The following is a 57671-nucleotide window of genomic DNA, read 5'->3' as shown; positions in this document are numbered from 1 at the left end:
ACCTTAATGGGGCATACTTAATGTGTAAACATATTTTGCCAATCATGATCAAGCAAAAAGGGGGAAATATCATTAATAATTCCTCTATGAATGGTTTAATCGGTGTAACTGGAGCAGATGCTTACACCGCAGCAAAAGGTGGAGTAGTTGCATTAACTAGAGTTATGGCTGTCGATAATGGTAAACACAATATTCGTGTTAATTGTATTTGTCCAGGTGCCATAGATACACCAATGATTGCGGAAGTATTAGAGGATGCAACGGTAGCTAAAAATTTTGCAGCTGGACCATTAGGAAGGGTTGGAAAACCAGAAGAAATTGCTACGGCAGCTTTATTTTTAGCATCCGATGATTCTAGTTATATCACAGGATTAATAATGCCAGTTGATGGTGGATGGAGTGCCGTATAACATATTGTAAACCTCTTAGATTCATATTTGATAGACCTATAAAAGTCGTAAGTCAGGTGCAATACTTGATTTCGACTTTTTCTTTTTGTCCCATTGTATTTTCAAAAATAAGAAGAATTGCAATAAAATTCTTATACAAAATAAAAAAGTATAAAAAATCTTAAAAAAAGCTTACTGAAACTACTAATCTTGGTTTGGCATGGATATTGCAATAGTACTAGTAAGAAATATTTAATCGATCTACCTTTATAAAATAATTTTCAACCCTAGCTCAATAATAATTTAAATAATTATATCTAGGTCTATATCTATTTATAGCCACAGTAATGAAAGCGCATACAAAACAGTTTGATGAAGGAGGTGCTTAAACATAAAAAAGGTGACCATTTACTTTAGTACGTTGAACTGTTATCAAACGAAAAGATCTAAACTTTAAAAAAAGGAGGGGATATTGTGGGAACTGTACTGGAAGTCCAAGATCTGCGAGTAGGTCGAGGGAGTAAGGATAAGTTTACAGCTATTTTAGAAAATGTAAGTTTTAAAGTAAAGCATGGAGAATCTTTAGCAGTTGTAGGAGAAAGCGGTTGTGGAAAAAGTATGACGGCATTATCGATCATGGGATTGCTTCCTCCAAATATAGAAGTTGGATCTGGTCACATTCAGTTTGACGAACAGGATTTAACGAGATTATCGACTCGGGAAATGAACAGCATCCGTGGTAAAGACATTTCTATGATTTTTCAGGAGCCAATGACATCACTAAACCCTTCTTTCACCATTGGCAATCAACTAGCAGAGGTGTACAAATATCATTCGAATTATACAGTACAAGAGATTAAAGAACACTCCATTGAAGTACTTAAAAAAGTACGAATTCCTGACCCTGAAGAAAAATTAGATGTATATCCGCATCAGTTGTCTGGAGGAATGCGACAACGTGTAATGATAGCGATGGCATTAGCTTGTAATCCCAAAATACTCATTGCTGATGAACCAACAACAGCTTTGGATGTTACAATTCAAGCTCAAATTTTAGATCTCTTAAACGAAATACAAGAAATAGAGAAAATGACAATCATCATGATTACACACGATCTTGGAGTTGTTGCTGAAACGTGCCATCGGGCAGTTGTTATGTATGCTGGACAGGTGATTGAAGAAGGAAGTGTAGAGGAGATATTCGATTCACCGCATCATCCGTATACGAGAGGTTTGATGTTATCTGCGCCGAGATTAGGGGATAGGAAAGAGAAGCTCCATGTTATTCCTGGTTCTGTACCAGATATTGATAATATGCCAAATGGCTGTCGTTTTGCTCCACGATGTGAATTTGTGACGAACATTTGCCGAGAAGAACCACCTGTACTTGAAGAGATTGGAAAGGAAAGGAGGGTTCGTTGTTGGAACAAACTATAGACAAAAAAGGAATGATGGCTTCAGATAAAGTCGATGAAAATCAATTATTAGTCGTAAAGGGCTTAAAAAAGTATTATCCCGTAAAAAATGGTTTTTTTGGTGGTGCGACAAAAACCATTAAAGCAGTGGACGGGGTAAACTTCGAAGTCAAAAAAGGTGAAACATTTAGCATTGTAGGAGAATCTGGTTGCGGAAAAAGTACCACTGGGATGTGCCTAAATCACTTAATTAGCCCTACTTCTGGTGAAATATACTTTAACGGTAAGACGTTTAAAAACAGTAAAAATAAAGAAATTAAAGAGCTACGGCGACAAATGCAAGTCATCTTCCAAGACCCATATAGTTCCTTAAATCCAAAACATACGATTAAAAGAATTATTAGTGAGCCATTAGTAATTAATCGTATGGGTTCCAAGTCAGAAATAGAAGACAGAGTGAGATCACTCATTAGCTTGGTCGGTTTAGGGGAGCACCATCTTAACAGATATCCCCACGAACTATCAGGTGGACAAAAGCAACGAATTGGTATCGCTCGGGCACTAGCACTGAACCCAGAATTAATAATTTGTGATGAACCCGTTTCTGCATTAGATGTATCCATTCAATCTCAAATATTAAATTTATTTGAAGAGCTACAAGAAAAATTAAACTTAACGTACATTTTTATTTCCCATGATTTAAGTGTCGTTGAACATATAAGTGATCGAGTAGCAGTCATGTATTTAGGAAAAATAGTTGAACAAGGAACAAGAGAAAAAATCTTTTCTAACCCGCAACATCCATATACTCAAGCCCTATTATCTTCTGTTCCAATAGCAGATCCAAAGTTAAAAAAGTCGAAAAATCGAATAATTCTTAAGGGAGATCCGCCGAGTCCAAAAAATCCGCCAAAGGGTTGTCATTTTCATACACGTTGTCCCTATAAAGTCGATGCATGTGAAGCTTCTTATCCTGTGATGAAAAAAGTTAGCGAAGGACATCAGGCTGCTTGTCACTTATTAACTTAAAAGTCTTCAGCTATAAACTATTAACTTTGTTTGACTTTCATATTAGGTCTTGCCAAAGAGTTAACAGTTCAAGCATCATGAAGAGATTTTCAAGCGTAATAGAAATCATAACTCTAATTCGGAAGCTAGTATTCTATGATTTTTAAGAAAATTAACAATATAAGGGGGCTTTAAAATGAAAAAAACAAAAGGGTTAAACAAGTTACTTGTATTATGCTTCAGTTTAATTTTTATACTTGCAGCATGTACAACTACTCAAACTGAGACTTCTCCAAGTAATGATTCGACGGATACCTCAACTACTGAAGAAAGTTCAGGGGAGAAAGTGTTAAGGGTGTCAATGACAGCTGCACCTGGTAATTTAGATCCACACTTTTCAAGTACACATGCGGAGCTTGAGATTATTCAACCGATTTTCAATGGTCTTTTAAGGTATAAACCAGGAACTGCTGACTTTGAAACGATAGAGGGAGATTTAGCCGAAAGTTGGGATGTTAGTGAGGACGGCTTAGTTTGGACATTCCATTTACGTGAAGGAGTTCAATGGCATAAAGGTTATGGTGAGTTGACTTCAGAGGATGTCAAATGGTCACTTGAAAGGGTTATGGACCCAGAAGTAGGATCTCCACGAGCTTCTTCTTTTAAATTTGTAGATAGTGTTGAAGCAACTGATACGTATACAGTCACAATTACTTTAAAAGAACCGAACCCAAGTTTTATTCTTAGTCTAGTTGCTGGTGGTGTAAGCGGTGGTGCCATTGTTAATAAAGATGCCATTGAAGCTGGAGGAGAAGATGCGGATAAATTGATTGGTACGGGTCCTTTTGTACTTGAATCTTACACACCAGGAGAAAGTGCGATTTTAGTGAAAAACTCAGACTACTTCCGTGGCGAGCCAAAAATTGATCGAGTTGAAAGATATATTATGAGAGACCTTGCAGCCCGTGAAGTGGCGATGGATAGAGGAGATATTGACTTCTCCTATGGTGAACCCGATGGAATGTGGTTTGATCAAAGAAGCAAAAACCAAGATCTAACTGTTGAAACTTCAGGCCTTCCGATGGTGTGGTCTATTCACCTAAATACAACGATTGAACCATTAAATGATATTCGTGTCCGTCAGGCTATTGCTCATGCAATGAACCCAAATGATTTAGTAGCATCCCTTGGGGAAGGAATTGCAAAACCAATGACATCCGTACTTACTAATAATGTTTTTGGTCATTCCGACATTGGAGCGTATGAATATAACCCAGAAAAGTCAAAACAATTATTAGCTGAGGCGGGTTACCCGAATGGGCTTAAGCTTCCAGAATCATTAGGACCTAATATTCCAGCTTATGTTCCTGTTAACAACTATATCGTAGAACAATTAAGACAAGTTGGTATTGAAATGCCATTCCAAACTGTTGATACACCAACGTGGATTACTGCCTTATATGGAGACCAAAGTGCGGTAACGTTAACGATTGGACTTCAAGCACTTCATGGATCGGTTCAGTTATTTAGTTCGTACCATTCTGAAGGAGCTGGAAACTTTACGCATTACAACAAATCGGACTCCTTAATAGAACAAGCAGAGCGAGAACTGGATGAGGGCAAATCATTAGAGTTAATGAAACAGATTCAAGAAGAAATACTTGCCGATTATGTAAATGTTCCATTACTTGAAACCGTTCAAGTCAATGCTTGGCGAAATAATGTTGATTTAGGCTATGAATTAAAAGCTACTCCACTTTATGTAGCGCCTATTTATGAAACAACAGATATTAAGTAATAGAGCGAGGATCAATGAAGGGGGGGCTCCCCCCTCTTTCCTATTATTTCTACTATTATAAGTAAGAAAGGAGAGCTGGGTATTGTTTAAATATATTATTCGCCGTATCCTTTTGGCCATTCCAACCATTTTTATCACGATATCGTTAATATTTTTTGGCCTTCGAATACTCCCAGGAGATCCTGCGGTGCAAATTTTAGGACCAGAAGCAAGTGAGCAAGCATTAAATGCTTTACGGGAACAAATGGGTTTGAACCTACCACTTTGGCAACAATATTTGATGTTCCTTAAAGATACTGTACAGGGCGATTTTGGAGTATCGGCGATGTCTGGAAAATCGGTAACAGGCCAGTTATTAACCAATTTCCCTAACACCTTAGAGTTAGCTATTTTTAGTATCATCATTGGTTGTGTTATTGGTATCCCGCTTGGAATTTTAGCTGCTAGAAAACAAAGTACAAAAATAGATTCGTCCATCAGACTTGTTTCGTTAATTGGTATTTCGGCTCCACCGTTCCTATTTGGGATTATTATGATTATCATTTTCTCTTTACGAATACCTATTTTCCCATCGATGGGATTAGGAGAAGGGTTTTGGGGAAGTATCTATCATTTACTGCTCCCATCTTTAACAATTGGTCTAATTTTAGCAGCGGTCATGATGAGGTTTACAAGAGCTAGTATGTTAGATGAAATCAACCGCGAGTATATCCGTACGGCACGAGCGAAAGGTCTTCCAGAGAAAATGGTTATTTACAAACATGTTCTCCGAAACTCTTTAATTCCAGTAGTTACAGTGATTGGACTATATATTACTTCACTCATTAGTGGAGCGGTTTTGATAGAGACGATCTTTAGTCGACCTGGCTTAGGTACATTGGCGATCGATGCGATTAGTTCACGTGACTTTCCTATTCTCCAAGGTTGTTTAATCTTGTTTACACTTGTCGTTCAATTCGTAAATATACTGGTGGATATCAGTTACTCATTCATAAATCCAAAAATTCGCCCAGAGTAGGAAGGAGGAATAGAGATGTCAGAACCAGTATTGAACGATATAAATCAAGAGAAAGTAGTTCCAGTTAAAAGAAAATCTTCTGAATGGGAAGCATTTAAGAAAAATACACTTGGAATGATTGCATTATGGATCTTGATCTTTATTTGTCTTGTAGCATTATTAGCTCCTTTTTTAATGCCTCATGACCCTCTAGCACAAAACGTAGTAAATCGGATGGTAGGACCTTCTGCGGATCATTGGCTAGGAACTGACCCAAATGGTAGAGATGTTTTTAGCCGGATTTTAATGGGGTCTCAAATCTCGTTAATTGTAGGTTTTTCAGCGGTAGCAATTAGTAGTACAGTAGGGTTTGCTATTGGGATGATTGCAGGATATAAAGGTGGAAAGCTTGATGATATTATCATGCGTATTATGGAAGCGATTATGTCAATTCCACTACTATTATTAGGTCTAATGGTGTTAGTAGCCGTAAGCTCAAATATGTTGACACTAGTATTAATTATTAGTATCGGCTTAATGCCAAGTTGTGCCCGTATTGCCCGCGGTTCTACATTAGAGTTGAAAGAAAAGGAATTTATAAAAGCAGCGATTTCAATGGGGGCAAATAGTACTCGTATCTTGCTAACTCATATTTTACCAAACATCATTGGGCCGTTACTCGTCGTTTCTACGTTAAATATGACAGCTGTTATTATGGTAGAAGCTGCTTTAAGCTTTTTAGGAATGGGTATTCAACCTCCTACACCGACGTGGGGGAACATGATCCAGGATGGTTTTAGATATATAACTACACAGCCTGGTGTAGCTATTTACCCAGGGATCGCCCTTATGATTGTTTCGGTTTGTTTTAATCTATTAGGTGATGCTTTACGCGATGCAGTAGACCCACATATTAAGCAAAAAAGAAAATAAATGAAAAATAGATAAGTAGTCTTATAAGTTTTTCGCACCTCATCTTTTGTAGTTGAGGTGCGTGAAACTATTCTTAATATAAATTAGCTACTCTATAAGACATGTCATGTTCATTGAGAATTTCTTACTTCATATTAGGAGTGCAAAGGAAAAATGAGGACAATTTCAGAAGTGGAGTCAGAAACCAAAGGGACCCATCTTCATTTAACTAAAACAGATAAGAAAAAATTAATTAGCGTCCTTTCGGTTTTATTATTATTTTCTGTATTGAACGGAACAATGTTCATTGTGTCAATACCTGATATCACTTTACACTTTAATCTATTACCTTCACATGGAAGTTGGATTGTTACTGGTTATATTATATTTTTTGCAATTGGTGCAGTGTTATATGGTAAATTAAGTGACATCTATCCAATAAAGACTATTTTATTAATTGGAGTAAGCTTATTTGCATTAGGTTCATTATTAGGTTTTTTCTCGATTAACTATGCTATGGTAATTATCGCCAGAATGTTACAGGCATGTGGTGCTTCAGCTATTCCAGCCGTCGTATTAATCATCCCTACACGTTATTTTCCAAACGAACGAGGACGTATGCTTAGTATATTTTCTACAATGATGGTTATTGGTTCAGGTATAGGACCTGTAATGGGTGGGGTTATTGCTGGCTTCTTAAATTGGCAATATATTTTTCTTTTTTCTTCTTTTTCTTTATTCACTTTACCCCTATTAAAATCTCTATTGCCAAATGAAGAAAAGAAAGATGGAAGGACAGATATACCTGGAGCTATTCTAATAGCCCTCGGTGTCGGTCTGTTTATAACATTTATTACAACATTTAATTGGTACTTCTTTTTCTTAAGTGCTGTAATATTAGGTTTTTTTATTTGGTGGATTTTTCATACGGAGTTTCCATTAATACTTCCTTCGATGTTTAAAAATAAATTATTTAGAGTAGCTATTATTGTAAGTTTTTTAGGGATGATAATTATGTTTAGTAATATGTTCATTACCCCGTTATTACTAAGGGAAGTGTATGGATTAACTACTATTTTAATAGGTCTAGTCATGTTCCCCGGGGCTTTGTTTAGTGCTTTAACAGCTAGGTTTGCTGGAATTTGGACCGACCGTTGGGGAAGCGAACGAGTTTGTTTTTTTGCTTTAATACTTATTTTCATTAGTGCTATTCTTTTATCTAGTTTTATTAGTATTTCTCCTTGGTTCATTAGTTTTGCATTTATTTTTGCTTATATTGCATTTCCTTTTTTTCAAACGGCCATTGCAAGTTTAATATCTTGCGTTCTCCCAGAAAATCAAATCGGTATTGGGATGGGAATTTTTAATCTTTTCAATTTTATGTCTTCAGCTATTGGAGCTGCTATAATTGGGAAAATATTAGACTATTCAACTATTGGAGTATCCATAAACCCGTTTGTTAAAGAGACAGGAGAAGTAGCGACTTATAGTAATATCTTTATCGGTATGGGGTTTCTTGTTGTACTAAACGGTTTATTTTTTTATCTAGCTACTAGAAAGAAGTATCCTAAACTTTCGAAACATTAAGCTTTTGAGTATGTATTAAATAAGAAATTTATTAGTAAATTTCTTATTTCTAGTAGGAATGAGATTTAAATTTTACAAAATTTCCTAAATTACTAGTAAAGATAAGTTGGCATGAAAAATGCATTTATAAAAATAACTAAATTTAAAGTAAAAGTGAGGAGCTGATAAGAAAAATCTGAAACTGAACTAAACACTTTGGTGCAAGGTTTATGATTATATCTTTCATTCAAATTGTATTAGTTTTTTTGAGAAATGGTGTAAGACAAGGAGGTAATCAATGAAATAGAGGAGGCAGCTTAAATGAGTCCAGTTGTTATTAAGAAATATGTATATGGGGAATTAAAAACAAATAGCTATGTTGTGACCGATCATGAAAAATCCTTTTATATTGTTATTGATCCTGGGGAAAACCCACAAAATTTAATAAACGAAGTCGGAAACAAAAAAGTCGACTATATTTTACTAACACATTGTCACTATGGGCATATCGCTGGGCTAAATTTGTTAAGAGATTATACAGGTGCTTCAGTAATTGTTCACCATACAGAAGCGGAATGGTTGTTAAGTCCAAGCCTAAATCTGTCTAGTCAAAAAGATAATCCAATTATATGTGACTGGCCTGATATTCTATTAAATGGTGATGAGTTAATTAAATGTAGTAATTTGACAATTAAAGCGATTCATACTCCAGGACACTCCCCAGGTAGTACTTGTTTTCTCATAAATAATACGTACTTATTCTCTGGAGATACGTTATTAGCAGGCAGAGCTGGTCCAACAAATACACCTTATGGAAATCGTATGTTATTAAAAAGATCGATTAAAGACAATTTATTAACATTGGATAATAACATCCGAGTTTTCCCTGGGCATGGTATAGATACAACAATGGAAATAGAAAAGAAAAATTACCTACACTGTAGCTTTCTTTAAATGGCTGTTTCACAAACTTTGTTGCTATTGGACCCCTTTCTTTAACAAAAAGTCCGCTCTAATGTGCGGGGTTAACGGTCCAATAGCTAAATACAAAAAATATAAAAATTAATAAGAAATCCATACGGCAATTTCTTTTTACACATAAATACAAATGAAAATAACTTTTTAAGAAGGTGGAAAATAGATGAATGTACTGGTAATTGGTGGTACTAAAGGCATTGGTAAAGCAACTGCTCTTCGGTTTAGTGAAAATCATAACAACATATTTATTAATTATGCTAGTGATGACCAATCAGCCTATGAAACCGTTCAGGAGGTTAAAGAAAAAGGGGCGAATGTTCATTTATTGAAAGCAGACGTTGGTGATCCAAATGCGATCAAAATAATGATTGATCAAATTAAGCGTGAAGTTGATAACATAGATTTAATCGTACATTGTGCAGTAGCTGTTATTCCAGGTAATGCTCTTGAAATAACTAATGAGGATTGGTATAAAGCTGTAGCGGTAAGTAACTTTTCTATAATAGAAATTATAAAAGAAGCTATGCCTCTTTTAAAAGAGGGCTCTACTTTTTTAGCTTTATCTAGCCAAGGCGCTACACATGCGATCAAAAATTATGCTGCTTTAGGAACAACCAAAGCATTTACGGAGGCATTGGTGCGTTACCTAATGCTAGAATTAGCACCAAAAGGTATTCGAATTAATGTTATTGCGCCAGGAACACTTTATACAGATGCTTTAGAACGAGTATTTCCAGGTAGAGCTAAAGAATTAGTAGAGATTGTAAATGAGAAAAATCCGAGTGGACGTGGTTTGACTTTTGAGGATGTAACAGATGTCATTGCGTTTTTAGCTAGTCCAGAAGCTCAAATGATTCAAGGAAGAGTTATTCCGATTGATGGAGGTATTGGGCTTATATAAATAGAATATAACATTAAAAATAGATTAATAGTCAGTTAGAGGCCAGATATGCGTCATTAATTTTTTGAATATTCCAATATATAACTCATTGTTTAAAAATACTGTTTATTTTGATACAAAATAATATTAATGATTGGAGTGGAAGTAATGATTGAAGTTAAAATGCCACGATTAGGTGTAACTATGCAAAACGGAACCATTTCAAGTTGGCTCGTTGAAGAGGGAGAAGAGGTAAATAAAGGAGACTTTTTATTTGAATTAGAAACTGAAAAATCAACTTTAGAAATAGAAGCACAGGCTTCAGGAATATTACGAAAGATCCTAGTTCCAGAAGATCAAGAAGTACCTATTAACACTGTTATTGCAGTAATGACTGAAACTATAGACGAAGAACTAGACCTTTCCATTTATGAAGAAACCAGTAATAACCAATCTGGAAATGAAAAAATCTCCTCTCAACAACAAGCTTCAGTAAATACATCTACATTAAATAATCAAACTAATAGAGGGAAAATTTCACCAAGAGCTCGTAAACTTGCTAAAGAATTAGGAGTAGCAATAGAAACCGTTATTGGAACAGGAAAAGGAGGGATCATCACAGAAGATGATATTCGTAATGCACAATCTCCTCATTCTGCGATTGCGATTAAAGAAAAAATTGCATTAAATCATGTAAAAAAAGCAATGGCAGATAATATGTTAAAGAGTTGGACGACGACACCGCAGTTTACTCAAATGGTATCTGTGAACATGGAAAATGTATTAAAGATTAAAAAAGAATTCGGTAATGTATCTTTGAATGACATTATTGTCAAAGTTGTTGGAAATACAGCTCAAGCACATCCTCTTGTAAATAGTAAATTAGATGGTAATGAAATTGTAGTGTATGAAGAAGTCAATGTTTCGGTAGCAGTAAATAGTCAACATGGCCTTGTCGTTCCTGTTGTCAAAAATACTGAACGTAAATCTGTTTTTGATATTTCAAAAGAAATCCAACAATTAGCTGGAAAAGCGGAAAATAACCAATTAACTTTAGAAGATTATGCAAATGGTACGATAACTGTATCAAATCTCGGCAGCCTTGGTATTGAAACAGGAACACCAATTATTAATGTTCCACAATCTACTATTATCTTTGTCGGGACAATCGTCAAGAAACCCATCGTTAATGAAGAGGAGGAAATTGTCGTAGCACCTATAATGACACTTTCGATTTGCTATGATCATAGATTTATCGACGGTGTAACTGGAGCTAAGTTTACGAATGAAATTAAAAAAGCATTAGAAAATATTGAAAGTAATGATTTAAATTAAGAGGACAACTCTTGTCCTCTTCTATCCTATGAATTAGGAGGGACTAGGTTGAACAACAATCATTCTTACAATCAACATCTTCAATCTTTGAACATTTCAGAAAAGGAAAAAGTAATCAAAAGAACTTGGCGAAACTACTTTAAAAAAGGTTTAAACCTTGGTGGAGTTAGACATATAATCATGGAATCGTGGAAACGTTCACAACGATATAAGGTAGATCCAAATTCGCTTCAGGCAACATCTGTTTGCGGGGAAAAGGAAATTATCGAAAGAAGAGAAAGGTATAAAGATGTATTAACTCTAATACGCCCTTTTATGGATGATCTCTTTGAAATAGTAAAAGGAACTGATAGTATTATAGCTTTTTCGGATAAAGATGGTATTGTCTTAGAGTTGTTTGGGGATAGTGAAATTGCAATGAATGCATCATCTGTAAACTTTAAGGTTGGAGTTAATATGTGTGAGAAATCCATCGGTACGAATTCGATAGGGTTATCGTTAGTACTTGATAAGCCTATGCAAGTTGTTGGTCCTGAACATTATTGTGTTGTATGGCACACCTCACATTGTTCTAGTGCACCGATAAAAGATCCTTATACAAATGAGATGATCGGAGTAATTACATTAGTAGGCTATTATCGCTCCACCCACCCGCATTCATTCGGACTTGTTAGAACAGCAGCTAACACCATTATGAGATTAATTGAACAGAATGGGATCAAAAAAGAAAAGTATATGATTAATAATTATTTTAGTGCTGCAATCAATTCTATATCAGACGGTGTCATCATTGTAAACCGTTTAGGTGAAATTATTCGAATTAATAAAATCGCAGCCCATCTTCTCAAAATCTCACTAGTAGAAAATAAAGTTTATAAAATAGATGATATTCAGGAATTAAAGCCACTATTAAAATGTATAGAAGATTCGATTACAGGTAATGATATCATTCTTCAAGATGAATTAAGTTTACTTTACCAACAAAAGTTTAAGTTATTATTTACTTCAAGAAAAATCATTGTCGAGAATAAATATATCGGTAATATTATTATTCTAAAAAAGAAAGTTAATAATAAGGAAATTAAGCAACATACCGCAAAGTACAATTTTTCTTCTCTTATTGGAAAAGATCAAGATTTTAAGAAAGCTATAAAACTAGCTTCGAAAGCTGCTAAAACCGATAAAAGTATTCTTATTATAGGGGAGAGCGGTACAGGAAAAGAACTTTTTGCACAAGCAATTCATAATGAAAGTAACCGACAATTCGAAAACTTTGTTGCCATAAATTGTGCGGCTATACCTAAAGAATTAATTTCAAGTGAATTATTCGGGTATGCTGAAGGTGCTTTTACAAATGCTATAAAAGGTGGGAAGGTTGGAAAGTTTGAAGCTGCTAACGGCGGTACGATTTTTCTTGATGAAATTGGAGACATGCCTCTAGATTTGCAAGCACACCTTTTAAGAGTTTTAGAGGAAAGAGAAATCACCCCTGTTGGCTCAAACGTATCTAAGCCGATTGATGTACGGATTATAGCTGCAACTAATAAAGATTTATTCGAATTAATTAAAGAAAATCAGTTTCGACTCGACCTTTTTTATCGGTTAAATGTTATATCCATTAATGTACCACCTTTGAGGAAACGGAAACAAGACATTGAGTTATTTATTAAGCATTTTTTACCTACTAAAAAGACAGATCCCAATGTTTTGAAATATTTTTATGAGTATGACTGGCCAGGAAACCTTCGCGAGATTAGAAATGTTATGGAACAAATTGAGATATTTTGTGATGATGAAATGATTACCGAAGATTCTTTACCCGACTATCTTAAGAATGATTTCGTAGAAAAAGAACAGAACACAAGTTTATATCAATCGTTAGCTAATGAAACAAAGAAAGATACGATGATTACTGCATTAGAGAATAGTAATAATGCATCAGAAACGGCAAAAAAACTTGGAGTTTCGACAAGTACGTTATATAGATGGGCTAGTGAATATGAAATAAATATGAAAGATTACTTTAAAAAGTTAAAAAATAGAGATAATTAAAGGAGACGGGGAATATGGAGAAAAACTATGATTTGATCATTCTTGGAGGAGGAACAGGAGGATATGTTTCTGCCATTCGAGCATCTCAATTAGGATTAAAAGTGGCTGTCATAGAAAGAGAGCGATTAGGAGGTACATGCCTTCATCGGGGCTGCATTCCGAGTAAAGCATTGTTAAGAAGTGCAGAGGTATACTCTCAAGCCAAAAACATGGAAACTTTTGGAGTGAGTGTTTCCGATATAAAAATTGATTTTTTAAAAGTTCAAGAACGGAAACAGATGATAGTCGACCAACTCTATCAAGGCGTTCAGTACTTAATGAATAAAGGACAAATTGCTGTTATCGAAGGAACAGGAAAGATTGTTAGTTCTAATAAGGATACAGCAGATAAAAAAGTGTTTTTGAATGTACAGCAAAAAAACGGTGAAATAGTGGAATTATCTTCAACAAACTTGATCATTGCTACTGGTTCAAGTCCAAAAGGTTTACCTGGTTTAGTAACCGATGAGCAATCTATTATTAATTCTGATCATGCACTGCAACTTGAGACACTTCCTTCGTCTATCGTAATTGTTGGTGGAGGAGTAATTGGAATGGAGTGGGCATCGATGCTTGCTGATTTCGGTGTACAGGTATCAGTAGTAGAAACGATGAACAGAATATTACCTCTAGAAGACCACGAAATCTCTAAAGAGGTTCAAAGATTATTTAAGAAAAAAGGAGTTAAGATTTTTACGAATGCTAAAGTTCAAGATGTGCAAAAGGCAGATAATGAGGTTAACTTGACCATTGAAGCAAATGGCAAACAGAAATCATTAATTACTGAAAAAGTACTCCTTTCTGTAGGACGTCAAGCCAATATCGAAAACATCGGTCTTGAAAATACATCGATTGAAATCCAAAATGGCGTCATTGATACTAATAACTTTTATCAAACTTCAGAACCTCATATTTATGCGATCGGAGACGTTATCGGCGGATTACAGTTAGCTCATGTAGCATCACATGAAGGAATTTTAGCTGTTGAACATCTCGTAGATCACGACCCTGAACCAATCGATTATAACTGTATCCCAAAATGTATTTACAGTCACCCACAAATAGCTAGTGTAGGACTTACTGAGGAAGAAGCTATTGAAAAAGGGTACTCGATAAAAAAAGGAAAATTTCCATTCAAAGCCATTGGCAAGGCACTTGTCTACGGTGAAACTGATGGATTTGCCAAAGTAGTTATTGATGAAGAAACAAATACTTTATTAGGTGTACACATGGTTGGACCAAATGTAACGGATTTGATTTCAGAAGCAGGCCTTGCAAAGTTTCTAAAAGCAACAAGTATGGACTTAGCTCATACCATTCATCCTCATCCATCATTAAGTGAAATATTTGGGGAAGTTGCATTACAATCAGATAATATTCCCATTCATATATAAGACGGTGCCACGCGCCTTTACCACAATACAGTAGTAAAGGTGCCTGACACCGTTTTTTCCGTTTTTTTCACTTTCACCATTTGTAAGGATATTGCAATATTCGTTCTTCTAAGTCCATTTCTTTTCTTGTGTTGAAGGTTAGGATTGTATATTTACCTACAGCACCTACGCCTGCTGGTAAATGATAGCTTGGCATACTCGGAAAATAGTAATCTTGATATTGAATAGAGGGTGGATGGTTATGTCCAGAAATATCATAGATAACTAGGTTCGGATCGCGGTAGCAACTATAATCAATTACGTTTTTTAATCTTTGCTTTTGTTCGTCAACAAAATGAAGTGTAGGTCCGTGATGAGTTGCCAATAACACTAAATCGGTATCCCTATTTTCATTCAATTCGTATTCAATCCAATCAAAGGCTTCTTCTCGAAAGTAACCTGGTCCATTCGTATCTCTACGACCATTTTCATCATAAGCGGTTTCAGCCAAAATTACTTTTAACCTTATATGTCCATTGGCCACAACAAAACTTTGATTGAACTTGCTTCCCGCAACTTCTTCTCTAGATTGCACCTCTGTAAATTTCTTATATAAAAACTCATCGTCTCTGTTTGCTCCCACTTCGTGATTACCACAAATTCGCTCTTTTCTAATGTTTGGTGCTATTGTATTCCAAATCCGATTAAAATAATCAAAGTCCGCATCGTATCGATCCACTATGTCGCCTAGATGTAAAACAAGATCAGGTTGGAAATCATTCACCTCATTAACAAGATCGATAAAATTCCTCATGTGACTATGTGCTTTATAAAAATATTTATCAGCTTTTACAGCATCTGGATGTGACGGGTTACTATCTACATCAACTTTAAAATGTGTGTCTGTCATTACCCATACGTGTAATTGTCTGGAGTTTTTTATTCTACTTAATGGTTTATGATAGTACCAATTCCAATAAGAAGAGTTCATATAATCTCCTTTATTCAATTATTTATCAGTTATGTAGTATAAAAGTATATTGGAAATTTCCTTTATTATGAATGGACTTTTTTCCTGAACTGTTGCCCGAAGCATAATATACATCAAGAAATGGCACACTAATTTTAAAAAAACGGTGGTGGAAAAATGAGGACAAAGAATATAATCTTGTTAACATTAATTAGCATAGTTCCATTCATTATATTTGGCTGTGGAACTAATGACGGTGCCAATGAGGAAATAGTGGTTGACGAAGTTGTTCATGAAGAAACAGTGGAACTTGAAGAGACGGTTGGCGATGATGAAACATTAGCAGATGAATTAGGACAAGCAACAGCACTCGAAAATATTTTAGAGTTCGAATTAGAGATCGATTTAGTAAATGATGAAGAAATTGAAATGGAATACAAACATCAAGGTGAATCACAGACAGCTGATGTAGAGACCAAAACTGCAGCTGGAAAACAAGAGAAGAGAGGTGAAGAAGCAATAGAAGAAATACAAAATCTTGTTTCGCAAATTACACTCAATCCAGATACTGACCCTAAGGAAGCAATGGATCAAATTTTAGCAACATTGAACATTCCAAGAGATAATATTAGAAAGCTGGAGCTTGAGGTTGACTTTATTTCAGGTGAAAAGCTTAAAGGAAGTATTTAACTTTATAACTTTACTATTAATAACAGACGCACCAGTTCTAAAGACTATAACTGCACCCCGATTGTTTGACATGTCTGACAATCGAGGTGTTTTTTTGAATTTTTATATATTTATTCTTTGTTAAAGGATATTGTTCATATAAGTTCATTTTGGCTCGCTGTTGAGAAAATGGTTTCAAGACTTGGGAGATGTTATATTAAAAATGTACAAGAAAATTTAGTTTAAAACAGGTTATATGAAACTTTTTAAAGAAATTTGTTAATGTATTGATGAACGAAGTTTTTTATAGAGGAGAAATGATAATGGTTAATATATTAATCATTGAAGATGAAAAAAAAATTGCACGAATCCTTCAATTGGAGCTGGAACATGAAGGTTATGAAACGGATGCTGCCTTTAACGGTATCAATGGTCTTGAGAAGTTCAAAACGGGAAGATGGGATTTAATTTTACTAGATGTTATGTTACCAGAGCTAAGTGGATTAGAGGTTTTAAGACGAATTCGGATCATAAATGCTAACATTCCAATTATATTATTGACCGCTAGAAATTCTGTACATGATAAAGTGAGCGGTCTCGATTTAGGTGCAAATGATTATATAACAAAGCCATTCGAAATTGAAGAACTTTTAGCAAGAATACGCGCATGTCTTCGAACTAGCCAATCCAAACTTATTCAAAACGATACCCTTAAGATCTTAGATATCACTGTTAATGAAAAAACGAGAGAAGTAAAACGAGATGACAATCTTATTGAGTTAACACCTAAAGAGTTCGACGTACTTGTTTTTTTTATTGAAAATAAAGGGATTGCCCTAAACCGTGATCAAATTCTAACTAAAGTTTGGGGATTTGAGTATTTTGGTGACACGAATATCGTCGATGTTTATGTAAGGCATTTACGGAAAAAGCTAAGCATCGCTGATTCTTTACAAACGATTCGTGGAGTCGGCTACCGCTTAAAGGAGTAATAACATGAACTTAAAACGTAAAATTCTTTTGTTTTCAAGTGTATGGCTTGTGATTATGTTATTACTAATTAACGGGTCCATTTTTTTACTATTTCAAAAAATCATTTATGATAACGAGACGAATCGAGTAACCGAACATACGCGTGCTGTAGTCGCTGCTACAAATCATGCAGTAGCAGAAGGTGCCGATATACGTGCGTTATTGCGTGCCTATCTTCCTCCTAAAGGGATGATTAGAATTATAACCGATGAAACAACGTCTGTTCTTACAATTTCAAAAGAAGGATATATGCAACAGCTGCCAACTGAGTATCAAAATCAACAATTCGTAGCGATACGGACTTTCGATCAAATCCCGTATGCCGTCGTTTCTTTTCCCATTATATGGACGGATGGTAGTGTTATGATGCTTGAAGTAACCGAAATTCTTGAAGATTCAAAGAACACGATGCAGACACTATTAGTCGTCCTTTTGGTTGCTACTGTGATAGTGCTATTACCTGCTCTATTATTTGGAAATATGTTAAGCAAACTCATTTTGACACCTATTAAAAAGCTAACAAGTACAATGAAACAAATTCAAACAACGGGTAATTATAAAAAACTTGAACTAGATACTTCTTCAAAAGATGAGCTTTACATAATGGGTGACACATTTAATCAAATGATTGATATATTAGAACAAAACTATCAAAAGCAACAACAATTTGTATCTGATGCTTCTCATGAATTAAAGACACCATTAACAGTAATAGAAAGCTATGCAAATATGCTTAAACGTTGGGGGAAGAAAAAGCCAGAGTTATTAGATGAGTCCGTTGATGCGATTTATACAGAAGCGGTTCGGATGAAAGAAATGACTGAACAAATGCTTCAACTAGCAACTGATAATATTCAGCAACTGCTCGATAAAAAAGAAATCGACTTGCTAGCAATGACAAAACAGGTAAGTCAGCATATACAAATTACGTTTGAACGTGAAGTGTTGTTTGTAGAAAAAGGAGCTTCGTTTATCATTTGGGCAGATGAAAATAAACTAAAGCAAGTTGTTTATATACTCTTAGATAATGCACGAAAATACAGTAAGGATCATATTACGATTCAACTTGAAGAAACGAGTCAATCTTGTTCAATTTCAATCATAGATAATGGAATTGGAATACCAACAGCTGACCTAGAGAAAATCTATAATCGTTTTTATCGGGTAGATAAAGCTAGAGCTCGAGAAACAGGCGGAGTTGGACTAGGACTTTCAATTGCAAAAAAGATTGTAGAAGCTCATAAAGGCCAGATTGAAATTTCAAGTATCGAAGGAAAAGGGACAACCGTTACGGTAACAATACCGAAGCAAGTTGAAAGGGTGGTGAATTCAATTGACTCATAATAAATTTTTTATCAGTCTTGTATTGGCCATCTTTGTTTTACTAGCGCTGGTTTCAATATTTCTTTTCATCAACAAAGCTCCTTCATTAGCTTCTGAAGAAGAGATTATTGAGATTGTACAGACTCAGTTCGAGGGTAGCAAAATTCATTCCGTCAATCAACAAGGGAATGTTTACACCATTTTGATCGATCATAATTTGGGTGATTATGAAATTATTATTAATGGAGAAACAAATGAAATACTCTCGCTTAGATTATTAGCGTTGCGAGAAGACGATATAGACGAGGTAGACGACGCCCCTGCTCGTAATGTAGTTGATGATGAAATGGCTGACGAACCTGTTGCAAGTATGTTAACAGAACAACAGGCCATCGAAATAGCACTTCGTGAAGTGGAAGGTAAGATAGATGATGTTGAACTTGAGGGCGAAGACGGGTTACTAGTCTATGAAGTAGAAATTGAAGTAGATGATGATCATGAGGCTACAATTATAATTAATGCCTACACAGGAGAAATTATATCAGTAACATGGGATTAATAATATGATTGAAAAAACCTGCCTCATTAAGTTTCATTAAAAATTTTTAATGTTTTACTCCTTTTGTATTAATGTTGGGCCATTATGATGAAGTTGTAAGAAATAATACGAAACAAATTGAAGGAGGAACAAGTAATGAAACTTTTTACAATGATCGTCGCGGGAGCTGTACTAATAGGTGGCGTAAGTGTTGGGGCTCAGGTGTTTACAAAAGAAGACACAGAATCAAATTTACAGATCGTACATCAAGCGGAGACTGTTGCGATTGCTGATGTGTCCCCTAATAATGCAGGCATTACACTGTCAGAAGCCAAAGACATTGCATTAGCGAAGGTTGAAAATGGCATAGTAACTGAAGCCGAAAGAGATCGTGAAGATGGCCGAATTATTTATGAAATTGAAGTGAAAAATGAACATGAGAAATATGAATTTGATATTGACCAACAGAGTGGAGAGATTATAAAAGAAAAGGTAAAACAAAGAAATCAAAAGAGGGAAAAAAGTCAATCTACCCGTACTACTGAAAATAACAACTCAATCATTTCAATTGATCAAGCAAAAGAAATTGCTTTAAATGAAGTGTCTGGTAAAATAGATGAAATTGAGTTAGAAAGAGAAAATGGCGTTCTCATTTATGAAGTTGAAATTGAAACCGAACAGTATGATGATGACGATGAAGCCACTGTTTATATTGACGCCATTACAGGAAAAGTATTATATGTAGAGTGGGATGACTAATTCAAAAAACGAGGGCGGTCTGCCTTCGTTTTTGTACTACCGTTTTTTGTTTTAAAAATTAAGCAAAGTCAAATGAATGGTAAAATAAGAAGATTACTGCTAATGTACATTATATAATAAACTAGATTGCCGTATAGAGGAGGAAGGCAATGATTGAAATCACATCACTTGATATGGTGGAAGAGTTTATAAAAGAAAATCAATTTAGTTTTATATACATATCGAGAACGAACTGTGGGGTATGTCATGCGCTACTGCCTCAAGTGAAAGAATTGCTTCAGGAATTTCCACTCATCGAGCTTTGTTATATTAATGCGGATCATATTGAGGAAGTCGCAGGACGTTTTTCTATTTTTACTGTACCTGCTCTGCTATTTTATATAGATGGAAAAGAATATATTCGGGAAGCTAGATTTGTTCATATGGACGCTCTAAAAGAAAAAGTGGCTAAGCTTTATGAAATACAAACATCAGAAGAATAAAATTAATTATTTTGCTGATAGATAAGCCAACAATAACTCATACTAACAGAAAAGGAGGGAAACTAAATGGCAGTTGAAATTGGTGAACAACTTTTATTTGGTGATGAAGGTAGTGAACTGCTTTATGAAGTGCTCTATACATGTGAATTAGATGGTAAGCAGTACTTAGTGGCAGCGTTAAGTACTGACATAGAAAATGAAAATGAAGACGCTAATATCATCTCTTTTACCTATACAGAAGATGAGGAAGGCACTCTATTCTTCGATGAAATTAGTGATGAAGAATGGAAGCAAGTAGAAGACAAATTTAACGCGTACATAGAGAAGGTAGGACAAGAAGGGTAAGCGCTAAATGTAAATGATATAAGCATTTATAAAAGGTACAAACCAACTTTGTGCCTTTTTTGCGTTTTTTCACTTTCGTCTAGTCAGTTAGTTTGCAAGATAGGGACGAACAAGAAACTCCAAATAAAACATCTCAAAAAATTTTTACATACCACTTATAGACATCACCTCTGTCCTAAGCGCTAATATAGGAATAAAATGACAGATTGGCACAAAACATTCATATAACGATCCTCTGTATCTTTTAATTAAAATGTATAATATTAGTAAAAGAAGTATTAAAGGGGAGATTTGAATGCCTTATATTTTACAAGTTGATTTTCAAATGGAAGGACCGTTTGGACAAGAAATGGTTGGAGCTTTTACTGGATTAGCAGAAAGCATTAACCAAGAGGAAGGACTTTTATGGAAAATTTGGACTGAAAATAGCGAAGCAAAGGAAGCTGGCGGTATTTATCTTTTCACGTCAAAAGAGACGGCTGAAAAGTATTTAGCAATGCATACTGCACGTTTAAAGGAATTCGGCATTGATCCCGTTCATGCTAAAGTATTTGAAGTCAATGAATCATTAACAAACATAAATAATGGCCCCATTTAATTATTTTTAATTTGTGTGGTATTTCTTAAATCCAATTAGTGAGAAATTTTTGAAGTCATTCTTTCGAAATTTAAAATCAACGTTAACTATAATTAATTAGTTTTAAAAAAAGTTTCTACCCAAAATAAAGGTGGAGTAAACATGGAGCTGATCGCGAATATCGGTTTATACGTCATTGGTTTTCTACTTTGGGGGTTGATTGTAGCTTCAATTATCTCTGTAATTATAGGCATTTGGAAAAAGTCTTGGAAAAGCTTTCTCTTTAGCGGCCTTACTCTTTTTGTTCCAGCAATCGTGCTTGCGACCCAACCAGGATGGTTAAGGCTAATGGTAGGGATACCTATTCTGTTAGTTATCTTAGCTTTTTTTACAAAAAGAAAACAACAAAGGATTCGATGATTTAAACCTATTTAGGACTGAATAATCTTTCGATAAAGCGAATAAACGTAAGTTTGATTGCAAAAGCATAACTTTAAAGTTATGCTTTTTTCCTTGGATTCCATCCTAATAGTAATGGTAAAATAGTGATCTCCCTGGAAGGAAATTGGAAAAACACATTCTGTTTGTGACAAATTGTTATACATGAAAAGTGAAATGTGGCACATAGCAACATATATATTTATACATTATTAAGTAAAATAATATTAGTTAATTACTTCACTTGTTTTCCCTACTAGCCGATGATATACAAGAAGTACTCTTTAACACAAATACAATTTATATATACATAGTCGAATGTTCCATTTTATTAGGATTGATTGGAGGAGAAAAGTGGATTACACTAATATTCATAAACTTATAAATTACACACGTGCCACATATAAAATCATGGATGAAGAGTGGAAGAAATCTGTCCTTGAATTAGGTATTACTCAAGCTGAACACCATCTATTAACGATTGTGTACTATGAAAAGAAAACTTCAATGTCTAAGCTAGCCCAACTTGGATTAATTGATATATCTACAGTTATGCAAGTAACGAATAGGTTAAAACAAAAAGAACTAATAATTATAGAAAAAGATGAAAGTGATCGAAGAGTGTCCTATGTAATATTAACAAAATTAGGTTATGAGAAAGTAAAAAAATCACAAGAAACAACGTTTAAGCTGCAAGCCTATATTGAAAAATTTGCAGAATTAAGTAAAGAAAATAGGGAGTTTATTGAAAAATTAGCTTCATTTCATAAAGAGTTAAATCAGCACTTTTATGGAAATGAATTTGTCCAATGGGTCGAAAAATCAAGTAAAAATGATGCAATGTAAGTAATGTATCATTTGAGAAACTTTGACTTTATTAAACTAGTTAAGTAGGGGAGCCTTATTATATAAGAGGCTCTTTTTTTACGTATAACTGTGGAATCAATACTATGTCATTAAACTTTGTTGCTATTCTTGGTTACTTGTCCAATAGCAAAAAAGAGAAAAGAGCCTTTTAATGACTTACTGTTATTTGTCGAAAACTATAGATCACATACCTATAAAGGGCTAGCACTATTTTCCTTCTTCTTATGATAAAATAGCCAATAACTAACAATTTTTTTATTTTCTTATAGAAAGTAAGGCGAACACGAATGAGAAAAAAGAAAGTATATATAGCGAACAGTTTGTATGGAATGGTGTCAACTGCCTCAAAGCCTGCGACAGAAGCTGGTGTCGAAATGCTTGAAAAAGGTGGGAATGCTGTAGATGCCGCAGTTGCAGCAGCTCTTTGTCTAGGTGTGACTGAACCACAAGCATCTGGGATCGGTGGGCAATCTATGGCGTTAATTTATCTAAAGGAATCAGATCGTGTGTTTGCTTTAGATGGTTCATCACGTGCTCCTTTTAATGTTCAGCCGATGAAAACACCCGCCACTCCCATCAAACTAGGGTTAAAATCAACAACTGTTCCTTCAACCCCAGCAACTCTTGGTTATATGCAAGAAACATATGGGCGACTATCCTTTTCAGAAGTTGCTATGCCTGCGATTAAAGCTGCTAAAGAAGGATTTAAGGTTTCTCCTTTAATACATCGTTTGCTCAAAAAAGAAGCGGAGCATTTACGCGAAGACCCTTTAATAGTGAAAAACTTCTTTGAAAACGGTGAGCCAAAAAAGACAGGGCAAATCATAAGGCAGCCTGAACTTGCTAAATGTCTAGAGACGATGGTCAAAAGAGGCTGGCAGGACTTTTACGTTGGCACGATTGGACAGAAGATCGTCAAAGATATGAAAAAAAGAGACGGTTTAATAACTGAGGCCGATCTTTGTCAAATTCCTCTTCCTGTTGAAAGAGACGTGTTATCGAGCAGTTATCGGGATTACGACATATACACCTTCCCACCTCCAGGGGCAGGTAGGGTCCTAATTCAAATTTTGAATACATTAGAAACCTTTTCACCTGACATACTGAATACAGAGGAGCCATTAGGCGCTGTCCTTTCTGCACTTGCTTTTCAATTTGCCCTAACGAATCGTCAAAACATGCCGATTCATCCAGATTACTATTTACAAACGGTTAATAACCTCATGTTAGATAAAGAGTATGCAGCTGAAGTGGCAAATCTAATTTCTAATATTGCCAAAACAAATTTACCAGATATGTATTCAGCACCACCAACCGCAGGTGAAACGACACATTTATCTGTTTCAGACAAGGAAGGTAATGCTGTTGGAATCACGCAGTCGATCGAGCTTGTTTTTGGAAGTAAAAGAATGGCGAATGGACTAGGCTTTTTCTATAACAATTACATGAGTGCTTTTGATTATAAAAATATGACTCATCCGTATTATCTTCTTCCTGGAGGTAAGCCTTGGAGTAGCGTTGCACCGACCTTGCTATTTAAAAACGGTTCTCCGCGATATTTATTAGGAAGTCCTGGTAGCAGTCGAATTTCAACTTCCCTTGCACAAGTTATCACCAGGCTAGTGGACAGAGGTGAAGCTTTAGAGACTGCGATTGCAGCTCCTAGATTTCATTCATCGGATACGGGAAAACTGTTAATTGAAAAACAACGCTTTACTGATGATGTATTAGATGCCTTAACAAAAACGGGGTTTGAATTAACAAAAAGAGGTGCATATAGTTTTTACTTAGGTTGTGTTCAAGGGATCCAATTTCCTGAAAAAGACGGAGAACCGTTTTACGGAGTTGCTGATTTAAGAAGAGATGGAACTGCAAAAGGTCCAGAGACAATAACATAACAGAAGGGTGAGGGTTCAATGAAAATAGCAATCGTTTACAATCGGGAAAGTCAGGCTGTTATAAACCTATTTGGAAAACAAAATCGTGAGAAGTATGGTTTAGAAACGATTAAGAATATCAAGGAAGCATTGACTGCAGGCGGTCATCAAGTTAAGACATTTGAAGGCGATAAAAATATCATTGCTAAGCTAGAAGAGTTTATGCCGTCTGTTGTGTCTGGTGAACGTCCTGGGCTTGTGTTCAATTTAAGTTACGGTATTCAAGGAAAGGGCCGCTACATGCACATTCCAGGAATTTTAGAAATGCTAGGAATTCCTTATGTAGGTTCAGGTCCAGAAACACATGCACTGGCTCTAGATAAAGTCGTAACGAAAATGATTTTAATCCAAAGAGGTCTTCCTACACCTAAATTTACCGTGATGGAAAAACCTGACTCACCCATAATGGACGATTTAAACTATCCTCTAATTGTAAAACCGAAGGACGAAGCGGTATCGTTCGGGTTGAAAGTCGTTCACAACGAAGAAGAACTTCGCGCGGGCGTTCAAGTGATTTATGAAACGTTTCAAGCGCCGACTCTCGTAGAGGAGTACATAGAGGGCCGTGAAGTAAACGTTGGTTTACTTGGAAACAATCCAGTTGAAGCGCTCCTACCTGTAGAACTTGTTTTCGGTGAAGGTGAGCAAATTTATACATACGAGGATAAGAAAAACAGGAGCGGTAGAACGGTTCAAAAAGTATGTCCCGCACCTTTATCTGAAGAACAGACCAAAGAAATTCAACAGCTTGCAATTGATACATTTAATGCTTTAGGCTGTTACGATAGTGCACGTGTTGATTTCCGCATCGATAAAAACGGAAAACCTTACATCCTTGAAGTTAATTCTATGGCGAGTTTAGGGGCAGACGGTTCGTTTGTTTATGCTGCCGAAACGATGGGGTTAAGTTATGCAGACTTAATGAACAAGCTAATTGATATAACAAATGAACGTTATTTCGGTCCGTTTTTCCTTGATAGTAATATAGAAGAGGGCAAAGAACAACTTGAACTGATTTCATCTATTACTCAAAAACGCGATAAAATTGAAGCTGATTTAAAAAGCTGGACGAACATATCAAGCTGGACAGAAGACCCTGTTGGTCTAAGCACTATCCGCAGACGGTTTGAAGAACGTTTGACAGCTCTCGATCTTAGACTAGTTGAAGAACATACGAACGGACGTTCTGCGTGGATGTGGGAATCAGCCGCTGGCTTTGAAGATGGGACTTTACTCGTTCTGCCAATTGATATCCCAGGCGAACGTATAGGGTTTCCAATCCCGTATCGAACAGAGCAGGAGTGGATTTATGGAGAAGGAGTCGCTTCTAGTCGAGGTGGTTTAGTTACCATTTTAAGTGCTTTAAATGCATTAGACGAGCAAGGGGTGCTTTCGGAAAAGAAAATCGGTGTCTTTTTCTATTCAGATGAAGGTAGAGGTATGCGATATAGTAGTGCGACCTTAAGAAAAGCAGCTCAAAAGTCCAAGCAAGTGATCGTTTTGCAACCTGGGTTTACAGGTGGGAAAATTGCTGATCAACGTCGCGGTTCGAAACAATATAGCATCATTGTTGAAGGTGACCCGATGAGAATTGGGAAAGAATCAAATGACATGGATGTGCTAAGCTACTTTATACAAAAGGCTGAAAAGCTAAAGAAATTTAGTAGCCGTAATAAAAAGCTAACGATTGCTGTTCAAGATGTAAGATCACAACGTTATAGCGTACTGTTACCTCATCGTGTACATGCCACAGTCGTTGTTACCTATTTGGACGAAAAACTAGCAAACGACGTTGAAAAACAAATTAGAGAGGCTTTCACTTCCAAAGCAAGCGGTATGCGTGCGTATGTCGAAACTTTAGTGGACCGACCGCCATTAGTGCGAAAACATCATAATCCGATCATCACGCATCTTCAGGAATTAAGCGGGAAATGGAATTTACCATTTGGTACTGAATCGAGTCTACTTTCAACTGCAGCGGGTGAAATTCCAACGAACATACCAGTTGTATGTGGTTTTGCACCTGCGAGTAAAAATTTATATACACCTAGTGAAGCGATCCATCGAAGTGAATTAATTCAGCGCTCGTTATTACTTGGCTTGTATTTATTGGAACAATAAGATGATCGGCGCAACTCAGAAGTTACCTATCGTTATATCAGTTCCCCACGGGGGACTGATGATCCCAACTCATTTAATTAAAAGATGCTTGTTAACGACAGAGGAAGTTTTACTAGATTGTGACACATGGTCACATGAAATTTATGATTTTAACGATTTGGTTGAGGAATTTATCGATACCCCAATTGCACGGATCGTTGTTGATATGAACCGTGACCGTTATGATTTACCGCCAGTAAATCCAGATGGAGTTGTCAAGACTCTTTCCGTCGCCCAAAAGCCTGTTTGGAATACAGAGGGTGGGCTTACAATAGAGGAAATACAAGTTTTAATGGATGACTACTATACAAAATATCATCGTCGAATTGACGAAGCGGTGAAAAACCCAAACGTTGTTTTAGGAATCGATTGTCATACGATGCTTGATGTCGGACCCGTTGCAATCGGAACAAAATGGGAAAAACGCCCGCTGTTTTGTCTAGGAAACCGAGGGTCAGAAACGGGACACTCAAAGGGTGATCCCATAACAGCTCCTGTTGAAATGATGGAAAAACTCAAGCGGTTGCTTGAAGAAAAATTCAGTGATTATATTGGTGAAGCCGAAGGAATGCCGCTCGTCACGCTCAATCAACCATTTGCGGGCGGTTATATTACAAAGTATCACGGTAGCAAAGGTAACATCCCGTGGATCCAATTAGAGATCAACCGCCGCATGTATTTACCCGAACCATCCGAAAAACTAAAAGTTATCCCACCCAAGAAGACACAAACCAAACTCAAAAAGTTCCGAGATGATTTGTATGAGGTACTTAAGGAGTTAGTAGAATAAATAAACCAGTACATCCATAATAAAAAAACGAGCTAGCATATCCCGTTTAACTTGCGCCAAGATTCCCATCAAGGTTTTGATGAGGCAAAAAAGCTTGGTGGCAGACGATGGAACACAGGTCGCCAAGTCTCGTGACACATCAGTGTGACCCACATTGTGTGCGGCCGCCGTCACAACCCTATTAGTTCAACGGGGATGATGGAAACTGCACACTGAAAGAAGTTCCACTCTATACACCGTACGACCCGTTACCAGAGGAAAACATAAAAGAACTACTAAAAATGAGGTGAAACCAATTTATATTTTTCACCTCATTTTTTAGTGAGATATATCAGCAATTGTTCAACTAGTAACATCATTAATTGATGTGTGGTTTGCAGTCTTATTGAACATAGAGAAAGCGGACTCCAGGGCCGTTTATTTATCTAATAAACACCATTTTTCGCGAAACCCATGTCTAAGACGTATCCTTATTAGAGAAATTCTTTACGATAACTACTCATTTCCCTGAACTTGTTTGTTTTTGAAAGCCCCTGAATGTAGTAGCGTCACATCAACTTTTATATCGTTTAAAAGATCACCGTCTAAAAAATCACCATTCTTAATTTGTTCCCATTCTTCTTTTCTTTTTTTATAGACCAAATGCTCTAAATTTAAAAAATCGATATTCCTTTCAACACCTAATTGATATAACTCTTGAATTTGCTTCGCAATACTTTCGTTCGTTTCCTGTTCCATTTCTCTTAAATTAGTCAATCCCGCTAATTCATTTCCTATACTTCCTTCCCCATTCATGACGACTAAGAATTTATGCGTACCATGATGCTCTTGCAAAATAATATTAGTATCTATGTGATCAAGTACAACAAGAAATTCTGCGTCTTCCTTACTAGGAACTAGTAGGGATGCTCGCTTTGTTTCTGTTGCAACCCATCGCAGGCCCTTTATTTGATCTAAGTTAAAAAAGCCTTTATAATTTTTATTTTGAATAAAATATGCGCCATTAAGAGCTAATTTTGGTTCCTTTTTTTGCCCTTCTTGCCAATGATCCTTGTTTATAGCTACTGAAGGAATATAGGTAGTTAGAGCTGGCTCAAAGATTTCTCTTCCAAATTGGTTTAATTTAATAGGTCTCACTAAAGAACTTTGCTCAAAAAGTCTTTGTGGATTGTGTAAAACTGTTTCAAGCGAAGTTTGATCAAAAAAACCTAACTTCGTTAATGCTTCATCCAAAGGCTCTTTTGTTGCAAATACCCATGGTGTTAATCGAAATTCATAATATCTTGTTAAGCCATCAAAAATATTTTCAATGCCTTTTTCTAAAGCCGACTCACTCAGAAGAATTGTTGTCATATGAGACCAAATAAACCGATTTTGTCCTGACTCATAAACTCTAAAAAAAGCTTCAATAAAAGTAGGCCCAGTAACGTCAGAAACATAAGTTAACGGCGAAGTGTCTTGTCCTTCTGTACTAGCAACAGCTGCTAAGTCAATTAATTGAATAAATAAATGGTATTCTCCTTCTTTATAGTCTACACCAATGGCAGTTGCATAATTAAGGGTTTGAATTTCTTTCATATCGGTAGTGCATCCAGAAAGAATGAGTAATCCAATTAGGAGACTGAAAAAAATTCTGTAGCTAACTTTCAATTTTATTCTCTCCTTCTTCTCATCTGAATGGTAGGCGACGTAAAGTCTTTTCTTTTAAATGGATTCGTCAAAAAAGCATTTAAATAGTCTCTAAAACTTAGGGAGGAAATGGGTTCAAGATAAGAAAGGCGAAAAGATTCTAATTGTGCTAAATAAATAATAATACTTAAAACAGACAGGACAAAACCATATACGCCTAAGAAGAGAGAAATGATCATAGAATAGATACGTAAAATCGTAACAGTTCCCGTCAGTGATTGATTGACTAAAGTATATGTAGCAACCGCTGATATGGCAATTACAACAAGTAAGGTTGGGGAAGTGAGTCCAGCCCGAATGGCGGCATCGCCAATAATGAGCCCACCAACGATTGAAATCGTCTGACCTACAGCTGACGGCATACGAATGACAGCCTCTCTAAGAATTTCAAATAATATCAGGATAAAAAAAGCTTCTAACGGTAATGACAAAGGTAAACCTTGACGAGATATTACAATAGTAGCAAGTAGGGCAAATGGAAGCTGATCTAAGTTTACAGTTGTAATTGCAATATAAAAACCAGGAGCAAATATAGATATCATAAACCCGAGAATTCTAATTAGCCTTTGAAAAGTGACTAGATAATAAGGGAAATGGACATCCTCGGGTGATTTTAACATGGCAAACAAGTTAATAGGACCTATTAAAACTGAAGGTGAACCATCTACAATCACAATGAAACGCCCACGTAACAAACACTCAATCGCGTAATCTGCACGAGTGATATAGTCAAAATGGGGAAAAATGGAAAATGTTCGATCTGAAACCCATTGCTCTAACTGACCCGAGCTCAATAAACTTTCTGTTTCTAGCGTTTCTAATCGCTCTTTGATTTCGTCTAAGGTTTGCGTATTTATTTTATTACTAAGATACAGCAAGGAAACCTTTGTTTTACTTAAGCTGCCTATCTCAAACTGTTCATTATGTAATGTTTCAGTCTTGAGTCTCTTTCGGATTAGCGATATATTAACATTCAGTTCCTCTGTAAAACCATCCCGAGGTCCTTTTAAAGAAATTTCGGTTTTTGATTCTTCAGGTGTTCTTGACGGGATTTTAGAAATATCGACTGCAAAAAAATGTGACTCTTTGTTGATATAAAAAAATAAATAACCTGAGAAAACCATCTCTACGACTTTCTCTATACTTTCAACGGTTACAATTGGAGGCAGATCTTTTTTATCTTCCTCTAAACCTTCCATTAAATGAGCTACTATATTATTAAAATGGTCATTAAGCTGTGTTGTGTCCACCATACCTTCACAAAAAAACGCGGTTACATCCTTATGATCTTCAATAGGTAAAAATGAAATATCAGATGTTTTTTCAAAAAAGGAATTTAAGTCTCCTTTATTTAATTCTTCCTTTCTCAACAAATTATTAATTTTAGCAATTCTCATCTGTTGTTCGTTGTCTCTCATAACTTTGGGGACCCTTCCTTTTTACAAAATAACCTATAGTTAAAAGTGCTAAAGTAATACCCATACCAAATAAAACGACAAAAGGATAGAAATAATTTCTTAAAATGGTTTGCATCCAAATATCACTAATATGAAGGAAAAAACCTATAGAATAAACAACAGCAGTCGAGACGATAAATAACCGTTTTCGCCAAATTGAACGAATTTTGTAAATGTTTCCAATTAAATAAAAACAGAGTGATATACGAATCACAGCACCACACAGTAACTGAAAGACGGCTAATGCATCAACGTGGGATATATGTTCTCCTAATTCAACTAAACGCCACTGTTCAAATGCAGGGAACCGTAAATCAGCTGCGATACTTGGACCAAATGAAACAATGGAACCTATTGTTGGTCCTAATACAAGACCTGTTAATAAGGTGATTAAAATACTTATAAATAAAAAGGAGACTGGTTTATTAAAGTACTGTTGTAGTAAAAAAAGTGTGAGTATATCAATGCTTCCCCCTAGAACAATTAGAACACCATGAGCGATAGAAACACTATCAGATTCAAATAAAGGGAATAGAAAAGAATAATTTTTTTTGTCCATTGTAGTAATTGCCACGAAATGACCTAGAGCCCATACAAGCGGTAAAATTAATGCTGATGTATAGACAATGGTTTTAAGAGATGTCCAAGCAGCCCAAATACACAAAAAGAGAAATGGGATAACGAGATATGCTGTGGGCGTCATTGGTAGGAAGTATATTTTCACGGATACGATTAAATCGTAAAAAGAAATAAAGCCAATAATTAAAATATAAAAGAAAAAAAACAAAAGAATAATATTTGAGACCCATTTTCCAGCTTTCGAATGCAACCAGCTTTGCAAAGGTTGTCTCTCGGGATTTCTTTTGAATATAGAGGAAAGGATTTTACCCCATAAAAGTAGAATGACATAACTGATTAAGACACATATCCAAGCATCACGCTTTGCGATATTTAATAAATGTGGGATGATTAGCACATGATTGGAAATGCCAATAAAAAGAAGTAATACAAATATAATTTGGATACGTGAGAAGGTCAAAACTAGTCCTCCAATTTAATAATTTATGTTAGTGTTTGTAACTATTTCTATTTTATGTATTCCAGCAACAAGAGAAGCTTTAGGAAGCTGGAATAAGTTCAAATATTCAAATGAGGAATCTACGCCCCCTCAAAGCTGTTTTGGCAGCAAACGAATACGTGTGATCATTATTCTTTGCTGTATTTAGAGAATACGAATTTAAGAAGAGGAGGACTAGGATATCATAGGATTTCCTAGTCTTTTTCGTAATGGTTTACAATTTATGTTCTATTCCTTAAAAACAATGGTGAAAGTCTAGTAAACTTGTAAACATCCAAAGGAATGGAAAACAAATCTTAATTCCAAAAAAAGTATTGACACTTATTTAATGAAAGTAATATTATAAAACGTATAAGATTACTCGGGTATAAAAAGTGCTGACTGGAAAACCAGAGGTCCTTCTTTCTTTTAGAGTGAAAACTGATTTGGAGGGGCAACGAATGTTACCGAATATAAAAGATACTCAACCAGAAATTAATAAACCTATTAAAACAGGTAAGAAAAGTTGGAACACCGAAGATTGGTGGGCAGTGTGGTTAGGCTTTGGAATTATCATTTTAGTACTTATAAATTTTATTCCCAAACCAACATTACCAGCACGTTGGGGTTCTGGTGAACAACAAGGGATATTGAATACAATACCAAGTGAAGGGTTCATGCCAGTTGTTATTACTGGGATTGTGGCATTATTCGTGTTCTACTTAGCGATCCGATTTTTGAAAAAGGAAATTAGTAATCAGTTTCTTGTAGCATTTCCTGTTCTTTTTGCATTGACCTTAGTTGCTTACGTTTTAGGTCAGTATGGGCCATGGCGTCATTACGGCTTTAATGATGTTATTTGGGCATTAGCGATTGGGTTATTTATTAGTAATGTCTTAAAAACACCCACATTTCTCAAAAGCGTTTTGCATACAGAGCTTTACATTAAAACAGGTCTTGTTTTATTAGGGGCATCGATTCTTTTTGACCGAATGCTAGCACTCGGAATGCTGGGAGTTGGAGTGGCTTGGATCGTGACTCCTATCGTCATTCTTGTAATGTACTGGTTCTCGCAACGCTATCTTAAAATGAATGACCAGAAAGAATTAGCAGTTACAATATCATCAGCAACAGCTGTTTGTGGTGTTTCTGCAGCGATTGCCTCTGGTACTGCCGCAAAAGCAAAGAAAGAAGAGATCACACTTGCCATTTCAATTACTTTAATTTTTACCATTTTAATGATGCTAGGAATGCCAGCACTTATAAGACTTTTTGGGATAGATCCAATTGTAGGTGGAGCTTGGCTAGGTGGCACCATTGACGCAACAGGAGCGGTTGTTGCTGCTGGTTCACTATTGGGCGAAGAAGCAATGGAAGTCGCATCTGTCATAAAGATGGTTCAAAATATTCTCATTGGATTTGTTGCTGTTGCGATTGCGATATTTTTTGTATCACGAGTTGAAAACAAAGGAACTACTGCAGGATCAAAGAAAAAAGTGTCTGCTAAAGAAATCTGGGTGCGTATGCCTAAATTCATTTTAGGATTTATCGGCGCGTCACTTATTTTCTCGTTCTTATTACCTGATCAAACTGTCGAAGCTGTTTTACCAACGATCGATGGATATCGTGGCCTATTTTTCACATTAGCATTTGTCAGCATTGGATTAGAGTCCAACTTTAAAGAACTGGCTAAAGGGATTCGCGGTGGAAAACCTATTATTCTTTACATCGTCGGACAGCTGTTTAATATTATCTTAACGTTACTTGCAGCTTGGGTTTTCTTTAGCGGTACCTTCTTTACACTACCATTCTAGGAGACATGAACGATGAGGAAATTAGTCAATTTATTCGGTTTTATCGCAGTGGTGTTCGTCATAACTTCGGTATTACATGCTCTGCCAGCTGCACCTGCTGATGAACCTGGAGCAGGTGACATTTGGTGGATGAACGTCCCAGAAATAAATGAGATGTATGAAAAAGTGAACGTTAACAAGTAGGAATACAGTAAGAAATATAAGATTATGAGCTGTGTCCAAAGGCGGTGATGGCCTTTTGGCACAGTTTTTTTGTAAGAAGGAAGATTAAATTTAGCTTTGGGTGCGCACCAACCGTTTAATATTTGTACAATAAATTTATATATGTAATGATATAAATGAAGTTACAAATGAGGAGTGAGATTAATGTATATCTACCTCGCTTGAAAATAGAAACGTATTTCTGTTAAATAGTGAACAACAACAAAAGTTCTTACTAGAAAGTGATCAATTTTTAAACGAAGAAACATTAGATAATGACCCAAAAGTTTACGAAGTCCTCGATGATGTCGGAGATTTAAAAAGAAATTTATTTATTGTCTTTAATAACATTCCTGTATCGGATGAAGAAAGAGCTACTTTTGAAAAGCGCTTTAAAAAACGGGCTCGAAAAATAGAGGACGAGCCTGGGTTTGTTGCAATCCGGGTATGTCGACCTTTGAATTCAGACACATATATTATTATGACATTTTGGGAAACAGAGGCTCACTTTGAGAACTGGAAAACCTCGAATGCTTACAAGGATGCCCATAAAAAGCGCGGCACATCAGAAGGCATTGACCAGCAACAACCGCAAATTTTCCCACGTCAATCGTATGTCGAACTATTCACAATCGATTAAGGTAATACAATGAAAGGCCAAGAGCTATAAGCTTTATTGGCCTTGTTTTTTTATGTATACCAGAGGTTTATAATTAAAGTAAAATTATTTTTGTCTTTTGAATGTAGATCTATTGTACCTTAACTAGATTTTTCCATATCAGTTAACCAACCTGTTATTACTAGTATAGGAACAAGTGATATTAATAATCACCTAATCTAATAAAAATTTTTCAATAAAAAATGAACTTTTTACTGCACAAAAGACTCTTATAAGGGAGAGGGGGAGAGGGAGAGAGGTGAAGACATGAATGTCGGTCGACTTGTAAAAAAAGCAAAAAAAGGAAATAAAGAAGCGTTACTTCAACTAATTATGGAAAAAAAAGATGATTACTATAAACTAGCTCTCACCTATATGGGAAACTCCCATGACGCAATGGATGCGATGGAGGACATGATCGTCAGGCTGTATGAAAAAATTGATCAGTTAAAAAAAGAGGACGCCTTTTACAGTTGGAGTAAAACGATTTTAGTAAATAGCTGTAAAACACTTCTTCGAAAGCAAAAGAAGCTAATTCTAATAGAAGATTGGAACACACCGACCCAAAGTGATGGGGGGCAGGCCATTGACATTAATCCATACATTAACACTGAACACCAGATAGATATTCAGCAGCTTATGCTCCATTTAAATGAACATCAAAAAGAAGCGATACAATTAAAATATTTTCATGATCTAGATTATCAATCAATCTCAGAAATAACCAATGTTTCCATTGGCACCGTTAAATCAAGAATTTTCCAAGGGTTAAAAAAACTAAGAGATCATTATGGGGGTGATGCAGATGAGTAAAGTGGAAAAACGGTTAGAAGAAGAGAAAAAACGCTTGGATACGATTACGGCACCAGCAGAATTAGAAGCTAGATTAAGAGGAGCTTTAGATACAACGCCAGCCAAGAGACAGAAACGGAAGGCGCCTATATATGGAGCAGTCGCTGCCGCTTTACTTTTCATGATGGTTGTTGGATATCATTATAATGGGTTTGCATACTACGGAAAGAAACTGTTCGGTTTTGATGAAGTCATAACAGGTACTTTAAAAGAATTAAATGAGGCCGGGATGGGGCAAGTCGTTGAAAAACAAAGGCAGTTTGCCGACGGAACAAACCTGACGATTAACGGCATTATGACTGATGCCAACCAATTGATCTTGTACTATACATTATCCAATCCAGAGGGTTTAAGCTTTAATGACGATATACGGTTTAGAAAAATCACTGGACTATTTACTGATTCTTTTGTTGGTGGAGGACAGACCTTATTGAATGAAGAAGGAACAGAAATAAAAGGAATGATGTCTTTTGAACCTGTCAGTCCGTTTGCCAAACAATTAACACTTCATTATTCAATGCAACCGCAAAACGGAGAGGTAATAGAAGAAACGATAACCTTTCCTTACAATCCTAATCAAGCGATGCAAACAGAAATCAAACAATCGATTAGAGAAAAGTTGAAAGTTGATAAAGGAAACATAACCTTCCATTCAATTACAGCAACTCCTACATTAACGGTGATTGATGGGTTGTTAAATGTTGATAATTTTGATCGTGTGAATTATGCATTGGGTGGTATTGAATTGATGGCTAATGGTACACCTGTTCAACAGCTTGGAGGCGGGAGCAGATCTTCTATAAGAGGAACCCAATTTGATATTCGTTTTGATGCATTACCTGAAACGTTAGAGTCACTTGAAATCGTTATGAGGGAGTTTTTTGGGTATAAAAAGCTAGACCAAACTATATTACTATCTGATATCGGTGAAAACCCAGTTCTTCTTGGTGAGAAAAAACTTTGGATGGCTGATGTAACAACAACTTCCACTGGATTAGAATTGACGATTGCTACAGATGAGGACGTCATGCTTGATGGGGTTTTCATTCAAACGAGGAATGAGTCGGTAGAATTAAGGACGATTGTTAATCAAACCGAGTTAAAGTTAGAAGATGGAACTTTATTAAAGCAACGTACACTTCTGTTTGATACGATAGAGGAACCAGAATATTTGCTGATTGAGGGAATGCACTATATGAAACGCTATAATCAAACAATTGAAATTCCAGTTAAATAGTAGTGTATCTACGAATAAAAACATAAAATTTGACCCTTGCCATGACAATGCTTGAACGAGCATAACAGGCAAGGGTTTTACTATTTTTATACTGAATAAAGCGTCGTATTTAAAGGATTTGTTTTCTCCCATTCGCTACCTACTTGTAATAATTGCTTTTCCGAAAAATGTTGACCAATCAGCTGCATACCTACAGGAAGTCCTGCGGAACATCGTCCAATTGGAACTGACAAACTAGGAGTACCTGTTAAATTTGGTGGTGACGTAAATGGCATACAGCGTCTCGTAATTTCTAAATTTTGCTCAACCCAATTTTCTTTGAAAGCAGGTGTAGTTATCGGTATCGTCGGTCCTGCTATTACATCAACATCTTCAAAAGCCTTTTTTAATCCTTCGACTAACACGCGGCGTACTTGTTGTGATCTGACATATTGTGGTGTATTCGTAATGACACCTGTATTGAAAAATATTCGCACATCATCGGCATAATCATCTGGCACTGTTTGTAACCATTCATAATGATAAGTCGATGCTTCGCCGATCGTAATGATATAACTTGCAAATGTTGACATCGTTAGTTCTGGGATGTTGATTTGTTTAATTTCCGCTCCTAGTAGCTCGAATGATTTCATAGCGTTTTTAAATAGCGCCTCAACAGCAGGGTCTAACCCTTCTAGATAGTAGGTAGGAATTCCGATCGTTAAGCCTTTAATCCCTTTATGAAGATTTTCCGTGTAATTCGGAATAGGTGCCTTTATACTACCAGGATCTTTTGGATCATAACCTGCCATTGTATTTAGCATGATGGCTATATCGGACACTGATCGAGCCATAGGACCAGCGTGATCAAGAGACCAAGCTAACGGGGCGACGCCCTTTGTACTGACTAAACCATAAGTTGGTTTTAAGCCGTACACTCCACACATTGAAGCGGGTACACGAATCGAACCGAATGTATCGGTACCAGTTGCAAGTGTAGCAAGCCCCGCAGCAAGAGCAGCTCCGCTTCCACCACTAGACCCACCAGGACTATAGTTTGTGTCCCAAGGATTTCGTGAGTTGCCGTAAACAGGATTTGTATTCGTTAAGCCCCCGCCAAATTCATGCATATTCAACTTTCCAAGCATGATTCCGCCAGCAGCTAGCAGTTTTTCCACAGCAGTTGCCGTTTCGTCAGGAATAAAATCTGCTAAAATTTTTGAACCTACTGTCGTTCTAATCCCTTTTGTATAATAATTATCCTTTATTCCAATTGGAATACCATGAAGCGGCCCTTTGTATAAACCGTTCATGATTTCAGTTTCAGCATGTTGTGCCTGAAGAAGCGCTAACTCATGAAGAGTTGTTATATAAGCATTAACAGATGGATCAATTGTATTAATTCGCTCAATTATGGATTGTGTTATTTCTACTGGAGAAAGTTGCTTTGACTCTAATAACGGTGCAAGTTCTGTAGCCGTTAACGAGGATAAATCAGTCATGGCGGATCAACTCTGGATCAACAATGGTAATCGGTACTTCTTCATTTAGATCTGGCTTAGCTTTTAATGGGGTTTGAGCCTGCTCGATGGTATGCAATATGTGTTCAATATAAGGAAGATCGCCTTCCTTAACAGCAATACCATGGAGATGTATACTTCGTCTAATATAATCTGTAAAATTCATATTTCATCACTCCTTATGGCGATAATAAAATGTGAAATCGGGAAGGGACTGCAAAAGGGGTGTATCATTCGCTTTCCAGGCTCTGATACTTCCCTGCAACCTTACTAAACATAATGCTTTTTTTGGAAGCTAGACAACGGATAAAATTCTAATAACTTGCGGATGTTTTGGCTAATTCCATTTATTGCTTCAAAATATTAAGTTCATAAAGCAGGATTTGTAACTTCACCAATTGCCTTTTTAAGGTTAATTACTCCGACCAATTGAAAAGCATCAAATTCGTGTATTTCTAACTTTTTATGCCAAATGATAAGTGTTGGTTTCGGTTGTTCCTTTTTCTCCACCTAAAAATGCTATCGGTTTAAGATATTCATTTTGGCTAAAATGGAATATTGTCTAAAGAAAGTTAGTATTAAATTTGTTTTTTCATGGATATTACTTATTCTTACTGGGAATTTATAAACAAGGATACATTTTGTAATAAAATACAGTTAGGAGAGTAATGAAAGAGGGAAAATAGATGACACTCATTGAAGTAATTATCCGAACGACATTATTATTTATTGTTTTATACATATTGTGCAGAATTCTTAATAAAAAATTAATTGCTCAAATGACTTTCTTTGATTTTGTAGCGGGTATTACGATCGGTTCAATCGTTGCAACAGCTATGTTAATGAAGGATATCCCTGTTTATATAGGTGTTATAGGGTTGGTTTTCTTCTCATTATATACGTTTATTAGTAACATCATTGCCATTAAAAGCTTTACGGGTCGAAAAATTTTAGAAAGTGAACCAACTTATGTCATAAAAGATGGACAGGTTCTAGAGGACGGCTTAAAAAAGGGGATGCTTACAATGGACAGCCTCTTAACCAGTTTACGTAAAAAAAATGTCTTTAATTTAGATGAGGTAGATACAGCGATATTAGAGACTGATGGCACGATTTCCGTATTAGTAAAGCCACCTTACTTACCAGCTATGCAAAAAGATGTGTACAATATCCAACCGAATCGAGGGGTTGGACAAGCCTTCATTCTTGACGGTAATATCTTAATGAAAAGTCTGGAGCTACTTGGAAAAGACATGGAATGGGTCAAAACAACCTTAACAGCACACAATGTTGAAAAGATTGAAGACGTTTTCTACGCGCAAATCGATAAACAGGGTATAGTGTATATCGATGTTAGGGAGGATACGCTAACTTAATGAATATTCGCTTTTTTCTATTTTTGCTTTTAGCGAGAATCTTTTAACATAAATTAGGCTATTTATGAAACCAGGATAATAATTGCAGATGAAAAACACTATAAACTCTTTAGCCCATTAGCTTTCCATGCTTATGGGCTTTACTATGTTTAGGAGGATATATCATTTACTCTATCGTTGTTTCTGTTACTATTAAATATAATGATACCTTTTAAATAAGTACAATATTAAAAGCTGATGTTGATTTTCGAATAAAATAAAATTTAAAAAGAAGGGTAATAAAATGATTGTTTTAGGTATTGATTTATCTGGGCCTCGTAATCACAAAGATACGGTATTAACCGTGTTTGAAACAAAAGGGAAACAGTTGATATTTAATAAGATTTTGAGTGAGATGAGCGATAAAAAGATTTTGAATGAGGTTATGGTACAAAGTGAACGTGATGAACTTGTGATTGGGATAGATGCGCCTTTATCATATGAAGACGGCGGAGGTGATCGTCAAAGTGATAAGCTTTTGAGAAAGTTTATCGTTTCATTAGGAATGAAGTCTGGATCAATTATGACACCAACTTTCAACCGAATGGTTTATCTTACTTTACGTGGAATAAAGCTTAGTCGTGAAATAGAAAGCCTAAATTCGATCCATCCGATTTCATTTGTTGAGGTTCACCCAGGAGCAGTGATTGGATCTAGATTATTACGAGAAGAAATTGATTATGTCCTCAACTATAAACAAAATGTAGCTGCAAGACGTTTTATAAGTGATTGGCTCTATAAACAACAATTATTAGATTTACCCGAACGGATTGAGGAAGAAAGTCATATGATCGACTCTTGTGCTGCCGCATTAGTGCTTGGCATTGGAAGGATCATAGATTTGAACCAAATTGGATTTACCGAGCAGCACCACCACTGCATCCTTACGACTTTTGTTGTTAATTATGGAAAGTAGTGTCAGGATTTACCGAATCTTTCTCTGTCCAAACATGACAGAGAGAGACTATTATTACATTTTACGTGGGAACATGGTATGATAATTCCGTATTGCAGGATAATAAAAGTTTCTTTTCATTGAAAAACTTCATCTGGTTTAAACATAAAATTTACTCTAATAGAGCTTCTTGTTTTATATAAATTTAGTTTAAATTACACCAAAAGGACGGAAATGAATTATGATGAATGAATATTTTGCTCTGGTAAGAAAACGTTGTGCTGAATATGGAATTGATCCGAACCAAATTCCTTCATTCGATAAAGTTTCAACAGAAGAACTAATAGAAATTCAAGAAAAGTATTCGGAAACTTTATCTGTAATAAAGATTTTTATTAGTCAATTTCTTTCTAAGACAAAAGGAATTCCATTATTAGTTACCGTTACAGACGATAAGGGAACATTTATTGAATATATGGGTGATGAAACTTTACAAGATACAATCGTTAAACTTGCTGGGTTGCAAAAAGGTATTCAATTTACTGAAAGAAAAGCAGGAGTCAGTTCGGTACTGGCTGCAATCGAGCTTAAAAAACCAATTCAAATATTAGGAACAGAACATTATCATCATTTTCTTCATAGTGCAGCATGTTACAGCGCACCATTATATGTAAACGACCGATTAATTGGAACTATATCAGTGATGACATTTTTAGATTTTGCTCACCCAATGATCTTAACAACGCTTGAAACTGTCGTTGACTCTATTAAAAGAGAGCTAGATTTGCGTGAAGAAAACCGCTATTTAGATGAGATGAACAAGATGATGTTAGAACATTCCAGTATTGGTTATATCGTCACCGAAGAGAGTGGAAAAATTTTAAATGTAAATTCAAAAGCAAAAGCGATACTATCAGGGACTAAAATAGAACAGCATTACATTCAAGAGATTACACCTTTAAATGAGATTTATAATCGATTTAAGCAAGGTGATATGATACAAAACTATGAGATTATCATCGAAAACTCAAAAAATCTCGTTTGTTTAGTAGATTGTTTCCCTTTTCAAGAAGGTACTTTAATTCAACTTCATGATATAACCGAGTATAAGAAAACAGAAGCTTATATTCAAAATACTGAAAAGTTGACAATAGTAGGACAATTAGCTGCTGGGGTAGCTCATGAAATTAAAAATCCTTTAACAACATTGAAGGGATTTATCCAACTAATGCAGCAAAACTTATACAGCGAAACATATACACCTGTTATGCTGAAAGAGATTGAAAGAATTAATGAAATAACAAATGAATTTTTAGTACTGTCACGACCAACTGTTCTGTCGAAAGAGTTAAATGATATCAAGAAATTATTTGTAGAAATTGAAGTATTATTATCGAGTATTGGGATCTTAAAGAATATAGACTTTGTAAAAAATTTCAAAGACGTGCCGTCCATTTATTGTGATGGCAATCAATTAAAGCAAGTTTTCATTAATATATTTAAAAATAGTGTAGAAGCGTTAGATCATAATGGACAAGTTCATCTTACGGTAGATTTACACAATTCACATCATATTATGATTCGATTTGAAGATCACGGTAAAGGCTTTCCCGATCACATTCTTACTAAATTAGGTCAACCTTTCGTGACAACAAAAGAGAATGGTAACGGGCTCGGCATTATGGTGTGTAAACGAATTATTGAGACCATTCATATGGGCCAATTAAATATGTATAATAAAGCTAACAATACTGGAGCCGTAGTCGAAATTATTTTACCTATTAGTACGGATTAATAGTAGTTTGATAATTTTATTCCAAATGTATATAGTCATCATCACAAGTCTTAATGATTGACAAGACTTTAGTTTGTCAATTCGGCATGATGATGACCTTTATTTTTGGATTTTGTCCCAAGGTCTTTATATTTCCTTTGTATCATTATTTGATGTTTAAAGTAAAATATAGCCAAATACCTCAAATAATAAAAACTCCTTAAAAAACACCTAAAATGGGAGATGATAGAAATGACTGAAATACTTCAAACGATTGAAGAGCATTTCATGCTGATTGCTCCGTTAATTTTTGTTCAAGTTATTTTAATTATTATTGCTTTAATTGACTTAAAGCGCGCTGATGCAACCAATGGACCTAAATGGTTATGGTTACTCATTATTTTAATTATCAATATTATTGGTCCAATTTTGTATTTTGTTATTGGAAGGAGACAACAGTGATGCCCTTTTTTCAGGTTAACAATTTATCAAAATCTTTTCAAAGTGATCATGTCATTAAAGATACCTCATTTTCCTTAGAAGAGGGGCGATGTGTTGCATTACTCGGTCCAAATGGAGCTGGTAAGACGACAATCTTAAAGATGCTTGCTGGCTTATTGAAACCTACAGAAGGAAATATTACATTTGAAGAGTTTGGTACAAATGATGACTTTAGAAATCATATTGGTTATTTATCCCAGTATCCAGTTTTCCATAATTGGATGAGTGGTCAGGAATTTTTGGAATATGCTGGTAAACTATGTCATTTATCGCGAGAAGAAGCAAAGGAACGGACAGCAGAACTCATTGAAATGGTTGGATTATACGATGCAAAAGATCGGCGGATTGGGAAGTATTCAGGAGGTATGAAGCAAAGACTAGGAATTGCTCAAGCGATTATACATCGTCCGAAACTGTTATTGTTGGATGAGCCTGTGTCTGCACTTGATCCTTTTGGAAGACGTGAAGTTCTCGAAATGATTAGACAGCTTAAAGCACACACGACTATTTTATTTTCAACCCATGTCCTTAATGATGCAGAGGAAGTTAGTGAAGATATTATTATTTTGAGTGATGGTGAAATTAAAGTAGCAAATAGTTTATCAGAATTACGAAAGCAGCATCAGGAAGCAGTTATTTTTATACATACTAGTGAAATAGCAAAGCCACATCTACAATATTGGGGACAGTTTGATTTTGTTAAGGAAATGGAGTTTGAGCACGAACAGGCAAAGGTCATTGTGGCGGATTTAAACCAAGCCAAGCGCGTATTTTTGCAAGAAATTGTTACACATGATATTCCCATTACAAGCTTTGAATTAGGTAAAACAACACTTGAAGATTTGTTTGTAAAGGTGGTGAAAGGATGAGGCAGTGGTGGGTGTTATTTACAAAAGAGTTACTAGAAATGTGGCGTAACTTCAAGTGGGTTTGGTTACCGATTGTATTTCTTTTACTTGGCATGACAGATCCATTAACAAGTTATTTTATGCCACAAATACTCGATACTGTCGGGGGTTTACCAGAAGGAGCCGTTATTGAAATGCCTTTACCATCGGGTAATGAAGTACTATTAATGGTCACTTCACAACTAAATATGTTGGGTGTTCTAATTATAGTGTTAGCATTTATGGGAACGATTGCAGGTGAACGAAAAAGTGGAGTTACTGGGATGGTGTTAGTGAAACCTGTTCCGTTTGGATCTTATGTGACGGCTAAATGGGTGGCGTTACTGTTAATCGGCGTTATTTCCTTATTTGTAGGGTATCTCGCTGGTTGGTATTACGGTTCGATTTTATTTGATCCCATTCCATTTACTCTGTTTATCCAAAGCTACTTGCTACTTGCTGGCTGGTACATATTTATCTTAACGCTGACGATTTTTTTCAATTCTATATTCCGCATTCCAGGCTTAGTCGCTTTTGTTACACTTGCGACTGTAATAGTTCTTTCTATTATTACTAACACGTTTGAAAGATGGATGACTTGGAGCCCAGCACAGCTTACTGGCAATGTCGGTTCTTTATTAATGGAAGGGAGGCTTCTCCCTGATTTTGGATTGACCGTGATTGTGACATTGATATTACTAGCAGTATTGATCTACAGTTCGATCAGAATATTACGCTCGAAAGAACTAGCAGAATAAAGTGGCTTATTCTATTTGGAGCTGTTCTCCTTTAAGTGGAAGAAACTTGTAGGAGCGCAGCTTTTTTTATATACAATAATAAAATAGTCCTTAAATTTAAATGATGTTTACGTATGTCATGGTTTCCTAAGTACATAAAAACAAATAGAGACAGGAGCTAACTTATATTGAAACTACTGAGTACTATATTATTTGTTATTATCCTAACTACTTTAACAGGCTGTGACTCCACACAAGAAGAAACGATGGATTTATTGAACGAAAAAATTTCAAGTATTGAAATCTCAAAGTCCATAAGAACAGGAGAAATAAATCACGATGTTTTAAAGACTTTAAAAGACCAACAATCTATTAATAGGATTGAGAAAGCGATTCGTACAGCTATCACACAACCTTCACATATTAATATAAATGAAACCACACCTGATTTTGATATGATCGTAAACTATGCAGAAGGTTACCCAAGTCACCCTATCCACATATGGTTGGGGGAAGAGGGGACAGAAAGTACACTCACTTACATATTTGGTGAAAAACAAACTTACGTTACCACAGTAAAATCAACTAATGAGTTGAGAGAAATTCTTTTGTCATTCAAATAAATTAGAATAAATAAATGCCAACACTTCAGGATAAGTGTTGGCTGTTAATATTTATATTCTCTTTATACGCAGTCAATCCTTATACTTATAAGTGAAATTTACTTTTACTAATTTAGTAAACTTTCCCTTTTCAAACGGGTTTTTAATACTTTGAGAGCTCCTTTCTTCCAACTCCTTACTGTATGCACACTTACCTTGTAATCTCTTGCAATATCCGCGGTCGCTTTTCCAACCATTATAGCTTCTTTTACCCAGATTTGTTGCCTCTCTGTAAGCCCTTCTAAATACGGAGCTAAAAGTTCCCTCTCTAGTGGGGTAGCTACATTTTGATCGGTAATTTGATGAAAATCTTCCTCGGTAATATGATGTCTTGTTGCATACGTTTTTTCTTTATAGAGTTGGGTGAGCAGTTTTCCCCGGACAGTATTCATGGCAAAAGTCGCAAACGTTCCTTTTTGGGGGTCAAAACGTTCATAAGCCTCCCATAATGCAATTAGTCCAATTTGATAATAGTCTTCATAATCTTTAAAAACATTAAGTTGCTTCAATTGTTTCTTAACAATTGGAGCATATTGTTCAACCACTTCATCGGCTGTTAGCTTAAAAGTATACAAAAAATTCTCCACTAGAAAACGCGTTTTCTCAAATATTCCGCCGGTACTTTAAATTTAATAGACTAGCGTCAAAGAGTCATATAGTGAAAATTGATGTTTCCTTAGGAGAAAAAAGTTAAATAATCATTAGGAAAATAAAAAATCGTCGGTGAAATGTGAAGAATGGTACTTATTTTAATTAAATTTTGTTGACGACCTATGTTTTTATTAAGCTAGCTTAGGTCACCACACATTTACAAACACCGCTCTCACATATCAAAATCTTTAATAGCATTTAACGCAATGATATATAAAGAATAAAACGCTAAATAAGCGCCAGTGATTAAAAAGAGCGGGTTAAGGAATAGGGCGTGAATATTTGTCATAAATACGGTATTGTCCCTTAATACCGTATAGATTGCATAGGATGCTATGTTTCCAAATGTCAACAGTGCGATTAATGCCAGTGAATGAAATACAATTCGAAGCTTTTTCCATTTTTTCTGAAGAATTATCATAAATCCTGGTACAAAAATACTTCCTACTAATATAAGAATTTTCATATAGCATCACCTCATATTTCATTCTGCACGAAACAAGATAGAAATAAACAAAATGACCTTGCGTGATAAAAAATTAAAACTATCAATTTTGTTCAACTGATGCGTACCAGAAAATAAAGTTGGTTACTCACACAAATAGCTGACCCAAATAGCGTGATTAAGCTATTGGGCCAGCTATTAATGATTAACCGACACTTTGTTCCTGTTGCTGTTGGTGTTGGTTGCGTAGTTTAACAATATCATTACGAAGGAAAAAAGAGATAAGAAAAGCTAACATAATCATACCAAGAAAAACGTAAAATACGGGAATATAACTGCCAGTTGCAGCTCTAATATTGGATACAATCAACGGTCCGATGATCCCACCGAGAGACCAGGTCGTTAGAAGGTAGCCATGAATTGCCCCGAGCTCTTTCGTACCGAACAAGTCGCCAATAAAAGCAGGGAGATTAGAGAAACCGCCACCGTAACAGCTGACTACTAATAAAATAAGTAACTGGAATAGTAGAGCATTTGTTGTAAATGGTAAAGTAGCAAAAGCGATCATTTGAATGATAAAAAAGGCTAAAAAAACGTTATGACGTCCAAGATAGTCTGAAGCTGCCGCCCAACCTAATCGACCACCACCGTTAAAGATACCCATAATCCCTACCATAGTAGCTGCTGCGGCAGCGGATAATCCTACGACATCTTGTGCCATCGGTGAGGCAACCGAAATCATCATAATACCAGCACTAACATTGATAAGCATCATCGACCATAACATCCAGAAATGTTTCGTTTTTACTGCTTGTTTTGCCGTAAGTTGACGTAAGTCTTTTTTTATCAAATTCTGGCCACTTGAAATGGCCTTAACCATACTTTTTGGTACCCAACCTGGCTTTGGTGGTTCAATGTATGAGGCACCCAACATCATTAATAGGAAATACGTTGCTCCTAAAATATAAAATGTGTTAGTAATTGTAATAGACTCTATTAAAACAGCTGCAACTGGAGCTGTTGCTAAAGCACCGGTACCAAATCCAAGAACAGCCATACCCGTTGCTAATCCTCGGCGGTCGGGGAACCACTTAACGAGTGTCGAAACAGGTGAGATATAGCCGATCCCTAACCCTAAACCACTTAATAATCCATATGTAAGCAGGAACAAAATTGAAGAATCAAGAGCAACTGCAAGACCTGATCCAGCTTGGCCCATACCAAATAAAACAGCCGCAACAATAGCCGATTTTCTAGGGCCATTTCTTTCAACAAAACTTCCAAATAACGCTGCAGACATTCCAGCAAGTGCCATCATAATAGTAAAAGCTAATGTAACGTTCGTTTCAGACCAACCGACTGTTTCTGTCAATGGTCTTTTGTAGACACTATAAGCATAAGCAGCGCCAATTGAAAGGTGTATTGCAATGGCTGAAACAGCCATTAACCATCTATTTTTATTTTTCATATATATCCTCCTAAAGTAAAAAATTAATTCGAACCTCAACCCTCCTTTTTGTTTAACTATAAAACGAAAAAACTCTCCTTAAGAAGGAGAGTTGAACTTGGACAACACAAATGGTGAATTTTAAAAATGGTCTTTACAAAAATGAAATGTAATAACCGTTTTTTAGCTGTGTTTCCCAAATTCTCCATCCCCGAAGAAATGTGGTTTTGTACAAAAAGGCAGGTTTCCTGACTCGTGTTTTCTTCTACTTTGACCCTTCCCACATCGGTGGCTTTATACCATTCAATGCAGTGGAATATGTCATTTCGTCTACACTAACAGTTGCGGGGGCAGCTCTGGACTTTCACCAGATTCCCTTTTAACCAAAAATCGGCACCTTTAAGACTGATTATTTAGTGAATTATGACTATTAAAACATTAGTTTCTCAATTTTGTCAAATCTTTGTCTATTATCAATATTTAAAACTTGTTTTAATATTTTAAAGTGTAAAAGATGTTAGTATTTAGTAGTCTATGTAATTAATGTATGTATGTGAGATTTTCTGTCATAAAAATTTTAAGCTGAAAAGCCTGTTGCTTCAATAATCTATATAAAAACTGTGAAGCAATATACGGAAAAAACGTATGTAAACCATTGACAATTATCGACAGAAGCTGTTTAATAGGTTTTGTTATTAATATATTCATAATAATTAGTTCAGTTAGGTGTCTAATTAAGACTTAATAGGGAATTTGGTGAGAATCCAAAACTGTCCCCGCAACTGTAAATGTGGACGAAATGATGAAAACCACTGTATCAGCTTTACTGATATGGGAAGGATCAGAGTAGGACGAAGCATAAGTCAGGAGACCTGCCTATCTGAACATTGTTCAAACCTTCGGGGCGTAGGGATTGATCGACGCAAATGTGTTATGTTCTGTTACATTTATTCATTTGTGCCGTTTTTTTCACTAATGCGCTCAATTTGAGAGTGCTTTTTTTTTTAGTCCTATGGTTTATCTGAACTTATTATGAAATAAGAAAACTAGTTTAGGAGGAAGAGAAATGAAAAAATTATACACAGGAGTTTTAAGTTGTTTAGTTGCTGGTAGCTTAGTAGCTTGTAATACAGAGGAGGTAGCGGAAATCGCCAATCCTGATGAATTACAAGCTGAAGAAGTTGGAGAAGAAGAAGTCGAGATAGAAGAGGGAGAAAATACGGAAGAAAACAAAGATGAAGAAGAAGACGGAATTGACCATCATCATGAATTGCCATATGAATGGGCTGGTAGCTATGATCTTGAGGCTGGTACTTATACCCTGAATTTTAATAAAAACGAACATGGAGATGAAAGTATTCTAATCGGCTATGTATTAGAGGATAGTAATATCAAAGACCTCGAACATCACATGGCTCACGTAATGGATGATGGTGGTGAGGAGATAACGAGTGAAAATTTTACAGCGACAAGCGAATACGCATACATACTTTCATTGAACCCTAACGGTGAAACGACATATACTTTTACAATTGAAGTACCTGGAACATACCGTATATTTACTGAGCATCATGCAGAAGAATTTCTACTACAAGTTCTAATCGAAACTGGAGAAGAAGTGGTTGCTCAAAATCCAACTGATTACGAAGGACATAATCACGATCATTAATAAAGAAAGTTGGTGATTCCACATGCATCTTTCAGATGGAGTCCTTAACCTACCAGTTGTAGCTGTAACAACGGCTGCAGCTGGTGGCCTTTTATTTTATTCAATTAAAAGTATTACTCAAGAAGAAATTCCTAAAATCAGTTTAATGACCGCTACGTTTTTTGTCCTTTCGTTAATAAGTATACCGATTGGACCAAGCTCGGTACATCCGCTCCTTTGTGGGTTACTCGGAATTATCCTCGGGAGAAGAAGTGCTATAGCCATTTTTATTAGTTTACTTTTACAAGCACTGCTTTTTCAGCATGGTGGATTAACTACGTTGGGAGCTAATACACTTCTTGTTGCTCTGCCAGCGATAGTTTGTTCTTTTATATTTTACCATTATAAAAAGAACCGTTCTGCTAATCTAGCAGTAGTTGCTAGTGTTATCGGCATGTTTGGGATTGTACTTACTATTTTACTGCTCTCAAGTATTCTGTTTTTGACAAGTTCGTATTATACAGAAGGAACCTTTTCTGTTGTCCGTATATTACTAGTGGGACATATACCCTTACTATTGATAGAGGGTATACTTACTGGGTTTATCGTAAAAATATTACTACAAGTTCGGCCAGAGCTTATTAAAGGTAGGGAAGTAGAATGGGTTCTTCATTCATAGAGGAAATAAAGCGTTTTGAACCAACTGTTACAAAACAATCGTGGGGCAGAAAGTGGGAGCCAAGAACAAAAACAGTAACGTGTCTGATTTCAACGTTTATTGTTATTTCACTAGAAGAGCCTTTACTATTATTTTTTACGTTCTTTATGCTACTTTTTGCGATACTTACAATGGGAATCGGTTTGAAGTATGTCTTTTCAAAATTATTAATTCTTATTCCTTTTTTGACTTTAATGAGTGTGCCTATCCTATTTGCACAAGGGTTTAACATAGATTCCGATCGTTTACTTTTTGTTATTCAATTAAATTTGAAAGCATTATCATCAGTGTTATTAATGATCATCATGCTTCTTACTCAACCAATGGCTCAATTTTTAAATGGAGTTGCAAATATGCGACTTCCTTCAGCGATAGTAGCGATTTTAATTATGTCGCTTCATTATACGAGAATTCTCTATATTACTCTATTATCGTATCAAAAAGCACTTATTTCTCGTCTGTTTAAGCCGTCGTCTTTTCATAAACAATCTTTAAAAGTATACAGTGGTGTCATGGCAGGTCTCGTTCTGCGATCTTATATTCAGTCAGAACGTGCATCTCAAGCTATGGTTGCAAGAGGATTTGATGGGACAATTCCAACTTCGGCACCTAAACCGATTTCAAAATACGATGTATTTTTATCGACCATTTTCACTAGTTTTATGATCCTACTAATTATTATTGAAAAGTGGTGGTTCTAATGAGTACAATTGAGATTAAAAATATTAATTACACATACTCCGATCAAACGATCGCTCTATCTAATGTTACATGTTCCCTGACCAGCAAGAAAATAGCATTATTAGGCCAAAACGGAAGTGGTAAATCAACTTTACTTCAACACTTAAACGGCTTGCTTTTACCTCAAACAGGTGAAATAGAGCTCTTTGGACAATATTTAACAAAAAAAACGATTCGTTCGATTCGAAGTAAAGTAGGATTTGTGTTTGATAGTCCTGATACACAGTTATTTGCCCCGACTGTTTTTGAAGATATTGCCTTCGGACCGAGAAATAAAGGCCTAGATGAACAAGACGTAATAAATGTTGTAGGAAATGCCCTTAACCTGCTTGGGATTGAACATCTTCGACACAAAGCACCCTACAATTTAAGTTTAGGTCAAAAGAAAAAAGTAGCGATAGCTGGTGTATTAGCTATGAAGCCAGAAATCATAATTTTTGATGAACCTTTTTCTGGATTAGATCCTGTTGCCCTAGAAGAGTTTCTTTCATTACTAGACTATTTAACGGATACTAGTCACACTATTATTTTATCAACTCACGATGTTGACATTGCTTATGGTTGGGCATTGGAATGTTTAATTATGCAAAACGGAAAGATGATTAGGCAAGGCACGACCTCGCTATTAGAAGATGAGCAGTTAATGAAAGAAGCAAAGCTGGCAAACCCAAGATTATATACACTATTTAAAGAAACACCCTACCGACCAAAGACAAATGAAGAAGCTAGGCTGCTCATTTCAGCACAATTTACAGAAAAAATGAATGATCTAGTCATTCTTTCGTAACTGAAGGGGGCCCTATGAGAAAACATTTTGCTCAGTTTGTAATGATAATTCTTATTTTGATAATATTCGCTATTCCTGTACACGCGCATAAAATGCTCATTGATCCTATTGAAGAAGGAAAAATTCAAGTAGTTTATGAGGATGGGAGCCATTCTAATCGAACAATCGTGTATGCGTATGACGATGAAGGAAATGAAGTGGCTAATGGTTCTTTAGACGAGAACGGGTATTTTTATTATGAGCCTAACGAAGCGACGTTTTTTGTTGCTGATGACGGAATTGGTCATCGAACAGAATGGAGAGTTGGAGAAGAAATCCTGGTAAAATCAGACCCTCATCGCTGGATTACTGTTGGAATTGTTGTAGCTATTTTTATTTCGATAGCCGTTTTCTTTTCCTATCGATCTAAAAGGAAAGCAGCTAGAGCTTAGATCGAAAATCATCTTTTAGATGTCCCAAATAAAATCTATTTAAATAACTTCTTACAAATTAGCATTCCTTTTAAGGGGTGCTTTTTTACGTTAATGCACATCGAAAGTATTAAGCTCAATGAAAGAAAAATGGCTATAACACAGAATATATAAGTGAGCTATACAAAAACTAGTAACTGCTATCAAATTGCTACACCTAGCGACATATAACGACTTTACGATAACCATCCTAGGGTATCTGTCATACAATGTCTTAAAGCTAAACTTCGTAGGAAGGAGTTACTATGAAAGTGACTTATGAAAATTCTCCTGTTCGATCAATTACGGCCTTACAGAGGTTAGCCTTCAAAACATCCACTCAACAAAACATATCCTCGACTATACAGTTAGCTTCCAAACATAAACCATTTACTATCTACTCAGAACAATCTTTTTCAAGAGAACGTCAGTTGTTGAACTTACTACAAGAAGGCGGATTTAACTTTTATGTAAGACATGCTGAAGCTACTATCGGAGTTGACCAACCTTTTTTAAGTTTTTATGACTGTAATACTCAAAGAAACCTCTCGAATGTAGGCCGTCAACAAGCAATCGCTTATGGAGAAACAACTCGCAGTTTAGATATTCCAATAGATTATCCAATCATATCTAGTCCCTTCTGTAGAACAAGGGAAACTGCGGCATTAGCTTTCGAACAAGAGAATAAAGAAATCGATCCTTTCTGGGCGGAAGTTTATCAATTAGCTGATCCTTTGCCTCCGACTGAACGAGTAAGAATAATAAACTTAGTTACCTCTGCTCTAGAATTGGCGCCTTCACCTGGTACAAATAAAGTTATAATCGGTCACAACTTTCCAGAAAGTGTTGGATTAGGGAGAATACCTAATATGGGAACCGTAGTTATATGGCCACGTGGAAGAGGCCTAGGGTATGATGTTATCGCTAAGTTATCGTTACGTGATTTCCAGAGCTTATTATAGAAACGCTCCATTACTGTTTTGCCCAACTGTTCAAATCCACTTGAACAGACAGTGAATGGATTGAATTTTTCCAAGTTGTCGCTTAAATCGATTTGCAATTATTATTAATTAAAACTTCATGGTTTTCCTGGAGTTTTTTTTTGGCTTATTCTCAAGGGTTATTGCTCTTTGTTTTCACTATATAAGCACATCCTGATGCTCAATCATTAGACTACTTTGTTTAGAAGTCATATAATATTGTTAGACATGTCTTCATTTTTTAATTGAAAGGAAGGGGAGAAACATGCCTGGCAACAAGACAATTGCATTAATAGATATGAATGCGTTTTATGCTAGTTGCCATCAAGCAGAGGACCCTTCATTACGAAATAAACCATTAATAGTTGGCGGTAGTCCGACGAACAAATATAAAGGAATGGTTATTGCAGCTAGTTATGAAGCAAAAAATAAAGGCGTTTATACAACGATGTCGATCTATGAGGCGTTAAAGAAAGTACCTGAAGCAGTAGTTGTCCAGCGAAATCATCCATTGTATTCTTCCTACTCTAGAAAAATTATGGATTTCTTACGGTTAATAGGGCCAACCGAAGTTGCATCAGTTGATGAAGCGTATGTGGATCTAACAGAAAGGGTAAATAAAGGCACATCTCCTAAAGAGATCGCAATGTACATTCAGAAAACATTGTGGGAGAAACTACATTTAGGGTGTAGCATCGGGATCAGTGATACGAAGTGTACAGCTAAAATGGCAGCAGATGTAAGAAAACCGTTCGGATATGTTCATTTAGAACGCCTGCAATTTTGCAGTTATTTTCATCCGCAAAAACTTAGCAAACTCCATGGTTGTGGAAAAAAGACAGAAGAGAAGCTTAATAAATTCGGAATATATACTATTGGGGATCTTGCACAAACAGATCCGATCCAAATAAAGCTCATACTAGGTTTAAGGGGAGAAGTACTGCGGAATAACGCACTAGGGATTGGCTCCGACTTAATTGATGCTGATCGTGAGAAAGGTGATAAAACGATCGGAAAAGAAAAAACATTTTCGCAACCGACAACAGACCCAGAGCAACTTCTGACAATTGCCCGGCAGATGATTGACATTCTGTGTCAACGATTACAAGAAAAACAGTTAAGAGCAAGTACAATTTCAGTTGTTTACAAAACTGAACGTGGTGGAGCCAGTCACTCAAAAAGTATCACCCTAAATGAAACAACATCTGACCACGAAAAAGTGTACTCAGTAGTAGAAAACTTGTTTGAGCGTCATCTTATGGATATACCTCTATGGTTATTTGGAGTTCGCTTAAGCAATTTCGAAACGGCAAACTATGTACAACTAAAGCTCTTTTAATAATTCCAGCCGACTTTATGGGGAATTATTTTTTAGTTAGCCTTATTTTCGAGCAACTGCTTAATATTGTACATTATGTTAAAATAAGAAGGTAGCTTAAAAGAATACATAATTGTCATCAAAGCATTATTAAAACAGAGGAGATTGGATGGAAAGAATGGATATTAATTTGAAAGATGTTGTACTACCCGTTCTTGAGAACGAAATACCTGATCAAGAGCAACAAAAACGCGAACAAAAACTATGGAAAAAAACAAACTTACCCTGTAAACTGTTAGACACTCTTAATAGCTTAACTAAAAATGAACTTGATCCTATTCGGAAAAATCTCGAAGTAAAAAATGCAAGTTCATTGAAAAAGGGCGAACTAGCAACACTTCTAGCTGAAGTCGTTCCTTCGTTATTTAAAGAACAACTGTATATGTTAGATCAAGAAAAATATGATTTAATGAAAACGATCATAAACAATGGAGGCTATATTAGTCATCCTGGTCTATCACTCGAAAAAATTGAAACTCTGAAAGCGCAAAGTCTCGTCTTTCCTGGTCTTCAAGAAAAACAGAAAGTTTTATTTATTCCAGTTGAGTTAGCAGACCTTTTTAATAATATAGATGGAGATGAGCTTGAACGTGTCATTCGTCGAAATACAGAATGGGTGAAACTCACTCAAGGGATGCTTTATTACTATGGAGTGTTGAGTGAAGCTGCACTAATTGATACTATACAGCGGCTTACTGGACAAGACATAGATCCAACTGAATATCAACGAATTATTTCTTTTGCGAGTGACTATTATGGCCAAGTTCATGCTTCGGCTCACGGGTACCACGATCATCGTGTACTTGATGCGCAGAAACTAATTGATGCCCAAAATGATTTAAAAGTCGATTATTTTGAATTTACAAAAGGACAACTTTTAAGGTCTAGTGGGGCAGCTTTTGTTCAAAAAAATTCTGCATTAAATGACTTGATCAATCTACTAGTCGAACATTCAGAAATATCGGTTGAGAGCGATAAACTAGCAGCCCAAATCGTTTATATGATCAATACGGAAGTACAACCAGCAATTATCATTGAATACTTACAAAGTAAGGTAGATCTTCCCGTAAAGATTGTTCAAGTCTTACAAGACCTACTTAAGGAAGTTAAAAATCAAACACGTCTATGGTCATTAAAAGGGTATACACCAAATGAATTGATGCTTCCTGAAGAAAAAAGCGGAAAGCCTATTCCACCACTAACTTTCCCTTCAGTACAAACGGCTCAAAAGGAAATCAATATCAAAAACTTTAAGAAAATTGGCCGTAATGCTCCGTGCATATGCGGAAGCGGAAAAAAATATAAAAAGTGCTGTATGAAGTAAGGTAAGCTCCAGCTTGAGATATAAATATTAATTAACTCTAAACAAACATTCATTAACTTACCAACAACCAACAAGGCATAGAACACATTTCTATGCCTTGTTTTTATTTTGATCTTTCTTAAAGACCGATGCTTTTTGATATTGGACCGTTTTATTACATATTTCAGCCTATAAATTGAATGAACCCTTCTGATAAACACAATTGAACTGGGTATACTACCAGTAATATGTATGATTAGGGGGTATAAAAGTTGAGCAGCACTGAAACTGCATTATCTATTTTTGCATTAGGCGGAATGAATGAGATCGGAAAAAATATGTATGTCGTTCAGTATGAAGATGACATGGTGGTGATTGATTGCGGTAACAAATTCCCTGATGAAAGTTTATTAGGAATAGACTTAATCATACCTGACATTTCCTATTTAGAAGAAAATAAAGACAAAGTCCGAGCTCTAATCGTAACGCATGGACACGAAGACCATATTGGCGGGATCCCATTTTTCCTGAAAAAATTAAATGTCCCTGTGTACGGAACTCGCTTTACGCTTGGATTGATCGAGTTAAAGTTAAAAGAGCATAAAATCCTTAGGGAAACTGATTTACATGAAATTAATGCTAATTCTAAGTTGAACTTTGGAGAGATGAATCTTGAATTTTTCAAAGTAACTCACAGCATTCCAGACTGCTTAGGGATTCTCTTCCGTACACCTGAAGGAAATGTTGTACATACTGGAGATTTTAAATTTGATTTAACTCCTGCAAGCAACGAACATTCAGACATTCATAAAATGGCTGAAATTGGAAAAGAAGGCGTACTTCTTTTATTATCGGAAAGCACGAATGCCGAACGTCCTGGAGCAACCCCATCTGAGCAAATGGTCGGTTCACACGTCACAGATGCTTTTATGAAAGCTGACGGAAAAATTATTCTATCAACCTTTGCCTCAAATGTTAGCCGCCTTCAACAAACGATTGATGCAGCCAAAAAAACCAATCGTAAGCTTGCTTTACTCGGACGGAGCATGGTAAATGTTGTTGAAGTAGCAATGGAACGAGGATACCTAAATATACCAGATGGAATGTTAATAGATCCAAAACAAATTAATGATTTACCACCAGAAAGAGTAGCAATTCTTTGTACAGGAAGTCAAGGCGAGCAAATGGCTGCCTTATCTCGTTTGTCAACAGGTGATTTCCGAGGTGTCGACATTTTAGCTGGTGATACAGTTATTTTAGCTGCTGGCCCGATTCCAGGGAATGAAAAAGCGGTAACCAAAATTGTCGACAACTTATATGCACTCGGAGCGAACGTCATATATGGTCCAGGCAGCTCTTCAGGAATGCATGTTTCTGGTCACGGATACCAAGAAGATTTAAAATTAATGTTAACTCTAATGAAACCAAAATACCTTGTCCCTGTTCACGGAGAATATCGGATGTTACACCACCATCGATTATTAGCTGAGTCAGTTGGTGTTGAAGAAGGAAATACTTTTATTTTAAAAAATGGCGATGTCGTTGATATAAAAGACGGCGTAGCCAATCACACTCGCAAGATTCCAACAGGAAATACGTATGTTGATGGGATCGGTGTCGGAGATGTTGGTGAAATCGTTCTACGCGATAGGAGGCAACTATCAGAGGATGGTATGCTTGTCGTTGTTCTAACAATGAGTAAAACAGATAAGAAACTTATTTCTGGTCCCGACACAATTTCTCGTGGATTCGTGTTCGTAAAAAATTCCGAAGATCTTATAAAGGATGTTAATGCGCTAATAAAAAGAACAATAAACAACTTGGATGAAGCCGAATCAAAAGAATGGGGCGTTATCAAAAAACACATCAAAAAAGCTGTCGGACAATATTTATTCAACCAAACGAAGAAAAAACCAATGATCTTGCCAATTATTATTGAGGTGTAACACGGTTAGGGATTACATTTAGTCGCTGTGGTGCCGAAAAACGGAGCACTCCGTCACTATTGAGACCGATTTGTTCCCGTCCCATGTTAAAAATGAAGCGCACGGGCACCATAGAGCTCGTTTAGTTCCCGAGCCTGGCTCAAAACGAAGGACACGGGCACCATAGAGCTCGTTTAGTTCCCTTGCCTTGCTCAAAACGAAGGACACGGGCACC

The 57671-nt window shown here is 35.9% G+C and carries 55 protein-coding genes and 2 riboswitches (1 of these 57 running past the window's edge); of the genes, 46 read left to right on the top strand and 9 right to left on the bottom strand.

Going from position 1 to position 57671, the window contains the following annotated elements:
• The 12 genes from GKP30_RS12225 to lpdA form a co-directional block, all read left to right on the top strand.
• Window positions 1-410 carry the 3' portion of an SDR family NAD(P)-dependent oxidoreductase gene (locus GKP30_RS12225; RefSeq protein WP_216829732.1) on the top strand. The gene continues 358 nt to the left of window position 1, outside the view, so only the last 410 of its 768 coding nucleotides appear in the window; the start codon falls outside the window, past its left edge; its stop codon occupies window positions 408-410.
• Window positions 411-860: 450 nt separating this feature from the next.
• A complete protein-coding gene (locus GKP30_RS12220; RefSeq protein ID WP_216829792.1) occupies window positions 861-1826 on the top strand; it encodes an ABC transporter ATP-binding protein in 966 nt (321 codons plus the stop codon).
• A gap of 14 nt (window positions 1827-1840) precedes the next feature.
• Entirely contained in the window at window positions 1841-2833 is a 993-nt protein-coding gene (locus GKP30_RS12215; protein WP_216829791.1) for an ABC transporter ATP-binding protein, read from the top strand.
• A gap of 175 nt (window positions 2834-3008) precedes the next feature.
• The gene (locus GKP30_RS12210; RefSeq protein ID WP_216829731.1) at window positions 3009-4610 is read left to right on the top strand and encodes an ABC transporter substrate-binding protein; all 1602 of its coding nucleotides are present in this window, start codon (window positions 3009-3011) and stop codon (window positions 4608-4610) included.
• A gap of 82 nt (window positions 4611-4692) precedes the next feature.
• The gene (locus tag GKP30_RS12205) at window positions 4693-5628 is read left to right on the top strand and encodes an ABC transporter permease (protein WP_216829730.1); all 936 of its coding nucleotides are present in this window, start codon (window positions 4693-4695) and stop codon (window positions 5626-5628) included.
• Between the two features lie 15 nt (window positions 5629-5643).
• A complete protein-coding gene (locus tag GKP30_RS12200; RefSeq protein WP_216829729.1) occupies window positions 5644-6540 on the top strand; it encodes an ABC transporter permease in 897 nt (298 codons plus the stop codon).
• Window positions 6541-6693: 153 nt separating this feature from the next.
• Window positions 6694-8106, top strand: coding sequence for an MFS transporter (locus GKP30_RS12195; RefSeq protein ID WP_216829728.1), 1413 nt, complete (start codon window positions 6694-6696; stop codon window positions 8104-8106).
• Between the two features lie 300 nt (window positions 8107-8406).
• Entirely contained in the window at window positions 8407-9039 is a 633-nt protein-coding gene (locus GKP30_RS12190; protein ID WP_216829727.1) for an MBL fold metallo-hydrolase, read from the top strand.
• Between the two features lie 187 nt (window positions 9040-9226).
• Window positions 9227-9964, top strand: a complete 738-nt coding sequence (locus GKP30_RS12185; protein WP_216829726.1) for an SDR family oxidoreductase — start codon at window positions 9227-9229, stop codon at window positions 9962-9964.
• Window positions 9965-10111: 147 nt separating this feature from the next.
• Window positions 10112-11278: a dihydrolipoamide acetyltransferase family protein gene (locus tag GKP30_RS12180; RefSeq protein ID WP_216829725.1), complete on the top strand. Its 1167-nt coding sequence runs from the start codon at window positions 10112-10114 to the stop codon at window positions 11276-11278.
• Between the two features lie 48 nt (window positions 11279-11326).
• Complete coding sequence (locus GKP30_RS12175; protein WP_216829724.1) at window positions 11327-13330, top strand: sigma-54-dependent Fis family transcriptional regulator; 2004 nt, start codon at window positions 11327-11329, stop codon at window positions 13328-13330.
• A 14-nt stretch (window positions 13331-13344) separates the two neighbouring features.
• On the top strand, window positions 13345-14763 hold the full coding sequence (gene lpdA / locus GKP30_RS12170; protein WP_216829723.1) for a dihydrolipoyl dehydrogenase: 1419 nt from the start codon (window positions 13345-13347) through the stop codon (window positions 14761-14763).
• 73 nt (window positions 14764-14836) lie between these two features.
• Here the strand turns inward: lpdA and GKP30_RS12165 are convergent, their stop codons facing one another.
• Entirely contained in the window at window positions 14837-15733 is an 897-nt protein-coding gene (locus tag GKP30_RS12165) for a metallophosphoesterase family protein (protein ID WP_216829722.1), read from the bottom strand.
• A 156-nt stretch (window positions 15734-15889) separates the two neighbouring features.
• On the opposite strand from GKP30_RS12165, the gene GKP30_RS12160 reads away from it, so the two are divergent.
• From GKP30_RS12160 to GKP30_RS12100, 13 genes are all read left to right on the top strand, one after another.
• Window positions 15890-16402 (top strand): YusW family protein, encoded by a 513-nt coding sequence (locus GKP30_RS12160; RefSeq protein ID WP_216829721.1) that lies wholly within the window; start codon window positions 15890-15892, stop codon window positions 16400-16402.
• A gap of 302 nt (window positions 16403-16704) precedes the next feature.
• On the top strand, window positions 16705-17373 hold the full coding sequence (locus GKP30_RS12155) for a response regulator transcription factor (protein ID WP_456237152.1): 669 nt from the start codon (window positions 16705-16707) through the stop codon (window positions 17371-17373).
• A gap of 4 nt (window positions 17374-17377) precedes the next feature.
• The gene (locus GKP30_RS12150) at window positions 17378-18757 is read left to right on the top strand and encodes a sensor histidine kinase (RefSeq protein WP_216829719.1); all 1380 of its coding nucleotides are present in this window, start codon (window positions 17378-17380) and stop codon (window positions 18755-18757) included.
• Window positions 18747-19295 carry a PepSY domain-containing protein gene (locus tag GKP30_RS12145; protein ID WP_216829718.1) on the top strand — a complete coding sequence of 183 codons (549 nt, stop codon included), beginning with the start codon at window positions 18747-18749 and terminating at the stop codon, window positions 19293-19295. The genes GKP30_RS12150 and GKP30_RS12145 overlap by 11 nt, the downstream gene beginning before the upstream one ends.
• Before the next feature lie 135 nt (window positions 19296-19430).
• Entirely contained in the window at window positions 19431-20033 is a 603-nt protein-coding gene (locus GKP30_RS12140; protein WP_216829717.1) for a PepSY domain-containing protein, read from the top strand.
• Window positions 20034-20182: 149 nt separating this feature from the next.
• On the top strand, window positions 20183-20515 hold the full coding sequence (locus GKP30_RS12135) for a thioredoxin family protein (protein WP_216829716.1): 333 nt from the start codon (window positions 20183-20185) through the stop codon (window positions 20513-20515).
• A 66-nt stretch (window positions 20516-20581) separates the two neighbouring features.
• Window positions 20582-20860 (top strand): DUF1292 domain-containing protein, encoded by a 279-nt coding sequence (locus GKP30_RS12130; protein WP_216829715.1) that lies wholly within the window; start codon window positions 20582-20584, stop codon window positions 20858-20860.
• A 295-nt stretch (window positions 20861-21155) separates the two neighbouring features.
• Window positions 21156-21458, top strand: coding sequence for a monooxygenase (locus tag GKP30_RS12125; RefSeq protein ID WP_216829714.1), 303 nt, complete (start codon window positions 21156-21158; stop codon window positions 21456-21458).
• Between the two features lie 141 nt (window positions 21459-21599).
• Window positions 21600-21857 (top strand): hypothetical protein, encoded by a 258-nt coding sequence (locus tag GKP30_RS12120; protein WP_216829713.1) that lies wholly within the window; start codon window positions 21600-21602, stop codon window positions 21855-21857.
• A 372-nt stretch (window positions 21858-22229) separates the two neighbouring features.
• On the top strand, window positions 22230-22721 hold the full coding sequence (locus GKP30_RS12115) for a MarR family winged helix-turn-helix transcriptional regulator (protein WP_216829712.1): 492 nt from the start codon (window positions 22230-22232) through the stop codon (window positions 22719-22721).
• A 308-nt stretch (window positions 22722-23029) separates the two neighbouring features.
• On the top strand, window positions 23030-24640 hold the full coding sequence (locus tag GKP30_RS12110) for a gamma-glutamyltransferase family protein (RefSeq protein WP_216829711.1): 1611 nt from the start codon (window positions 23030-23032) through the stop codon (window positions 24638-24640).
• Between the two features lie 18 nt (window positions 24641-24658).
• Window positions 24659-26800 carry a M20/M25/M40 family metallo-hydrolase gene (locus tag GKP30_RS12105; protein WP_216829710.1) on the top strand — a complete coding sequence of 714 codons (2142 nt, stop codon included), beginning with the start codon at window positions 24659-24661 and terminating at the stop codon, window positions 26798-26800.
• Window position 26801: 1 nt separating this feature from the next.
• Window positions 26802-27629 (top strand): N-formylglutamate amidohydrolase, encoded by an 828-nt coding sequence (locus tag GKP30_RS12100; RefSeq protein ID WP_216829709.1) that lies wholly within the window; start codon window positions 26802-26804, stop codon window positions 27627-27629.
• 495 nt (window positions 27630-28124) lie between these two features.
• Here the strand turns inward: GKP30_RS12100 and GKP30_RS12095 are convergent, their stop codons facing one another.
• Genes GKP30_RS12095 through GKP30_RS12085 form a run of 3 tightly spaced genes read right to left on the bottom strand, consistent with a single transcriptional unit; the run spans window position 28125 to window position 31814 of the window.
• Window positions 28125-29279 (bottom strand): Ger(x)C family spore germination protein, encoded by a 1155-nt coding sequence (locus GKP30_RS12095; RefSeq protein WP_216829708.1) that lies wholly within the window; start codon window positions 29277-29279, stop codon window positions 28125-28127.
• 2 nt (window positions 29280-29281) lie between these two features.
• On the bottom strand, window positions 29282-30736 hold the full coding sequence (locus GKP30_RS12090) for a spore germination protein (RefSeq protein WP_236035057.1): 1455 nt from the start codon (window positions 30734-30736) through the stop codon (window positions 29282-29284).
• Window positions 30702-31814 (bottom strand): GerAB/ArcD/ProY family transporter, encoded by a 1113-nt coding sequence (locus tag GKP30_RS12085; protein WP_216829707.1) that lies wholly within the window; start codon window positions 31812-31814, stop codon window positions 30702-30704. Before GKP30_RS12085 ends, GKP30_RS12090 begins: the two co-directional genes overlap by 35 nt.
• 479 nt (window positions 31815-32293) lie before the next feature.
• Here GKP30_RS12085 and GKP30_RS12080 point away from each other — a divergent pair, with 479 nt between their 5' ends.
• The 5 genes from GKP30_RS12080 (at window position 32294) to GKP30_RS12060 (ending at window position 36594) form a co-directional block, all read left to right on the top strand.
• On the top strand, window positions 32294-33646 hold the full coding sequence (locus GKP30_RS12080) for a YeiH family protein (protein WP_216829706.1): 1353 nt from the start codon (window positions 32294-32296) through the stop codon (window positions 33644-33646).
• A 12-nt stretch (window positions 33647-33658) separates the two neighbouring features.
• Window positions 33659-33829, top strand: a complete 171-nt coding sequence (locus GKP30_RS12075; protein ID WP_216829705.1) for a hypothetical protein — start codon at window positions 33659-33661, stop codon at window positions 33827-33829.
• 187 nt (window positions 33830-34016) lie between these two features.
• On the top strand, window positions 34017-34487 hold the full coding sequence (locus GKP30_RS12070; RefSeq protein WP_216829789.1) for an antibiotic biosynthesis monooxygenase family protein: 471 nt from the start codon (window positions 34017-34019) through the stop codon (window positions 34485-34487).
• A 285-nt stretch (window positions 34488-34772) separates the two neighbouring features.
• A complete protein-coding gene (locus GKP30_RS12065; RefSeq protein WP_216829704.1) occupies window positions 34773-35318 on the top strand; it encodes an RNA polymerase sigma factor in 546 nt (181 codons plus the stop codon).
• On the top strand, window positions 35311-36594 hold the full coding sequence (locus GKP30_RS12060; RefSeq protein WP_216829703.1) for a DUF4179 domain-containing protein: 1284 nt from the start codon (window positions 35311-35313) through the stop codon (window positions 36592-36594). Before GKP30_RS12065 ends, GKP30_RS12060 begins: the two co-directional genes overlap by 8 nt.
• An 86-nt stretch (window positions 36595-36680) precedes the next feature.
• On the opposite strand, the gene GKP30_RS12055 is transcribed toward GKP30_RS12060, so the two are convergent.
• A complete protein-coding gene (locus GKP30_RS12055) occupies window positions 36681-38075 on the bottom strand; it encodes an amidase (RefSeq protein WP_216829702.1) in 1395 nt (464 codons plus the stop codon).
• Window positions 38068-38259: a hypothetical protein gene (locus tag GKP30_RS12050; RefSeq protein ID WP_216829701.1), complete on the bottom strand. Its 192-nt coding sequence runs from the start codon at window positions 38257-38259 to the stop codon at window positions 38068-38070. The genes GKP30_RS12055 and GKP30_RS12050 overlap by 8 nt, the downstream gene beginning before the upstream one ends.
• Window positions 38260-38779: 520 nt before the next feature.
• Here GKP30_RS12050 and GKP30_RS12045 point away from each other — a divergent pair.
• The 7 genes from GKP30_RS12045 to GKP30_RS12015 all read left to right on the top strand — a co-directional run bounded on the left by GKP30_RS12045 (window position 38780) and on the right by GKP30_RS12015 (window position 44925).
• A complete protein-coding gene (locus GKP30_RS12045) occupies window positions 38780-39469 on the top strand; it encodes a DUF421 domain-containing protein (RefSeq protein WP_216829700.1) in 690 nt (229 codons plus the stop codon).
• A 283-nt stretch (window positions 39470-39752) separates the two neighbouring features.
• On the top strand, window positions 39753-40424 hold the full coding sequence (locus GKP30_RS12040; RefSeq protein ID WP_236035056.1) for a DUF429 domain-containing protein: 672 nt from the start codon (window positions 39753-39755) through the stop codon (window positions 40422-40424).
• 220 nt (window positions 40425-40644) lie between these two features.
• On the top strand, window positions 40645-42198 hold the full coding sequence (locus GKP30_RS12035; protein ID WP_216829699.1) for an ATP-binding protein: 1554 nt from the start codon (window positions 40645-40647) through the stop codon (window positions 42196-42198).
• A 231-nt stretch (window positions 42199-42429) separates the two neighbouring features.
• Window positions 42430-42639 carry a PLDc N-terminal domain-containing protein gene (locus GKP30_RS12030; RefSeq protein WP_216829698.1) on the top strand — a complete coding sequence of 70 codons (210 nt, stop codon included), beginning with the start codon at window positions 42430-42432 and terminating at the stop codon, window positions 42637-42639.
• Window positions 42639-43547, top strand: a complete 909-nt coding sequence (locus GKP30_RS12025) for an ABC transporter ATP-binding protein (RefSeq protein WP_216829697.1) — start codon at window positions 42639-42641, stop codon at window positions 43545-43547. Before GKP30_RS12030 ends, GKP30_RS12025 begins: the two co-directional genes overlap by 1 nt.
• Entirely contained in the window at window positions 43544-44323 is a 780-nt protein-coding gene (locus tag GKP30_RS12020) for an ABC transporter permease (RefSeq protein ID WP_216829696.1), read from the top strand. The genes GKP30_RS12025 and GKP30_RS12020 overlap by 4 nt, the downstream gene beginning before the upstream one ends.
• A 167-nt stretch (window positions 44324-44490) precedes the next feature.
• Window positions 44491-44925, top strand: a complete 435-nt coding sequence (locus tag GKP30_RS12015; RefSeq protein ID WP_216829695.1) for a hypothetical protein — start codon at window positions 44491-44493, stop codon at window positions 44923-44925.
• Between the two features lie 107 nt (window positions 44926-45032).
• Here GKP30_RS12015 and GKP30_RS12010 read toward each other — a convergent pair whose 3' ends face one another.
• The 3 genes from GKP30_RS12010 to GKP30_RS12000 all read right to left on the bottom strand — a co-directional run bounded on the left by GKP30_RS12010 (window position 45033) and on the right by GKP30_RS12000 (window position 47528).
• Entirely contained in the window at window positions 45033-45539 is a 507-nt protein-coding gene (locus GKP30_RS12010) for a sigma-70 family RNA polymerase sigma factor (protein WP_216829694.1), read from the bottom strand.
• Between the two features lie 248 nt (window positions 45540-45787).
• Window positions 45788-46081: a transposase gene (locus GKP30_RS12005; RefSeq protein WP_216829693.1), complete on the bottom strand. Its 294-nt coding sequence runs from the start codon at window positions 46079-46081 to the stop codon at window positions 45788-45790.
• Window positions 46082-46265: 184 nt separating this feature from the next.
• On the bottom strand, window positions 46266-47528 hold the full coding sequence (locus GKP30_RS12000; protein WP_216829692.1) for an L-lactate MFS transporter: 1263 nt from the start codon (window positions 47526-47528) through the stop codon (window positions 46266-46268).
• Between the two features lie 200 nt (window positions 47529-47728).
• Window positions 47729-47923, bottom strand: a riboswitch (cobalamin riboswitch).
• Window positions 47924-48214: 291 nt separating this feature from the next.
• Window positions 48215-48401: riboswitch (cobalamin riboswitch) on the top strand.
• A gap of 172 nt (window positions 48402-48573) precedes the next feature.
• Between GKP30_RS12000 and GKP30_RS11995 the strand changes: the two genes are divergently transcribed.
• From GKP30_RS11995 to GKP30_RS11955, 9 genes are all read left to right on the top strand, one after another.
• Window positions 48574-49176, top strand: a complete 603-nt coding sequence (locus GKP30_RS11995) for a hypothetical protein (protein WP_216829691.1) — start codon at window positions 48574-48576, stop codon at window positions 49174-49176.
• A 22-nt stretch (window positions 49177-49198) separates the two neighbouring features.
• The gene (cbiM, locus tag GKP30_RS11990) at window positions 49199-49834 is read left to right on the top strand and encodes a cobalt transporter CbiM (protein ID WP_216829690.1); all 636 of its coding nucleotides are present in this window, start codon (window positions 49199-49201) and stop codon (window positions 49832-49834) included.
• A complete protein-coding gene (locus tag GKP30_RS11985) occupies window positions 49816-50574 on the top strand; it encodes an energy-coupling factor transporter transmembrane component T family protein (protein ID WP_216829689.1) in 759 nt (252 codons plus the stop codon). The genes cbiM and GKP30_RS11985 overlap by 19 nt, the downstream gene beginning before the upstream one ends.
• Window positions 50574-51401 (top strand): energy-coupling factor ABC transporter ATP-binding protein, encoded by an 828-nt coding sequence (locus GKP30_RS11980; RefSeq protein ID WP_216829688.1) that lies wholly within the window; start codon window positions 50574-50576, stop codon window positions 51399-51401. Before GKP30_RS11985 ends, GKP30_RS11980 begins: the two co-directional genes overlap by 1 nt.
• A gap of 14 nt (window positions 51402-51415) precedes the next feature.
• Window positions 51416-51832, top strand: a complete 417-nt coding sequence (locus GKP30_RS11975; protein ID WP_216829687.1) for a hypothetical protein — start codon at window positions 51416-51418, stop codon at window positions 51830-51832.
• Between the two features lie 284 nt (window positions 51833-52116).
• A complete protein-coding gene (locus GKP30_RS11970; protein WP_216829686.1) occupies window positions 52117-52812 on the top strand; it encodes a histidine phosphatase family protein in 696 nt (231 codons plus the stop codon).
• A gap of 283 nt (window positions 52813-53095) precedes the next feature.
• Window positions 53096-54169 carry a Y-family DNA polymerase gene (locus GKP30_RS11965; RefSeq protein ID WP_216829685.1) on the top strand — a complete coding sequence of 358 codons (1074 nt, stop codon included), beginning with the start codon at window positions 53096-53098 and terminating at the stop codon, window positions 54167-54169.
• Between the two features lie 148 nt (window positions 54170-54317).
• Window positions 54318-55532 (top strand): YecA family protein, encoded by a 1215-nt coding sequence (locus GKP30_RS11960; RefSeq protein ID WP_216829684.1) that lies wholly within the window; start codon window positions 54318-54320, stop codon window positions 55530-55532.
• Between the two features lie 251 nt (window positions 55533-55783).
• On the top strand, window positions 55784-57457 hold the full coding sequence (locus GKP30_RS11955; protein ID WP_216829683.1) for a ribonuclease J: 1674 nt from the start codon (window positions 55784-55786) through the stop codon (window positions 57455-57457).
• Window positions 57458-57671: the final 214 nt, after the last annotated feature.

It is taken from the genome of Alkalihalobacterium elongatum (assembly GCF_019024285.1).
Classification (GTDB): domain Bacteria; phylum Bacillota; class Bacilli; order Bacillales; family Bacillaceae_F; genus Alkalihalobacterium; species Alkalihalobacterium elongatum.
This window is presented reverse-complemented; position numbering and strand designations above follow the sequence as displayed.

Excerpts from the sequence above, each read along its gene's own strand:
- GKP30_RS12215 (WP_216829791.1), top strand. The coding sequence starts at position 1,841 with ATGGCTTCAGATAAAGTCGATGAAAATCAATTATTAGTCGTAAAGGGC.
- GKP30_RS12210 (WP_216829731.1), top strand. The coding sequence starts at position 3,009 with ATGAAAAAAACAAAAGGGTTAAACAAGTTACTTGTATTATGCTTCAGT.
- GKP30_RS12200 (WP_216829729.1), top strand. The coding sequence starts at position 5,644 with ATGTCAGAACCAGTATTGAACGATATAAATCAAGAGAAAGTAGTTCCA.
- GKP30_RS12195 (WP_216829728.1), top strand. The coding sequence starts at position 6,694 with ATGAGGACAATTTCAGAAGTGGAGTCAGAAACCAAAGGGACCCATCTT.
- GKP30_RS12190 (WP_216829727.1), top strand. The coding sequence starts at position 8,407 with ATGAGTCCAGTTGTTATTAAGAAATATGTATATGGGGAATTAAAAACA.
- GKP30_RS12185 (WP_216829726.1), top strand. The coding sequence starts at position 9,227 with ATGAATGTACTGGTAATTGGTGGTACTAAAGGCATTGGTAAAGCAACT.
- GKP30_RS12180 (WP_216829725.1), top strand. The coding sequence starts at position 10,112 with ATGATTGAAGTTAAAATGCCACGATTAGGTGTAACTATGCAAAACGGA.
- lpdA (WP_216829723.1), top strand. The coding sequence starts at position 13,345 with ATGGAGAAAAACTATGATTTGATCATTCTTGGAGGAGGAACAGGAGGA.
- GKP30_RS12165 (WP_216829722.1), bottom strand. The coding sequence starts at position 15,733 with ATGAACTCTTCTTATTGGAATTGGTACTATCATAAACCATTAAGTAGA.
- GKP30_RS12160 (WP_216829721.1), top strand. The coding sequence starts at position 15,890 with ATGAGGACAAAGAATATAATCTTGTTAACATTAATTAGCATAGTTCCA.
- GKP30_RS12155 (WP_456237152.1), top strand. The coding sequence starts at position 16,705 with ATGGTTAATATATTAATCATTGAAGATGAAAAAAAAATTGCACGAATC.
- GKP30_RS12150 (WP_216829719.1), top strand. The coding sequence starts at position 17,378 with ATGAACTTAAAACGTAAAATTCTTTTGTTTTCAAGTGTATGGCTTGTG.
- GKP30_RS12140 (WP_216829717.1), top strand. The coding sequence starts at position 19,431 with ATGAAACTTTTTACAATGATCGTCGCGGGAGCTGTACTAATAGGTGGC.
- GKP30_RS12135 (WP_216829716.1), top strand. The coding sequence starts at position 20,183 with ATGATTGAAATCACATCACTTGATATGGTGGAAGAGTTTATAAAAGAA.
- GKP30_RS12130 (WP_216829715.1), top strand. The coding sequence starts at position 20,582 with ATGGCAGTTGAAATTGGTGAACAACTTTTATTTGGTGATGAAGGTAGT.
- GKP30_RS12125 (WP_216829714.1), top strand. The coding sequence starts at position 21,156 with ATGCCTTATATTTTACAAGTTGATTTTCAAATGGAAGGACCGTTTGGA.
- GKP30_RS12120 (WP_216829713.1), top strand. The coding sequence starts at position 21,600 with ATGGAGCTGATCGCGAATATCGGTTTATACGTCATTGGTTTTCTACTT.
- GKP30_RS12110 (WP_216829711.1), top strand. The coding sequence starts at position 23,030 with ATGAGAAAAAAGAAAGTATATATAGCGAACAGTTTGTATGGAATGGTG.
- GKP30_RS12105 (WP_216829710.1), top strand. The coding sequence starts at position 24,659 with ATGAAAATAGCAATCGTTTACAATCGGGAAAGTCAGGCTGTTATAAAC.
- GKP30_RS12100 (WP_216829709.1), top strand. The coding sequence starts at position 26,802 with ATGATCGGCGCAACTCAGAAGTTACCTATCGTTATATCAGTTCCCCAC.
- GKP30_RS12090 (WP_236035057.1), bottom strand. The coding sequence starts at position 30,736 with ATGAGAGACAACGAACAACAGATGAGAATTGCTAAAATTAATAATTTG.
- GKP30_RS12080 (WP_216829706.1), top strand. The coding sequence starts at position 32,294 with ATGTTACCGAATATAAAAGATACTCAACCAGAAATTAATAAACCTATT.
- GKP30_RS12075 (WP_216829705.1), top strand. The coding sequence starts at position 33,659 with ATGAGGAAATTAGTCAATTTATTCGGTTTTATCGCAGTGGTGTTCGTC.
- GKP30_RS12065 (WP_216829704.1), top strand. The coding sequence starts at position 34,773 with ATGAATGTCGGTCGACTTGTAAAAAAAGCAAAAAAAGGAAATAAAGAA.
- GKP30_RS12060 (WP_216829703.1), top strand. The coding sequence starts at position 35,311 with ATGAGTAAAGTGGAAAAACGGTTAGAAGAAGAGAAAAAACGCTTGGAT.
- GKP30_RS12055 (WP_216829702.1), bottom strand. The coding sequence starts at position 38,075 with ATGACTGATTTATCCTCGTTAACGGCTACAGAACTTGCACCGTTATTA.
- GKP30_RS12050 (WP_216829701.1), bottom strand. The coding sequence starts at position 38,259 with ATGAATTTTACAGATTATATTAGACGAAGTATACATCTCCATGGTATT.
- GKP30_RS12045 (WP_216829700.1), top strand. The coding sequence starts at position 38,780 with ATGACACTCATTGAAGTAATTATCCGAACGACATTATTATTTATTGTT.
- GKP30_RS12040 (WP_236035056.1), top strand. The coding sequence starts at position 39,753 with ATGATTGTTTTAGGTATTGATTTATCTGGGCCTCGTAATCACAAAGAT.
- GKP30_RS12035 (WP_216829699.1), top strand. The coding sequence starts at position 40,645 with ATGATGAATGAATATTTTGCTCTGGTAAGAAAACGTTGTGCTGAATAT.
- GKP30_RS12030 (WP_216829698.1), top strand. The coding sequence starts at position 42,430 with ATGACTGAAATACTTCAAACGATTGAAGAGCATTTCATGCTGATTGCT.
- GKP30_RS12025 (WP_216829697.1), top strand. The coding sequence starts at position 42,639 with ATGCCCTTTTTTCAGGTTAACAATTTATCAAAATCTTTTCAAAGTGAT.
- GKP30_RS12020 (WP_216829696.1), top strand. The coding sequence starts at position 43,544 with ATGAGGCAGTGGTGGGTGTTATTTACAAAAGAGTTACTAGAAATGTGG.
- GKP30_RS12005 (WP_216829693.1), bottom strand. The coding sequence starts at position 46,081 with ATGAAAATTCTTATATTAGTAGGAAGTATTTTTGTACCAGGATTTATG.
- GKP30_RS12000 (WP_216829692.1), bottom strand. The coding sequence starts at position 47,528 with ATGAAAAATAAAAATAGATGGTTAATGGCTGTTTCAGCCATTGCAATA.
- GKP30_RS11995 (WP_216829691.1), top strand. The coding sequence starts at position 48,574 with ATGAAAAAATTATACACAGGAGTTTTAAGTTGTTTAGTTGCTGGTAGC.
- cbiM (WP_216829690.1), top strand. The coding sequence starts at position 49,199 with ATGCATCTTTCAGATGGAGTCCTTAACCTACCAGTTGTAGCTGTAACA.
- GKP30_RS11985 (WP_216829689.1), top strand. The coding sequence starts at position 49,816 with ATGGGTTCTTCATTCATAGAGGAAATAAAGCGTTTTGAACCAACTGTT.
- GKP30_RS11980 (WP_216829688.1), top strand. The coding sequence starts at position 50,574 with ATGAGTACAATTGAGATTAAAAATATTAATTACACATACTCCGATCAA.
- GKP30_RS11975 (WP_216829687.1), top strand. The coding sequence starts at position 51,416 with ATGAGAAAACATTTTGCTCAGTTTGTAATGATAATTCTTATTTTGATA.
- GKP30_RS11970 (WP_216829686.1), top strand. The coding sequence starts at position 52,117 with ATGAAAGTGACTTATGAAAATTCTCCTGTTCGATCAATTACGGCCTTA.
- GKP30_RS11965 (WP_216829685.1), top strand. The coding sequence starts at position 53,096 with ATGCCTGGCAACAAGACAATTGCATTAATAGATATGAATGCGTTTTAT.
- GKP30_RS11960 (WP_216829684.1), top strand. The coding sequence starts at position 54,318 with ATGGAAAGAATGGATATTAATTTGAAAGATGTTGTACTACCCGTTCTT.